General features: G+C 58.4%; 58 protein-coding genes (2 of these 58 cut by a window edge). 35 read left to right on the top strand and 23 right to left on the bottom strand.

The window, feature by feature from the left end:
* The 10 genes from ENTCL_RS00830 to araD all read left to right on the top strand — a co-directional run.
* Positions 1–524: the 3' portion of an ABC transporter substrate-binding protein gene (locus ENTCL_RS00830; protein ID WP_013364222.1), read on the top strand. Its footprint begins 586 nt before the window's first position; 524 of the gene's 1,110 nt are visible here — the last part of the coding sequence; its start codon lies beyond the left edge, outside the window; it ends in the stop codon at positions 522–524.
* Positions 524–1,369: an SMP-30/gluconolactonase/LRE family protein gene (locus ENTCL_RS00825; protein ID WP_013364221.1), complete on the top strand. Its 846-nt coding sequence runs from the start codon at positions 524–526 to the stop codon at positions 1,367–1,369. Before ENTCL_RS00830 ends, ENTCL_RS00825 begins: the two co-directional genes overlap by 1 nt.
* A 115-nt stretch (positions 1,370–1,484) precedes the next feature.
* Complete coding sequence (yiaK, locus tag ENTCL_RS00820; protein WP_013364220.1) at positions 1,485–2,483, top strand: 3-dehydro-L-gulonate 2-dehydrogenase; 999 nt, start codon at positions 1,485–1,487, stop codon at positions 2,481–2,483.
* 10 nt (positions 2,484–2,493) lie between these two features.
* On the top strand, positions 2,494–2,961 hold the full coding sequence (locus ENTCL_RS00815) for a YhcH/YjgK/YiaL family protein (protein ID WP_013364219.1): 468 nt from the start codon (positions 2,494–2,496) through the stop codon (positions 2,959–2,961).
* A gap of 47 nt (positions 2,962–3,008) precedes the next feature.
* A complete protein-coding gene (locus tag ENTCL_RS00810) occupies positions 3,009–3,917 on the top strand; it encodes a DUF4862 family protein (protein WP_420805097.1) in 909 nt (302 codons plus the stop codon).
* A gap of 37 nt (positions 3,918–3,954) precedes the next feature.
* Positions 3,955–5,274, top strand: coding sequence for an MFS transporter (locus ENTCL_RS00805; protein WP_013364217.1), 1,320 nt, complete (start codon positions 3,955–3,957; stop codon positions 5,272–5,274).
* A gap of 18 nt (positions 5,275–5,292) precedes the next feature.
* On the top strand, positions 5,293–6,798 hold the full coding sequence (locus tag ENTCL_RS00800; protein WP_013364216.1) for an FGGY-family carbohydrate kinase: 1,506 nt from the start codon (positions 5,293–5,295) through the stop codon (positions 6,796–6,798).
* On the top strand, positions 6,795–7,454 hold the full coding sequence (ulaD, locus tag ENTCL_RS00795) for a 3-keto-L-gulonate-6-phosphate decarboxylase UlaD (RefSeq protein WP_013364215.1): 660 nt from the start codon (positions 6,795–6,797) through the stop codon (positions 7,452–7,454). The genes ENTCL_RS00800 and ulaD overlap by 4 nt, the downstream gene beginning before the upstream one ends.
* On the top strand, positions 7,451–8,311 hold the full coding sequence (locus ENTCL_RS00790) for an L-ribulose-5-phosphate 3-epimerase (protein ID WP_013364214.1): 861 nt from the start codon (positions 7,451–7,453) through the stop codon (positions 8,309–8,311). The genes ulaD and ENTCL_RS00790 overlap by 4 nt, the downstream gene beginning before the upstream one ends.
* Positions 8,305–9,000: an L-ribulose-5-phosphate 4-epimerase gene (araD, locus tag ENTCL_RS00785; protein ID WP_013364213.1), complete on the top strand. Its 696-nt coding sequence runs from the start codon at positions 8,305–8,307 to the stop codon at positions 8,998–9,000. Before ENTCL_RS00790 ends, araD begins: the two co-directional genes overlap by 7 nt.
* Before the next feature lie 54 nt (positions 9,001–9,054).
* Here araD and ENTCL_RS24015 read toward each other — a convergent pair whose 3' ends face one another.
* Both ENTCL_RS24015 and ENTCL_RS00775 read right to left on the bottom strand, forming a co-directional pair.
* The gene (locus ENTCL_RS24015) at positions 9,055–10,983 is read right to left on the bottom strand and encodes a methyl-accepting chemotaxis protein (RefSeq protein ID WP_013364212.1); all 1,929 of its coding nucleotides are present in this window, start codon (positions 10,981–10,983) and stop codon (positions 9,055–9,057) included.
* A gap of 128 nt (positions 10,984–11,111) precedes the next feature.
* Positions 11,112–11,516, bottom strand: coding sequence for a winged helix-turn-helix domain-containing protein (locus ENTCL_RS00775; RefSeq protein ID WP_013364211.1), 405 nt, complete (start codon positions 11,514–11,516; stop codon positions 11,112–11,114).
* 505 nt (positions 11,517–12,021) lie between these two features.
* Between ENTCL_RS00775 and ENTCL_RS22365 the strand changes: the two genes are divergently transcribed.
* The 3 genes from ENTCL_RS22365 to ENTCL_RS00760 all read left to right on the top strand — a co-directional run bounded on the left by ENTCL_RS22365 (position 12,022) and on the right by ENTCL_RS00760 (position 14,545).
* A complete protein-coding gene (locus tag ENTCL_RS22365; protein WP_013364210.1) occupies positions 12,022–12,822 on the top strand; it encodes a winged helix-turn-helix domain-containing protein in 801 nt (266 codons plus the stop codon).
* Positions 12,812–13,282 carry a hypothetical protein gene (locus ENTCL_RS00765; RefSeq protein WP_013364209.1) on the top strand — a complete coding sequence of 157 codons (471 nt, stop codon included), beginning with the start codon at positions 12,812–12,814 and terminating at the stop codon, positions 13,280–13,282. Before ENTCL_RS22365 ends, ENTCL_RS00765 begins: the two co-directional genes overlap by 11 nt.
* Positions 13,283–13,582: 300 nt before the next feature.
* A complete protein-coding gene (locus ENTCL_RS00760) occupies positions 13,583–14,545 on the top strand; it encodes a LysR family transcriptional regulator (protein WP_013364208.1) in 963 nt (320 codons plus the stop codon).
* Here the strand turns inward: ENTCL_RS00760 and selB are convergent.
* The 5 genes from selB to ENTCL_RS00735 all read right to left on the bottom strand — a co-directional run bounded on the left by selB (position 14,542) and on the right by ENTCL_RS00735 (position 20,048).
* On the bottom strand, positions 14,542–16,377 hold the full coding sequence (selB, locus tag ENTCL_RS00755) for a selenocysteine-specific translation elongation factor (RefSeq protein ID WP_013364207.1): 1,836 nt from the start codon (positions 16,375–16,377) through the stop codon (positions 14,542–14,544). The genes ENTCL_RS00760 and selB overlap by 4 nt on opposite strands.
* The gene (gene selA, locus ENTCL_RS00750) at positions 16,374–17,762 is read right to left on the bottom strand and encodes an L-seryl-tRNA(Sec) selenium transferase (RefSeq protein ID WP_013364206.1); all 1,389 of its coding nucleotides are present in this window, start codon (positions 17,760–17,762) and stop codon (positions 16,374–16,376) included. The genes selB and selA overlap by 4 nt, the downstream gene beginning before the upstream one ends.
* Positions 17,763–17,855: 93 nt before the next feature.
* The gene (locus tag ENTCL_RS00745) at positions 17,856–18,464 is read right to left on the bottom strand and encodes a glutathione S-transferase (protein WP_013364205.1); all 609 of its coding nucleotides are present in this window, start codon (positions 18,462–18,464) and stop codon (positions 17,856–17,858) included.
* Between the two features lie 82 nt (positions 18,465–18,546).
* Positions 18,547–19,683: an HlyD family secretion protein gene (locus tag ENTCL_RS00740; RefSeq protein WP_013364204.1), complete on the bottom strand. Its 1,137-nt coding sequence runs from the start codon at positions 19,681–19,683 to the stop codon at positions 18,547–18,549.
* 23 nt (positions 19,684–19,706) lie between these two features.
* Entirely contained in the window at positions 19,707–20,048 is a 342-nt protein-coding gene (locus tag ENTCL_RS00735; protein ID WP_013364203.1) for a DUF3302 domain-containing protein, read from the bottom strand.
* 529 nt (positions 20,049–20,577) lie between these two features.
* Between ENTCL_RS00735 and ENTCL_RS00730 the strand changes: the two genes are divergently transcribed.
* From ENTCL_RS00730 to mtlR, 3 genes are all read left to right on the top strand, one after another.
* Entirely contained in the window at positions 20,578–22,494 is a 1,917-nt protein-coding gene (locus ENTCL_RS00730; protein WP_013364202.1) for a PTS mannitol transporter subunit IICBA, read from the top strand.
* A gap of 97 nt (positions 22,495–22,591) precedes the next feature.
* Entirely contained in the window at positions 22,592–23,740 is a 1,149-nt protein-coding gene (gene mtlD / locus ENTCL_RS00725) for a mannitol-1-phosphate 5-dehydrogenase (RefSeq protein WP_013364201.1), read from the top strand.
* Entirely contained in the window at positions 23,740–24,330 is a 591-nt protein-coding gene (gene mtlR / locus ENTCL_RS00720) for a mannitol operon repressor MtlR (protein WP_125452146.1), read from the top strand. Before mtlD ends, mtlR begins: the two co-directional genes overlap by 1 nt.
* A 22-nt stretch (positions 24,331–24,352) precedes the next feature.
* On the opposite strand, the gene ENTCL_RS00715 is transcribed toward mtlR, so the two are convergent.
* A complete protein-coding gene (locus tag ENTCL_RS00715; RefSeq protein WP_013364199.1) occupies positions 24,353–24,547 on the bottom strand; it encodes a hypothetical protein in 195 nt (64 codons plus the stop codon).
* A gap of 272 nt (positions 24,548–24,819) precedes the next feature.
* Here ENTCL_RS00715 and ENTCL_RS00710 point away from each other — a divergent pair, with 272 nt between their 5' ends.
* The 5 genes from ENTCL_RS00710 (at position 24,820) to trmL (ending at position 29,555) form a co-directional block, all read left to right on the top strand.
* Complete coding sequence (locus tag ENTCL_RS00710; RefSeq protein ID WP_013364198.1) at positions 24,820–25,182, top strand: YibL family ribosome-associated protein; 363 nt, start codon at positions 24,820–24,822, stop codon at positions 25,180–25,182.
* 273 nt (positions 25,183–25,455) lie between these two features.
* The gene (gene lldP, locus ENTCL_RS00705) at positions 25,456–27,111 is read left to right on the top strand and encodes an L-lactate permease (protein ID WP_013364197.1); all 1,656 of its coding nucleotides are present in this window, start codon (positions 25,456–25,458) and stop codon (positions 27,109–27,111) included.
* Positions 27,108–27,884 (top strand): transcriptional regulator LldR, encoded by a 777-nt coding sequence (gene lldR, locus ENTCL_RS00700; RefSeq protein ID WP_013364196.1) that lies wholly within the window; start codon positions 27,108–27,110, stop codon positions 27,882–27,884. The genes lldP and lldR overlap by 4 nt, the downstream gene beginning before the upstream one ends.
* Positions 27,881–29,038, top strand: coding sequence for an FMN-dependent L-lactate dehydrogenase LldD (gene lldD, locus ENTCL_RS00695; RefSeq protein WP_013364195.1), 1,158 nt, complete (start codon positions 27,881–27,883; stop codon positions 29,036–29,038). The genes lldR and lldD overlap by 4 nt, the downstream gene beginning before the upstream one ends.
* 43 nt (positions 29,039–29,081) lie before the next feature.
* Complete coding sequence (gene trmL / locus ENTCL_RS00690) at positions 29,082–29,555, top strand: tRNA (uridine(34)/cytosine(34)/5-carboxymethylaminomethyluridine(34)-2'-O)-methyltransferase TrmL (RefSeq protein ID WP_013364194.1); 474 nt, start codon at positions 29,082–29,084, stop codon at positions 29,553–29,555.
* Here the strand turns inward: trmL and cysE are convergent.
* From cysE to ENTCL_RS00665, 5 genes are all read right to left on the bottom strand, one after another.
* Entirely contained in the window at positions 29,552–30,373 is an 822-nt protein-coding gene (cysE, locus tag ENTCL_RS00685) for a serine O-acetyltransferase (protein ID WP_013364193.1), read from the bottom strand. The genes trmL and cysE overlap by 4 nt on opposite strands.
* 66 nt (positions 30,374–30,439) lie before the next feature.
* On the bottom strand, positions 30,440–31,459 hold the full coding sequence (gpsA, locus tag ENTCL_RS00680) for an NAD(P)H-dependent glycerol-3-phosphate dehydrogenase (protein WP_013364192.1): 1,020 nt from the start codon (positions 31,457–31,459) through the stop codon (positions 30,440–30,442).
* Positions 31,459–31,926, bottom strand: coding sequence for a protein-export chaperone SecB (gene secB / locus ENTCL_RS00675; RefSeq protein ID WP_013364191.1), 468 nt, complete (start codon positions 31,924–31,926; stop codon positions 31,459–31,461). Before secB ends, gpsA begins: the two co-directional genes overlap by 1 nt.
* A gap of 21 nt (positions 31,927–31,947) precedes the next feature.
* Positions 31,948–32,199, bottom strand: coding sequence for a glutaredoxin 3 (grxC, locus tag ENTCL_RS00670; RefSeq protein ID WP_013364190.1), 252 nt, complete (start codon positions 32,197–32,199; stop codon positions 31,948–31,950).
* A gap of 17 nt (positions 32,200–32,216) precedes the next feature.
* A complete protein-coding gene (locus ENTCL_RS00665) occupies positions 32,217–32,648 on the bottom strand; it encodes a rhodanese-like domain-containing protein (RefSeq protein ID WP_013364189.1) in 432 nt (143 codons plus the stop codon).
* A gap of 60 nt (positions 32,649–32,708) precedes the next feature.
* Between ENTCL_RS00665 and ENTCL_RS23550 the strand changes: the two genes are divergently transcribed.
* The 4 genes from ENTCL_RS23550 to ENTCL_RS00650 are packed head-to-tail and all read left to right on the top strand — an operon-like array spanning position 32,709 to position 36,669.
* Entirely contained in the window at positions 32,709–32,879 is a 171-nt protein-coding gene (locus tag ENTCL_RS23550; protein WP_157865521.1) for a hypothetical protein, read from the top strand.
* Between the two features lie 16 nt (positions 32,880–32,895).
* A complete protein-coding gene (gene gpmM, locus ENTCL_RS00660; RefSeq protein ID WP_013364188.1) occupies positions 32,896–34,443 on the top strand; it encodes a 2,3-bisphosphoglycerate-independent phosphoglycerate mutase in 1,548 nt (515 codons plus the stop codon).
* Positions 34,444–34,452: 9 nt separating this feature from the next.
* On the top strand, positions 34,453–35,724 hold the full coding sequence (gene envC / locus ENTCL_RS00655) for a murein hydrolase activator EnvC (RefSeq protein WP_013364187.1): 1,272 nt from the start codon (positions 34,453–34,455) through the stop codon (positions 35,722–35,724).
* 3 nt (positions 35,725–35,727) lie between these two features.
* Positions 35,728–36,669 carry a divergent polysaccharide deacetylase family protein gene (locus tag ENTCL_RS00650; protein WP_013364186.1) on the top strand — a complete coding sequence of 314 codons (942 nt, stop codon included), beginning with the start codon at positions 35,728–35,730 and terminating at the stop codon, positions 36,667–36,669.
* A 16-nt stretch (positions 36,670–36,685) separates the two neighbouring features.
* On the opposite strand, the gene ENTCL_RS00645 is transcribed toward ENTCL_RS00650, so the two are convergent.
* The 5 genes from ENTCL_RS00645 to kbl all read right to left on the bottom strand — a co-directional run bounded on the left by ENTCL_RS00645 (position 36,686) and on the right by kbl (position 42,426).
* Complete coding sequence (locus tag ENTCL_RS00645; protein ID WP_013364185.1) at positions 36,686–37,618, bottom strand: capsular polysaccharide synthesis protein; 933 nt, start codon at positions 37,616–37,618, stop codon at positions 36,686–36,688.
* Between the two features lie 22 nt (positions 37,619–37,640).
* Entirely contained in the window at positions 37,641–38,486 is an 846-nt protein-coding gene (locus tag ENTCL_RS00640) for a glycosyltransferase (RefSeq protein WP_044611859.1), read from the bottom strand.
* 79 nt (positions 38,487–38,565) lie between these two features.
* Complete coding sequence (locus ENTCL_RS00635) at positions 38,566–39,825, bottom strand: O-antigen ligase family protein (protein WP_013364183.1); 1,260 nt, start codon at positions 39,823–39,825, stop codon at positions 38,566–38,568.
* Between the two features lie 369 nt (positions 39,826–40,194).
* Positions 40,195–41,220 carry an L-threonine 3-dehydrogenase gene (tdh, locus tag ENTCL_RS00630; protein WP_013364182.1) on the bottom strand — a complete coding sequence of 342 codons (1,026 nt, stop codon included), beginning with the start codon at positions 41,218–41,220 and terminating at the stop codon, positions 40,195–40,197.
* 9 nt (positions 41,221–41,229) lie between these two features.
* A complete protein-coding gene (gene kbl, locus ENTCL_RS00625) occupies positions 41,230–42,426 on the bottom strand; it encodes a glycine C-acetyltransferase (RefSeq protein WP_013364181.1) in 1,197 nt (398 codons plus the stop codon).
* Positions 42,427–42,642: 216 nt separating this feature from the next.
* On the opposite strand from kbl, the gene rfaD reads away from it, so the two are divergent.
* From rfaD to ENTCL_RS00600, 5 genes are read left to right on the top strand one after another with little or no spacing between them, the layout of a single operon-like run.
* Positions 42,643–43,575, top strand: a complete 933-nt coding sequence (gene rfaD, locus ENTCL_RS00620; RefSeq protein WP_013364180.1) for an ADP-glyceromanno-heptose 6-epimerase — start codon at positions 42,643–42,645, stop codon at positions 43,573–43,575.
* 9 nt (positions 43,576–43,584) lie between these two features.
* A complete protein-coding gene (gene rfaF, locus ENTCL_RS00615; RefSeq protein WP_013364179.1) occupies positions 43,585–44,631 on the top strand; it encodes an ADP-heptose--LPS heptosyltransferase RfaF in 1,047 nt (348 codons plus the stop codon).
* Between the two features lie 3 nt (positions 44,632–44,634).
* Positions 44,635–45,621, top strand: coding sequence for a lipopolysaccharide heptosyltransferase RfaC (gene rfaC / locus ENTCL_RS00610; protein WP_013364178.1), 987 nt, complete (start codon positions 44,635–44,637; stop codon positions 45,619–45,621).
* The gene (rfaQ, locus tag ENTCL_RS00605) at positions 45,614–46,717 is read left to right on the top strand and encodes a putative lipopolysaccharide heptosyltransferase III (protein ID WP_013364177.1); all 1,104 of its coding nucleotides are present in this window, start codon (positions 45,614–45,616) and stop codon (positions 46,715–46,717) included. The genes rfaC and rfaQ overlap by 8 nt, the downstream gene beginning before the upstream one ends.
* Positions 46,714–47,823, top strand: coding sequence for a glycosyltransferase family 4 protein (locus ENTCL_RS00600; protein ID WP_013364176.1), 1,110 nt, complete (start codon positions 46,714–46,716; stop codon positions 47,821–47,823). The genes rfaQ and ENTCL_RS00600 overlap by 4 nt, the downstream gene beginning before the upstream one ends.
* Here the strand turns inward: ENTCL_RS00600 and ENTCL_RS00595 are convergent.
* Positions 47,802–48,905: a glycosyltransferase family 4 protein gene (locus tag ENTCL_RS00595; protein WP_013364175.1), complete on the bottom strand. Its 1,104-nt coding sequence runs from the start codon at positions 48,903–48,905 to the stop codon at positions 47,802–47,804. The genes ENTCL_RS00600 and ENTCL_RS00595 overlap by 22 nt on opposite strands.
* Positions 48,906–49,043: 138 nt before the next feature.
* Here ENTCL_RS00595 and ENTCL_RS00590 point away from each other — a divergent pair, with 138 nt between their 5' ends.
* The 4 genes from ENTCL_RS00590 (at position 49,044) to coaD (ending at position 52,641) form a co-directional block, all read left to right on the top strand.
* Positions 49,044–50,030 carry a glycosyltransferase gene (locus tag ENTCL_RS00590; RefSeq protein ID WP_013364174.1) on the top strand — a complete coding sequence of 329 codons (987 nt, stop codon included), beginning with the start codon at positions 49,044–49,046 and terminating at the stop codon, positions 50,028–50,030.
* An 83-nt stretch (positions 50,031–50,113) separates the two neighbouring features.
* Entirely contained in the window at positions 50,114–51,388 is a 1,275-nt protein-coding gene (waaA, locus tag ENTCL_RS00585; protein ID WP_013364173.1) for a lipid IV(A) 3-deoxy-D-manno-octulosonic acid transferase, read from the top strand.
* Positions 51,388–52,158, top strand: a complete 771-nt coding sequence (locus ENTCL_RS00580) for a glycosyltransferase family 2 protein (protein ID WP_013364172.1) — start codon at positions 51,388–51,390, stop codon at positions 52,156–52,158. Before waaA ends, ENTCL_RS00580 begins: the two co-directional genes overlap by 1 nt.
* A gap of 3 nt (positions 52,159–52,161) precedes the next feature.
* Positions 52,162–52,641 carry a pantetheine-phosphate adenylyltransferase gene (gene coaD, locus ENTCL_RS00575; protein ID WP_013364171.1) on the top strand — a complete coding sequence of 160 codons (480 nt, stop codon included), beginning with the start codon at positions 52,162–52,164 and terminating at the stop codon, positions 52,639–52,641.
* A 4-nt stretch (positions 52,642–52,645) separates the two neighbouring features.
* On the opposite strand, the gene mutM is transcribed toward coaD, so the two are convergent.
* The 4 genes from mutM to radC form a co-directional block, all read right to left on the bottom strand.
* Positions 52,646–53,455 carry a bifunctional DNA-formamidopyrimidine glycosylase/DNA-(apurinic or apyrimidinic site) lyase gene (gene mutM, locus ENTCL_RS00570; protein ID WP_013364170.1) on the bottom strand — a complete coding sequence of 270 codons (810 nt, stop codon included), beginning with the start codon at positions 53,453–53,455 and terminating at the stop codon, positions 52,646–52,648.
* Between the two features lie 100 nt (positions 53,456–53,555).
* Entirely contained in the window at positions 53,556–53,723 is a 168-nt protein-coding gene (rpmG, locus tag ENTCL_RS00565; RefSeq protein ID WP_003024094.1) for a 50S ribosomal protein L33, read from the bottom strand.
* 22 nt (positions 53,724–53,745) lie between these two features.
* Positions 53,746–53,982, bottom strand: a complete 237-nt coding sequence (gene rpmB, locus ENTCL_RS00560) for a 50S ribosomal protein L28 (protein WP_002436699.1) — start codon at positions 53,980–53,982, stop codon at positions 53,746–53,748.
* Positions 53,983–54,186: 204 nt separating this feature from the next.
* Entirely contained in the window at positions 54,187–54,852 is a 666-nt protein-coding gene (gene radC / locus ENTCL_RS00555) for a RadC family protein (protein WP_013364169.1), read from the bottom strand.
* 176 nt (positions 54,853–55,028) lie between these two features.
* On the opposite strand from radC, the gene coaBC reads away from it, so the two are divergent.
* Positions 55,029–55,503 carry the start of a bifunctional phosphopantothenoylcysteine decarboxylase/phosphopantothenate--cysteine ligase CoaBC gene (gene coaBC / locus ENTCL_RS00550; protein WP_157865571.1) on the top strand. It continues 737 nt past the right edge of the window, so 475 of the gene's 1,212 nt are visible here — the first part of the coding sequence; it begins with the start codon at positions 55,029–55,031; the stop codon falls past the right edge of the window.

Here is a 55,503-nt window from a genome sequence, read left to right as displayed (position 1 = left end):
AAATCGCGCTGGATAAGGCCAACGCGATGAAGAAGATTATTGAGCAGTGCAGCGGCTGCCAGGTGCTGGAGTTTATCGACACGCCGCTGGCGGACACCGCAAACCGCATGCCGGGTATGACCTACAGCCTGCTGCAAAAATATGGCGATAAGTTCGAATACTCGCTGGCGATAAACGATCTGTACTTCGACTTTATGGCGCCGTCGCTGCAAACCGCGGGCAAAGGCAGCGGCGATAAACCGCCGTATAACATCTCCGCGGGCGACGGCTCCGTCACCGCCTACCAGCGCGTGCGCGACGGTAAGGGACAGGTCGCCACGGTGCCGGAACCGCTGCGCCTGCACGGCTGGCAGCTGCTGGACGAATTTAACCGCGCCTTCTCGGGCAAACAGCCTTCCGGTTATGTCACCCCGGCGCATCTGGTCACCAAAGAGAACATCGCCGCCGACGGCGGCCAGAACAATGAGTTCGACCCGGGCAACGGCTACCGCGACCACTACAAAGCCATCTGGGGCGTGAAGTAATGTTCGCCGTCGACCGCGTTGAACGCCTGTGTTCACCGGCTATCTGGGCGGAAGGTCCGGTCTGGGTGCCCGCGCAACAGTGCGTCATTTTCAGCGACGTCAAAGGCAACCGGATGTTCCGCTGGGATGACCGAGAAGGCGTCAGCCTGTTTCGCGCCGAATCTCATTATGCCAACGGCAACGCGTTGGACAGCGAAGGGCGGCTTATCACCTGCGAGCACGGACGGCGAGGGATCAGCCGTACCGCAACCGACGGTACGCACCGGATGCTGGTCAGCCGCATCGATGGGCGGCGCTTCAACTCCCCTAACGATGTCGCCGTGCGCGCCGACGGCAGTATCTGGTTTACCGACCCGCCCTACGGCATCACCGGCGATGAAGAGGGCTACAGGGCGGAAAGCCAGGTCGTCGGCTGTTGGGTCTACCGTTATGACGAACGCTGCGATCGCGTGGCCATCGCCATCAGCGATACCCAGCGCCCGAACGGGCTGGCCTTTTCGCCGGACGACCAATGGCTGTACGTGGCGGACATGTCGGTGATTGATTTTCCGACCCAGGGGCGACGGGAGCTGCGCGCCTACCGTCTGAACGGCGAGGAGGCCGCGTTTTCACACGTCATCGCCCAGGTGGAGCCAGGCATTCCCGACGGGTTTTGCGTCGATAGCGCAGGCCATATTTACTGCAGCTGCGATGACGGCGTGATCGTCTTCTCGCCGCAGGGGGAGCGGCTGGAACATATCCCGGTGCCGGAGCGCGTGTCGAACTGCACGTTCGGCGGCCCGGACGGCAATACGCTGTTTATTACCGCGACAACCTCGCTCTACCGCGTCGCTATCCAGCGCTGAATTCTGACTGATTATCACGCACCGGCGGTTCGCTGTCGGCGCGTTTTGACAACCTAATAATGTTTAGTGGAATGCGATTTCACTATGCGAAACAAAGACAGAAGGGAGAATCAGTATGTTATTAAGCTTTACAGAACTGAAAGCCGAATTTGAGCGCGTACTGCTTAAGCGCCGCGTGGCGGCGGAAACAGCGGAAGCCTGCGCGGATATGTTCGCGCGCACGACAGAGTCCGGCGTCTATTCCCACGGCGTCAACCGCTTCCCGCGCTTTATTCAGCAGCTCGACAACGGCGATATCATTCCCGACGCGCAGCCAACGCGCATCACCAGCCTTGGCGCCATTGAGCAGTGGGACGCCCAGCGCGCCATCGGCAACCTGACGGCGAAAGCGATGATGGACCGGGCCATTTCGCTGGCGGCGGATCATGGCATCGGCCTGGTGGCGCTGCGTAACGCCAACCACTGGATGCGCGGCGGCAGCTACGGCTGGCAGGCGGCGGAACAGGGATATATCGGTATTTGCTGGACCAACTCGATAGCCGTAATGCCGCCGTGGGGTGCCAAAGAGTGCCGCATCGGCACCAACCCGCTCATTGTCGCGATCCCGGGTAATCCCATCACCATGGTGGATATGTCAATGTCGATGTTCTCCTACGGCATGCTGGAAGTGAACCGCCTCGCCGGGCGCCAGCTGCCGGTTGACGGCGGCTTCGACGATGACGGCAACCTTACCCGCGAACCTGGCGTTATCGAGAAAAACCGCCGCATTCTGCCGATGGGCTACTGGAAGGGGTCCGGGCTCTCCATCGTGCTGGATATGATAGCCACTCTGCTGTCGGATGGCGCCTCTGTGGCGGAGGTCACCCAGGATAACCGCGATGAGTACGGCGTTTCGCAGATTTTCATCGCCATTGAGGTCGATCGCCTGATCGATGGCGCCACGCGTGACGCCAAGCTGCAGCGCATTATGGACTTCATCACCAGCGCCGAACGCGCGGATGAAAACGTCGCCATTCGCCTGCCAGGGCACGAGTTCACCCGCATGCAGGCGGAAAACCGCCGCAACGGCATCACGGTAGACGACCGTGTGTGGGCGAAGATCCAGGCGCTGTGAGGGCAATATTATGATATTTGGCCATATTTCTCAGCCGAACCCCTGCCGGTTTCCGGCGGCGATTGAAAAAGCGCTGGCGTTTTTACGCAGCACCGATTTTCGCGCCCTTGAGCCGGGCGTTGTCGACATCGAGGGCCGCGATATCTACGCGCAAATCCTCGATCTCACCACCCAACCGCGCCATATGCTCAAGCCGGAGGTGCACCGCCGGTATATTGATATCCAGTTTATGGCCTGGGGCGAAGAGGAGATCGGTATCGCTATTGATACCGGCAACAACGCGGTGAGCGAATCGCTGCTGGAAACGCGCGACATTATTTATTACCAGGACAGTGAGAACGAATCATTCTTTGAAATGGTGCCGGGAAGCTATGCGATATTTTTCCCGCAGGATGTCCATCGCCCTGGGTGTAATAAAACCCGGGAAACGCCAATCCGTAAAATTGTCGTTAAGGTGGCGCTTTCCGCACTGAATTAATTCGTTAACGCAGGAGCAAAAAAATGAGGACAGGAAACGCCGGTTATATTATCGGTGCGTATCCCTGCGCGCCGTCGTTTCATCAAAGAAGCGAAACGGAAGAGGCCGCCTTCTGGCGACAATTGGCCGACACGCCGCATATCCGCGGGCTGGAGCAGCCGTGCCTTGAGCATTTGCATCCGTTCGGCGACGAGTGGCTGTTCAGGCACACGCCCGGCGACTGGCAGATGGTGGTGACGGCGATTATGGAAACCATGCGCCGGCGCGCCGACAGCGGCGGCTTCGGGCTCGCCTCCAGCGATGAAGCCCAGCGCCGCGCCTGCGTGGCCTGGTATCGCCATCTGCACCGGAAAATCGCGGCGGTGAACGCCCGTTTTCCCGGCAAAGTCATCGCCCTTGAGCTACAGGCGGCGCCGCTGGCGGGCAACGCCAGTATCGCTCAGGCCACCGACGCCTTCGCCCGTTCGATAAGCGAGATAGCCGGCTGGGACTGGGACTGCGCGCTGGTGCTGGAGCACTGCGACGCCATGAACCAGCCCGTGCCGCGCAAGGGATTCTTGCCGCTGGCGAATGCGCTTGAGGTCATTGCCGGATACGACATCAGCGTCTGCATCAACTGGGCGCGATCGGCCATTGAGGGACGCAATCCGGCGCTGCCCGCACAGCAGGTGGCGGCGGTACGCCGTGCGGAAAAACTCGGCGCGGTGATGTTCTCCGGCACCACCGCGTCCGGCGCCTACGGCGACTGGCAGGATCTGCACGCTCCCTTTGCGCCCGGCTGTCCGGAAAGCCTGCTCACTGCAGAACGCGCCCGCGAGGTATTTGCCGCGGCAGGCTCCGCCACGCTGCAGTTTTCCGGTATTAAATTACTGGAAATCGATCCGCAGGCGGATATTGACCATCGCGTCGGGATATTACGTGATGGCATTCAGGCGATGAATATCGCCACGCAATAACAATAAAAACATTTTACCTCTAACCGAGAATCTGATTATGAAAAGCTCTGCATCTCTTTCATCTGCGGATATTCCGCGCCAGCGCTGGTTAAGAATAATTCCGCCCATTCTGATCGCCTGCATTATCTCGTATATGGACCGCGTCAATATTGCGTTTGCCATGCCAGGCGGAATGGATCAGGAATTAGGTATTTCCGCCACGATGGCCGGGCTGGCTGGCGGTATTTTCTTTATCGGCTACCTGTTTTTGCAGGTACCCGGAGGCAAAATCGCCGTACACGGCAGCGGCAAGAAGTTTATCGGCTGGTCGCTGGTCGCCTGGGCGGTGATCTCCGTGCTCACCGGCCTTGTCACTAACCAGTATCAGCTGCTGGCGCTGCGCTTTCTGCTCGGCGTGGCGGAGGGCGGGATGCTGCCCGTGGTGCTGACGATGATCAGCAACTGGTTCCCGGACGCCGAGCGCGGCCGTGCGAACGCGATTGTGATTATGTTTGTCCCCATCGCCGGGATCATTACCGCGCCGCTCTCAGGCTGGATAATCACCGCGCTCGACTGGCGCTGGCTGTTTATCATCGAAGGCCTGCTGTCGGTAGTGGTGCTGGCGCTCTGGGCGCTGACGGTTTACGACCGTCCGCAGGAGGCGCGCTGGATAAGCGAGGCGGAAAAAAACTATCTGGTGACCACCCTTGCCGCAGAGCAGCAGGCCATTGCCGGAAAAGAGGTCAAAAACGCGTCGCTGAGCGCCGTGCTTTCCGACAAAACGATGTGGCAGCTGATTGCGCTCAACTTCTTCTACCAGACCGGTATCTATGGCTACACCCTGTGGCTGCCGACCATTCTCAAGGAGCTGACCCACACCAGCATCGGTCAGGTGGGCGTACTCGCCATTCTGCCTTACGTTGGCGCCATTGCCGGGATGTTCCTGTTCTCGTCGCTCTCCGACCGCACCGGTAAGCGCAAGCTGTTCGTCTCCCTGCCGCTGATCGGCTTCGCGCTGTGTATGTTCCTGTCGGTTGCCCTGAAGGCCCATATCTGGATGGCCTATGCCGCCCTCGTCGGCTGCGGTTTCTTTCTGCAGTCCGCCGCCGGCGTGTTCTGGACCATCCCGGCGCGGTTGTTCAGCGCCGAAATGGCCGGCGGCGCGCGCGGCGTTATCAATGCGCTGGGCAACCTTGGCGGCTTTTGCGGCCCGTACGCCGTCGGCGTGCTAATCACGCTCTACAGCAAGGATGCCGGGGTTTACTGCCTGGCTATCTCGCTGGCGCTGGCATCGGTACTCGCCCTGCTGCTGCCCGGCAAATGCGATGCGACCGGCAGCGCGGCGACATCCGCCGCGCCGCGCAAACGCGCCGCCTGACCACCACGAGGCCAAACGATGAGTGAACATGAGACCTTCTGGCTGGGTATCGATTGTGGCGGTACTTATCTGAAAGCCGGTTTGTACGATAGCCAGGGGCGCGAGCACGGCATCGCGCGTCAGGCGCTGCAGACCCTGAGCCCGGCGCCGGGTTATGCCGAGCGCGATATGCACGTGCTCTGGCAGACCTGCGTCGGCACCATCGCCAGCCTGCTGCGCCAGCAGAAGGTGAGCGGCGCGCAGGTAAAAGGCGTCGGCATCTCCGCGCAGGGCAAGGGGCTGTTTTTGCTCGATAAGCAGGACCAGCCGCTGGGTAACGCCATACTGTCGTCCGACCGACGGGCAATGGCGCTGGTCCACCGCTGGCAGCAGGACGGTATCCCGCAGAAGCTGTATCCCCACACCCGCCAGACGCTGTGGACCGGCCATCCGGTGTCGCTGCTGCGCTGGGTTAAAGAAAACGAGCCCCAGCGCTATGCGCAGACGGGCTGCGTGATGATGGCCCACGACTGGCTGCGCTTTCAGCTTACCGGGGTGAAAGGCTGCGAAGAGAGCAATATCTCCGAGTCAAACCTCTACAACATGGCGCAGGGGGGATATGACCCTCGGCTCACCGCCTGGCTTGGCATCAGCGAGATTGACGACGCGCTGCCGCCGGTGGTGGGCTCTGCCGACATCTGCGGGGAAATCACGCCTCAGGCAGCCGCGCTTACCGGTCTCGCGGCGGGAACTCCCGTCGTCGGCGGGCTGTTTGACGTGGTTTCCACCGCTCTTTGCGCCGGGCTGCGGGATGAACAACGTCTGAACGCGGTGATGGGAACCTGGGCGGTCACCAGCGGCATCTCTGACGGTATACGCCACGGCGAGCCGCATCCGTACGTGTATGGCCGCTACGTCAATGACGGCCAGTACATCGTGCATGAGGCCAGCCCGACCTCTTCCGGCAATCTCGAATGGCTGACGGCCCAGTGGGGCGATATCTCATTCGCAGAGATAAACCGCCTCGTCGCCTCACTGCCGAAAGCGGGCAGCGACCTGCTGTTTCTTCCCTTCCTGTACGGCAGTAACGCCGGGCTGGAAATGACCAGCGGTTTTTACGGCATGCAGGCTATTCACACCCGCGCCCACCTGCTGCAGGCGGTGTATGAGGGGGTGGTGTTCTGCCATATGACGCACCTCAACCGCATGCGGGAAAGGTTCAGCAACGCGCAGGCGCTGCGCGTCACCGGCGGGCCGACGCGCTCCGGGGTCTGGATGCAGATGCTGGCCGACGTCAGCGGCCTGCCGGTCGAACTGCCGCAGGTGGAAGAGACCGGCTGCTTTGGCGCCGCGCTGGCGGCGCTCACCGGCACCGGCGTTTATCGCGACTTCCGCGAGGCGCAGCGCGCTATCCGCCACGATATCCAGACGCGTTGGCCCGACCCCAACGTCCATGCCGCCTATCAGCGTAAATACCAGCGCTATCAGCTATTGATTTCCGCACTACAGGGCTACCACGCCCAAATAAAGGAGCACCACCTATGAGCCGACCGTTACTGCAACTGGCCCTCGATCACACCTCGCTTGAGGCCGCCCAGCGCGATGTGGCGCGGTTGCAAGACCATGTCGATATCGTCGAAGCAGGCACTATTTTGTGCCTGACGGAGGGACTGAACGCCCTGCGGGCGCTGCGCCAGCAGTGCCCTGGTAAAACCCTCGTCGCCGACTGGAAGGTTGCCGATGCCGGAGAAACCCTGGCGCAGCAGGCGTTTGCCGCGGGCGCCAACTGGATGACTATCATCTGCGCGGCGCCGCTGGCGACCGTGGAGAAAGGCCATCAGGTGGCGCGGGAATACGGCGGCGAAATCCAGATGGAGCTGTTCGGCAACTGGACGCTGAATGACGCCCGCGACTGGCATCGCATCGGCATTCGTCAGGCCATTTATCACCGCGGCCGCGATGCCCAGGCGAGCGGCCAGCAGTGGGGCGAGGCCGACCTCGCGCGGATGAAGGCACTGTCGGATATCGGCCTCGCGCTGTCCATTACCGGCGGTATTACCCCCGCCGACCTGCCGCTGTTTAAAGACATCAACGTCAAAGCCTTTATTGCCGGCCGGGCGCTGGCGGGCGCGGCGCAACCCGAGCAGGTCGCGGCCGATTTCCATGATCAAATTCGCACACTGTGGGGGGACCGATCATGAGGCGTCATCCGTTAGGTATCTACGAAAAAGCGCTGCCGAAAGATCTCAGCTGGCCGGAGCGGCTGGTGCTGGCGAAAAGCTGCGGTTTCGATTTTGTCGAGATGTCGGTCGATGAAACCGACGAGCGCTTATCCCGGCTCGTCTGGAGCACCGGCCAGCGCGCATCGCTGGTGACGGCGATGCTGGAAACCGGCGTGGCAATCCCGTCGATGTGCCTGTCCGCCCACCGCCGCTTTCCGTTTGGCAGCCGCGATGAGGCCGTGCGCGAACGGGCGCGGGAAATCATGACCCAGGCCATCAGGCTGGCCCGCGATTTAGGCATCCGCACCATTCAGCTTGCCGGTTACGACGTCTATTACGAGGAGCATGACGAGAGCACCCGGCAGCGCTTCGCAGAGGGGTTGCGCTGGGCCGTCGAACAGGCCGCCGCCGCCCAGGTGATGCTCGCCGTGGAGATCATGGATACGGCTTTTATGAACTCCATTACCAAATGGAAACAGTGGGATGAAATGCTCGCTTCGCCGTGGTTCAGCGTGTATCCCGATGTCGGCAACCTCAGCGCCTGGGGCAACGACGTCAGCGCTGAGCTCGCCCTCGGCATCGACCGCATTGCCGCCATCCACCTGAAAGATACTTACCCCGTTACGCCGGACAGCCCCGGGCAGTTTCGCGACGTGCCTTTCGGCGACGGCTGCGTCGATTTCCCCGCCGTCTTCAGCACGCTGCAAACGCTGAACTACCGCGGCGCGTTTTTAATCGAAATGTGGACTGAAAAAGCCAAAGAGCCGGTGCTGGAAATCATTCAGGCCCGCCGCTGGATTGAAGCCCGCATGCAGGAAGGAGGCATGGTATGTTAGAACAACTCAAAGCCGACGTGCTGGCGGCAAACCTGGCCCTGCCGGCGCATCAGCTGGTGACCTTCACCTGGGGCAACGTCAGCGCCATCGATCGCGAAAGCCATCTCGTGGTGATTAAGCCTTCCGGCGTAGACTATGAGGTAATGACCGCCGACGATATGGTGGTCGTCGACCTTGCCAGCGGTAAGGTTGTGGAGGGTGACAAAAAGCCCTCTTCCGATACGCCCACGCACCTGGCGCTGTATCGCCGTTTTGCCGGAATCGGCGGCATTGTACACACGCACTCCCGCCACGCGACTATCTGGTCGCAGGCCGGACGCGATCTCCCCGCCTGGGGCACCACGCATGCTGATTATTTCTACGGCGCTATTCCCTGCACGCGGCGGATGACCTCTGCGGAAATTCACGGCGAGTATGAGCGGGAAACCGGCGAGGTCATTATCGAAACCTTTGCGCAGCGCGATATCGACCCGCTGCAAATCCCGGCCGTGCTGGTGCATTCCCACGGGCCTTTCGCCTGGGGCGCGAATGCCGCCGACGCCGTTCACAATGCCGTGGTGCTGGAAGAGTGCGCCTATATGGGGCTGTTTTCCCACCAGCTGACGCCGCAGCTGCCGGATATGCAGGCAGACCTGCTGGATAAACACTATCTGCGCAAACACGGCAAGCACGCCTATTACGGACAGTAAGCGCCAGAACGGCCCGGGGGTCTGTCTCCCGGGCCGCGTTTGCGCTCACGCGCCTCAGAACGTAGTCCAGCCCTCTTCCTGACGCTTAACCGGCGCTTTCGCCGCCGCGCCCGGCGTCGGCCGATGGAGCGCTGAACCTGGCGTCAGCAGCGTATCGTCGGACACCCGGAATACCGACACCGCTTCTTCCAGCTTCAGCGCCTGCTCTTCCAGGCTGTTGGCCGCCGCCGAAGATTCCTCCACCAGCGCCGCGTTTTGCTGCGTGGTGGTGTCCATTTCCGACATCGCCTGAGCAATCTGGGTAATGCCCCGGCTCTGTTCGTCGGTTGCGGAGGCGATTTCACTCATGATGTCGCGCACCTGGGCTACCGAGGTTTCAATATCCGCCATCGCGCTGCCCGCCTGTTCTACCAGCCGGAATCCGGTATCCACATAGCCGACCGACTCCTGAATCAGGCTCTCAATCTCTTTTGCCGACTGCGCGCTGCGGCTTGCCAGGTTGCGAACTTCGCCTGCCACCACGGCGAACCCTTTCCCCTGCTCACCCGCCCGGGCGGCCTCAACGGCGGCGTTGAGCGCCAGAATGTTGGTCTGAAAGGCAATACCGTTGATGACGGTCGTAATCTCCGAAATACGGTGTGCGCTTCCCTGTACGTTGCGCATCGTTTCAATCACCGACTGCGATACCTGACAGCCCTGCGCGGCCTTTTGCGCCGCCTGCTCGGACAGCCGACGCGCCTGACCGGCGTTTTCCGCGTTCAGCGCCACCGTTGACGTCAGCTCTTCCATGCTCGCCGCCGTTTCCACCACCGCTGCCGCCTGCTGTTCCGTTCGCGACGACAAATCAACGTTCCCGGCGGCAATCTCCGTCGAAGAGCGCGCCACGCTCGCGATGCCCTCGCGGACATCATGAATAATATTCTTCAGGTTGCGATTCATTAGCGACATGGCCTGCATCAGCTTGCCAATCTCATCCTGACGCTGGCTTTCCAGGGTTTGGGTCAGATCGCCCTGCGCAATATTTTCCGCCATCAGCAGCGTTGCGTTCAGCGGCCGGGTAATCGCCCGCGTAATGACACAGGCCAGCACAATGCCGATGATGATGCCGATCAGCGCAACCAGCTGCATCTGCCATTCCACCGAGACCACAATGCTTTCGACAGTCTGCTCCTGAAACTCATGCAGCGTGTTAATCGCCTGGGTCAGCTCATTGGCTCTTGCCAGCAGCGTTACCGAAGCGCCGTCCACCGCAAGCCAGGCGCTACGGTAGGGCTCAAGGGCGCTGATAAAACCGCTCAGCGCGACGATAACGCTATTCCCCGTCGCGCGCTCTTTATCCGACAGCGCCGGTAGCAGCAGTTTTGTTCGCGCCATCCCCTCTTCCAGCCTCGCTTTCGCTCCGGCCAACGCCTGCGGCGTGGGGGTCGTTTTAAAGTCCGTCAGCATGGAATCAATATCATTGAGAATAAATCCCAGCTGCGCCGCCTGCAGCTTTTGCTCAGCGGACAGCGCGCCGTTTTCACTTAAACCGTCAAAAACACGGGATTCGCCAATGAGGCGCTCCGAATTAAGCAGCTGGCTCTGCTGATACCGTTTGCCAACGGCATCGTTGAACGGCGCGCGGTCGCGGATATAGTTGCTTACCGCCTCTTCGGTATCGAGCAACAGCTGCTGGCCTTTTCCCGACCAGCTCATCGCTTTAAGCTCGTTAAGGATGACCATCATGCGATCGACCGCTTCGCCATTTTTCTGCAGATAACGAGCTTCGCTGGTGTACTGATAGTATGTTCGGTTTAAACGCGTATCGAAAAGCGCATTAATTAGCTGTACGCTTAATGCTCCTTTGGTGACCTTATCCTGAATATTCTTCAACCCCAGAATACTGGTTAACAGGATGACAATCATCAAAACAATAATGATGACGAATCCTAGAGTTAATTTTTTGCCTGTTTTTAAATTCAATAAAAATGATGATATTTTCATACAACCATCCCGTTATTTATGAGACGACAAATCTGTTTCCGCTGCAGATAAAAAAAGCCCTGGACACGTGAATATCCAGGGAAAAGCGCTTAGGGGGACATCACTCTCCCGCGCAATACGTTAGATGCTTATACACATTGTGGTAACTCATCACCCTTGCAATACACAGGCGTAATACTTTCATAGTTAACTCTGTAGCCACTACCTTTAATATTGGTAATGAAATCGATGGGTAAACCCAGCATTACCAGTTTTTTGGTCAGATTATTCACTACCTGCCACACGCGCTGTGAGGAACAGCTGAGGTTATTTTCTTCCCAAATTTTTTGCATCAACTCATCTTTGCTCACTGCACGTTTCCGTCCGTGCATCAGAAGATAGAGAAAAAGCTGTAGCATCGTTTTGTTAAACGCAATGGTGACGAACACGATGCTTTTATCGGCATGGCGAGATGGCAGGCGATAGACCCGTTGATTATGAATGTCGAAATGAATCTCTGTTCCAATCATAAATCCATACAGCTGATATTCCATTATTACTGCCCATGCTTTGTTAGTTTTCCATTGTCACCCGCACATTGTTGTAACAAATTCATTACTGTTTGTGAGGGATAATATAAAGCAACCAAAATCACATTCAATATATTCATCGCATAAGAATTCCCTCATCAAATGAAGCGTAAACAGCATCATCACCCAATTAAATAGCCAGCTTTCAGATGAAAATACCGCAAAAACGAAAAATCACGGCCCATGACACCAAAAAGTTACAATAGAGTGACAACTCAACATAAAACAACAAAATAAACAAAAAACACAGTCATATATTCTGCTCATGCGCGATATTTTCCCCGTATGGGGCATCTATACTCATGACAGAACGCTTATTTCACCGTAACCTTGGCTCGCAGCATTTCAACCGCCATTCAGCATAAAAGAGACGGCAAAAAAGGGGAGTGAAGTTAGGTGATCTCTTCTGATTCAGAACGCTGTAAACAGAACGAATAAGGCTCCAGACATCGCTCGGTACGGGAACACCATGAAAACCGCGTTTCTCATCAATGACACAATTTTGTTCGTCCCGGAGCAATACAGCCTGTATCGCCGCGAAGCTTACCCTGCGGGGCGCATCACGCTGCACGCCCCGGCCAGCGACTGCCTGCTGCTGCTGGTTCAGTATGCCCAGGAGCCGGTAACGCAAAAGATGTTATTTGAACAGGTATGGGAAAAGCGCGGCACCGTCGTGTCGACCAATACGCTTTATCAGAGCATTGCCTCGGTACGTAAAGGGCTTAAGGCCGCCGGGCTAAACGAAGAAGCGATTCTGACGCTGCCCAAGCAGGGATTCAAATGCGTGGCGAAGATAACGCCCGGCGAATTACAGGATTTTATTCTTACTTTTGCAGAAAATGCAGAACCCCTTGCCGAAACCGCGCATCGGCCCGCGAGGGTATTACACCGCCAGGCGCTAAGGCCGCTGCGCGGGCCGCGATTCCGTTCACGGCTCTATTTGCTGCTGGCCATCGTGCTGGTGCTTATTGTTGGGGAATACCATTGGCTGCGCGCATCGCCGTCCCCGGTTTATGCGGAGTACACTTACGCAGGTAAAGTGGAAAATTGCCAGGTTTATTCCTCCTGGTCCGGCACACAGTACAGCATCGCCGTTTTCAATGAGTTGCGCTTGCGCTCGCCAATAAGCTGCGCAACGGAATCCATCGCCTGGCTGACAATAGATCGTTTTCAGCAAGGCACTTCCATTTTGCTTTGTGATAAGGATATTGCGCAAAGTGACGCACAGTGCCGTTCGTGGCTGTACCGGGAGAAAGGCGATGAGAAATAAAAACGTGCGCCTTCTGCTCAACCTGCTGATTACGCTTGTCGTTATCTCTGTTGCACTGGCGGGCTACGTTAACTGGCAGAAAAACCATTTCTCCTGTGAAGCCCAGATAACGCTGGTGACCGATCGCGGCACCGAAGATCTGATTATGCATTTTCGCTTTTCCGGCGATACCGGCCAGTATGAGTCGAAAGGCAAATATATCACCGCCTCGGGGCGAGAAATTCCCACCAGCAATAAAATTGACTTCACTTTCTGGCGGGATGGCGATGCCCTGGTGATGATCTCAGATGAGACCAATGCCATTCCCAAAACCGCCGGTTCGGTATACCCCTACACCCCCGATTTCTTTTACTCCAGAGAACGAGGTCTGCGCTGGAAATTAACCATGGAAAATGCCGCCGGGTATCTGTTCAGCTACGACGGTACTCCGGCATTTTATTGCGCGATAACGCGGAAGTAGGTTTCAGGGAGGAGCCCTCTTCCCTGAGAACCGCTTTTGGGCGGAGCGCAGAACTACCGGATCACACAGTTCAATGCGGTAAGGTTCTTTCTAAAATATATCCCAGTGCGAGTTCAGCGTACTCGAGACAGGTGACAAAAATAAAGGAAAAGAAATCCTGATCCGCATTTCAGATAACATCTTTACAATAAATCCTTTTAATATTACAGAAAACGCATCCATAATAATGGTTACAAAACAGCACAAGTAACTTGCATATTTATATAGCAGTATATAAAAATCATATATATGGATGTCACGATGAATAAGCTACAGCTTAAACCCAGGGATTTAAAGATTATATCACTCATTTCCGCCACCAAAAGCATCAGCCAGACGGCGGTGATCCTCGGTATGGCGCAAGCAAACGTCAGCAAATATCTTTCTGATTTTGAATCTAAAATAGGTCTCAAGGTGTTTGAACGCACCACCCGCAGCCTGGCCCTGACGCCGTTCGGCGAATCGCTGATGCCCTACGTGGACGCGACCCTGAATGACGCCAGAAAATTAGTTAATTTCATTGCTGATTATAAGCAGGAAAAAAGTGGTCAGGTATCAATTTATGCTCCGGTAGGGATTATCTCCTATCTGTCGCGCAGCGTGATTCATCAGCTAACGGATATTGGTGATATCAGCATAAAGCTGAAGACCTGTAATCTCGATCGCGAGGCCTTTTATGAAGGTGTTGAATTCCCAGATGATTGCGACGTGCTTATTACCTATACCAAACCTAAAGATGAATCGCTAATTGCCAGCAGAATTACACAGTATTCGGTCACCGCGTTCGCCAGCCCGGAATATCTCAGTAAAAATCCTATTCATTCTCCCAGTGAACTGGAAAACCACTCCTGTATTCTGATTGATTCCATGATGATTGATGATTCAAATATCTGGAAGTTTAATACCCCCGGAAATAACGATGTCACAGACTATAAAGTCTCAGGAAAATACATTTGCGACAACACGCAAACGGCGCTGGAGCTGGCGCGTAACGGTCTGGGCATCGTCTTTGCCCCGGAGGAAAGCCTGCAGAAAGATATCGCGGAAAATAAGCTGGCGCTCTGCTTCCCGCATCAGGCCGAGTGGTGGCTGGATCTGGTGGCTATCTACCGCAAACGCGAATATCAGCCGTGGCGGGTACAGTACATTCTTGATGAAATTCTGAAAATCATTCACCAGCAGATAGAGCAGGCGGCCCACCGTCCGCCTGCTCCTGACTGCTAACGAAACAGCATCTCGTCTCGCAGCAGGTGGTCGTTCCCCCGGCGGCGGGTAAAACCGATTCGGTCGAAATATTCGAGAATCTGAATCGCCAGCTTGCGCCCGACGTCAAGCCTGTCGCGAAAGTCGGCGGCACAGGTCGAACCGCGCGCCTGATCCAGCTCGCGGATCAGCTGCGCAAAGGTCACAATCCGATCGTTGCGGTAATAACGATCCTTAACGATCGCCGTAATCAGCCCCTGCTGCGCGGCCTGCCGTAGCGTCGCGCGCATCACCGCTTCATCGGTCGCAGTCTCTTTCGCCAGGTCTCGCACCCACCAGGGCTCATCGGCAAACAGCGGCTGGGCTTTCTCCCAGACGGCCGACTGCTCTTCGGTAAACCCGGCTTTATGGTCGGGCAGATGCAGCCAGCCGTGATGACTGCCGATAACGCCGCTTTCGCGCAGTTGCTCAATCAGCGTCAGCACCAGCGCTTCATCTTCCATCGGCAGGGCGATACGCCGTAAACGCTCGCGTCCGGGACCAGGCTCATCGCGATGCTGATCGTGATATACCGCCAGCGCGTCCAGCAGCTTACGCTGCCAGCGGACCGCCAGCCCGGCGCTGAGCAAACAGCCTCCGGCGCGAATCACCGTGGGCGGGATCAGGCGTTCAAGCCCGGCATCGGTCAGCTGGCGCGCCCAGGCGAAAGCGGCCTGGCGCATCGCGTCACGCTGCAGGTGTACATTCAGCGCCGCCGCGTCCGAATCCGCTGCCGCCAGCGCCGCCAGCCACTGCAGGTATTCCGGTTTGCGCTTGCCGCGACGCGGCGGATCAAGCGTGACCACCCGGGCGCCGGCCAGGGTAGTACGCGCAGATATATCGCGCAGCACCAGGCGGTCGTTATCCGCCAGCCACAGCGGCGAATCCAGCACCAGCTCCGCCAGTTGGCCTTCCAGCAGCGATACCCGACCGGTGATATGGCTGGCGGCATGGTGGATATGCAGCGGCTGCCACTGGCTCAGGGCAGCGGCGGCGTTAAGCTCAACAATCACCCGCTCGCTGGGCCCGGCAGGCCGTTCCGCCAGCAGCCAGTCGCCGCGACTTACCCCCTCTTTTTCAGCATCTCCGGTAATATTCAGCGCAATACGCTGCCCGCCGCGCGCCTGCTCAACGGGCTGATTCTGCGCGTGCAGACCGCGCACGCGCATCGGTTTGTCGACGCCGGTCAGCCACAGGGTATCGCCCGCCCGCACCTCGCCCGACAGCGCCGTGCCGGTGACCACCAGCCCCGCCCCTTTGACGGTGAACGCACGGTCAATCGCCAGACGGAACCGCTGATGCTGCGGCCGTTCACGCTCCGACAGCTGCAGCAAATGCGCACGCAGCGCGTCGATCCCCTGCCCCTGCGTGGCCGCAGTGACAAACACCGTCGCCGCGCCAAAACCCAGCTCCCGTACCACGGCGTCGACCTGCTGGCGCACAATCTCCACCCGTTCGGGCTCTACGCGATCGGCCTTGGTCAGCGCAACGGTCAGGGTCGGTCTGCCGGTCAGCTGTAATATCGCCAGATGCTCGCGGGTTTGCGCCATCACGCCATCGTCGCAGGCGACCACCAGCAGAGCGTGGTCGATCCCACCCACCCCGGCGAGCATATTAGCGAGAAACTTTTCATGCCCGGGCACGTCGATAAACCCCAGCACGCGGCCGTCCGGCTGCGGCCAGTAGGCGTATCCCAGGTCGATAGTCATACCGCGGGACTTCTCCTCCGGCAGGCGATCGGCATTGACGCCGGTTATCGCCTGAAGCAGCGTTGTTTTACCGTGGTCCACATGTCCTGCGGTGGCAATAATCATTTCAGCACGTTCTCCAGAAAGCCGGATTCATCCTCAAGGCAGCGCAGATCCAACCATAGGCGACCGTCATAAATACGGCCAATGATCGGAACAGGCAGGCTGCGCCAGTGTTCCGCCAGCGCGTCAAGCTGGCCGCCTCGTCCGTCATTGGGCGTCAGCGTCAGCGCCAGCGACGGCAGCCTGTCGACGGGCAACGACCCGCTGCCGATCTGCGACAGGCAGGGCTCAAGCTGGACGCTAAAAGCGTCATACCGCCCGGCCAGCGCATGCCGGAGGCGTTCCCCCGGCGCCTGCATTGTCTGCGGCGTACGGGTCAGCAGCCGCAGCGTCGGCAGGCTTTGCGCAAGCTTCTCCGGATGCAGGTACAGCCGTAATGTGGCGTCCAGCGCCGCGAGGGTCATTTTGTCCGCCCGCAGCGCTCGCTTAAGCGGGTGCTGCTGCAGTTTCGCGATAAGCTGGCGTTTACCGACGATAATACCCGCCTGCGGGCCGCCCAGCAGCTTGTCGCCGGAAAAGCTCACCAGGCTCACGCCCGCGGCGATAAGCGCCTGCGGCATGGGTTCTTTCGGCAAACCGTACTGGCTTAAATCCACCAGCGAGCCGCTGCCCAAATCGGTCATCACCGGGATACCGCGCGCATTGCCGATATTCACCAGCTCCGTTTCATCTACCGCTTTGGTAAACCCTTCGATGCTGTAATTACTGGTATGCACCTTCATCAGCAGCGCGGTATTGTCATTTATCGCGTCAAGATAGTCCTGGGTATGCGTGCGGTTTGTGGTACCCACTTCACGCAGGAGACAGCCCGCCTGGCGCATCACGTCCGGAATCCGAAACGCGCCGCCGATCTCCACCAGCTCGCCGCGGGACACCACCACTTCCTGCCCCGCGGCCGTCGCCGCCAGCATCAGCAGGACCGCCGCCGCGTTGTTATTAACGATACAGGCATCTTCCGCGCCGGTCAGGCGGCAGAGCAGTTCCGCCACCGCGCGGTCGCGATGGCCGCGTCCGGCGTCGTCCAGGTCGTATTCGAGCGTCACCGGCGAACGCATGGCCTGTGCGACGGCCTCTACCGCCGCCTCGGCCTGCAGGGCGCGTCCCAGATTCGTGTGCAGCACCGTGCCGGTCAGGTTATACACCGGACAAAGCGGGCTTTTTTCCGCCAGCGACAGCGCGTCTGTCGCCGCCGCCGCCCAGTCTTCGCACCAGTCAGGCAGCGCGCCGCACTCGCGGATAGCCTCGCGCGCCTCATCAAGGAGCTTACGCAGCACGCCCACCAGCTGGCTGTGGCCAAAACGCGCAATAAGGGAAGAAAACGCCGGATCGCGCAAAAGGCGATCGGTCGCAGGAAGCTGGCTGTACAGCGGGTGATGATCGGTTGTCATGAGATGGCCTGTTGTTTGCCCCCTCCCGACGGGAGAGGGGTGTCGACATGCGGTGATTGTACTGCGACTTTGCTCAGGCGGACATTGATCGCATTACGCCTTTGGCGGTTCTGTGCGGGCAAAGCTGTCGCGCTGGAATAAGGTATCGACGAGCTTCACCAGATGCGGGCGAGCGGCGCACCAGCCCGGGGAGACGTGGCGGAAGTTAAGATAGCCGATGGCGCACGCCACGGCGATGGTCGCCAGGTTCGTCTCGTCGGCCTTCAGCGTCCCGTCAGCGGCATACCCCTCCAGCGCATCCAGGCTGCGGGTGATTTTCTCGCGCTGGCGCAGCAGCTCTGTTTCTGACTGCTGCGCCGCTGGCCGCGCCAGTTCGCGGACAATCGTCAGCCCCGCGTCCATAATGCCGTCAGCGAGGGATTCCAACTGGCGGATATGCAGGGCGGCTTTCGGCTCGCGCGGCACCATCGCCGGCGTGATATTCAGCAGCTCAATGTACTGGGCGATAATCGGCGAGTCGAACCAGCACTCGCCGTCATCGGTCACCAGCGCCGGGACCTTCCCCAGAGGGTTATAGCGGGCAACGCCGTTCTCAGCGTTGTAGGGCAGTTCGTTGATAAATTCGAAGGGGATACCCTTCTCAAGCAGGAGTACGGAAATCTTACGAACAAAAGGGCTGGTGTAGCTGCCGATCAGTTTCATTATCTGGTCCTTTTCGCCAACAAAACGCTAAGTATGATGCAACACGGCGAAGTTCGCAGGTCCCTTCGCCGTGGGCGTCTATTTAGTGGTCAAGGTAGAGATAATGCATCCAGCTCGTCATTCGCAACAGCACTTTGCGCATAACCGATAAATGATGGAAATGTTCGGAATAGACCGCGACCTGCGCGTAGATGCCGTCCGGCAACGCGTCCACGTCCACATTGGGGTCCAAATCAATCACCGCCAGCACGCCGTCGGTACCCGGCGTCACCGTCAGCGACTGCAGCGTCCCCTGCGCCTGGTACGAGCCGCCTGGCACCACCGGCAGTATCTTATCCAGTTTGCCGGTAAACACCTGGCCTGGCAGCGCGTTAAACACCGCTTCAGCCTCGTCGCCCGGCTTCAGGCGCAGCAGCGAATTTTGCCGGAACTGAGCGATAATCTGCCTTTTCTGCTCAGGAATAAACACCATCACCGGGCGCAGCGGCAGCGCGGCGGCGTAGGTGCCGGGGCGAATCAGCACCTGAGTGACGTAACCATCGCTCGGCGCGCGAATCGTTGTCTGATCGAGGTTATACTGCGCTTCCCGAAGCTGGGCGCGCAGGCTGACGATTTGCGACTGCTCCCCGTTCTGCATACTTTCCAGTTGGCTCTTAATTTGCGCCTGGTTTGCCAGCGACGCTTTCACCATCGCATCCTGCGCCAGAAAGTTCTGACGGGCGTTATCGATATCGCTTTGTGAGAACGGGTTCACCTTCGCCCGGCTGCCCTGCAGGTAGCGCTGATAGTCCTTAAACAGACGATCGCGCTCGGCGGAAACCCGCTCGGTATCGGCAATCGCTTCGGCCAGCTGTCCCTTCATGGCTTCGATGTTATGGATAGCGGTCACCAGATCCGCCTGCAGCCTGTCCACTCGCGACTGGTAACGCGCCGGATCGATTTTAAATAACACTTCGCCCTTGCGAATCATCGTATTTTGTTTATCGGTAACTTCACTGACGACTCCGGTAACCTGCGGCGTGATGGGAATAGAAATCACCGCCTTCTGGGCGAGGAACGTGTAAGGGTGGTTGTAGTTCATAAACAGAATCAGGGCGCCGACCAGAAATACGCCGCCCAACGCCGCGGTGGGCACCGTCCATTTATTAACGGGAATTTTGAAGATCTTAAATATTGACCACGCCAGCGCGACATAGGTCAGAATAATGAGCAGATCCATAGTGGTGTACTCACAAGAAAAGGTTATGAATTAAGTTTTTGCTCAAGCGCTTCGATGCGCTGTCTCAGCTCTGCCAGCGTTTCATCCTGTGGCGCTTGAGGTTCTTGCGACTGCTCTGATTGTGGTGAGTGCTGCATTCCCCAGCCCCGTTCCGGGCGGTAAAGCGTGGCCCAAATCCAGAGAAATGGCCAAATGACATGCAGCGTAAATAAGCTCACCCATCCTGCAACGTGGATTGCGTCGGCATGGGGGTGGTTGCGAGATTTAGCAATAAGATAGGGAATATCATGGAGAATAATAATCCCATAAAATATCACCAGAAAAACAAATATAAGAACACCCAGCGCAAAGTAATTAAGAAACATAGCTGCCTCTTCTACGCTATAAGTTCAGGAAAGTGCCGTGAACACGCCTTTGAGCCCGGTTCAGAGTAAGCATAAGCCAGCGGACGTTTTCTCGCCATTTACCCCGCAAGGTCTTTTTCAGTGAAATGTAGCGAACTTTCAACGCTTATCCGGTGCGGCGAACAATCTTGAGCCCGATCACAGTCGGCGAGGCGCAGCGAAAAATAGTATGTGATGTTAATCACACACCAAGAAAAAAAGCACACCACAAAAACATGATCAATGTCACATCAAAAATCAATTTAGGGTGTTTTTTGCACAAGTGTATTTTTTCTACACGGCCATTTTGTGATGAAGATCACTACAAATTAGACGGCCACCCCCACAATAGCGTGATGACAATCACACAAAAGAGCACTAACTGGACAGTTGAACGATTCAGTGCCAGATTTCGCATCATCAACAAGGTCCGGCTACCTCTGCCGCTATATTAACAACAAACCTCGGGCTTCTGGCCTGCGCGACAGCAAACATAAGAAGGGGTGTTTTTATGTCATCCGATATCAAGATCAAAGTGCAGAGCTTTGGTCGATTCCTCAGCAATATGGTGATGCCAAATATCGGCGCGTTCATCGCGTGGGGTATTATCACCGCCTTATTCATTCCGACAGGGTGGTTGCCAAACGAAACGCTGGCGAAACTGGTCGGCCCGATGATCACCTATCTGCTGCCGCTGCTTATCGGTTTCACCGGTGGTCGTCTGGTTGGCGGCGATCGCGGCGGCGTCGTGGGCGCCATTACCACCATGGGCGTCATCGTCGGTGCCGATATGCCGATGTTCCTGGGCGCCATGATCGCAGGTCCGCTGGGCGGCTGGGCGATCAAACATTTCGATGCCTGGGTTGACGGTAAGATCAGATCCGGCTTTGAAATGCTGGTGAACAACTTCTCCGCCGGTATCATCGGTATGATCCTGGCGATTCTGGCGTTCCTCGGTATTGGTCCGTCAGTTGAAGTTCTGTCCAAAATTCTGGCGGCAGGCGTTAACTTCATGGTGGCGCATGACATGCTGCCGCTGGCGTCTATCTTTGTTGAACCGGCGAAAATCCTGTTCCTCAACAACGCCATCAACCACGGTATCTTCTCGCCGCTGGGCATTCAGCAGTCCCATGAGATGGGCAAATCCATCTTCTTCCTGATTGAAGCCAACCCGGGTCCGGGTATGGGCGTCCTGCTGGCCTACATGTTCTTTGGCCGCGGTAGCGCCAAACAGTCTGCAGGCGGTGCGGCAATCATCCACTTCCTGGGCGGTATCCACGAGATTTACTTCCCGTACGTGCTGATGAACCCGCGTCTGATCCTGGCCGTTATCCTCGGCGGTATGACCGGCGTATTCACCCTGACGATTCTCAACGGCGGTCTGGTTTCTCCGGCTTCTCCGGGTTCTATCCTGGCAGTGCTGGCAATGACGCCGAAAGGCGCCTACTTCGCGAACGTAACGGCGATTTTCGCTGCGATGGCGGTCTCCTTCATCGTCTCCTCTATCCTGCTGAAAACCAGCAAAGTGAAAGAAGACGACGACATTGAAACGGCAACCCGTCGTATGCACGACATGAAGGCCGAATCCAAAGGCGCAGCAAGCGCGCTGAGCGCAGGCGATGTGACCAACGATCTGAGCCACGTGCGTAAAATCATCGTCGCTTGCGATGCCGGTATGGGCTCCAGCGCCATGGGCGCAGGCGTGCTGCGTAAGAAAGTCCAGGATGCGGGCCTGAGCCACATCTCGGTTACCAACAGCGCGATCAACAGCCTGCCGCCGGACGTTGACCTGGTCATTACGCACCGCGACCTGACCGAACGCGCTATGCGCCAGGTTCCGCAGGCGCAGCATATTTCGCTGACCAACTTCCTCGACAGCGGCCTGTACACCAGCCTGACCGAGCGTCTGGTCGCGGCACAGCGCCATGTCGATAACGAAGAAAAGGTGCGCGATAGCCTGAAAGACAGCTTCGACGCCGATAACAGCCATCTGTTCAAGCTGGGCGCGGAAAACATCTTCCTCGGCCGTCATGCCGCCACCAAAGAAGAGGCTATCCGCTTCGCGGGCGAGCAGCTGGTCAAAGGCGGCTACGTTGAGCCGGAATATGTCGACGCCATGCTGGAACGCGAAAAGCTGACCCCGACCTACCTGGGCGAGTCCATCGCGGTACCGCACGGCACCGTCGAAGCGAAGGATCGCGTGCTGAAAACCGGCGTCGTGTTCTGCCAGTATCCGAACGGCGTGCGCTTCGGCGAAGAGGAAGACGACATCGCCCGCCTGGTGATTGGTATTGCCGCACGCAATAACGAGCACATCCAGGTGATCACCAGCCTGACCAACGCGCTGGATGACGAATCCGTCATTGAGCGTCTGGCGACCACTACCAGCGTTGATGAAGTGCTGGCGCTGATTGCAGGCACCAAATAACGCAGCACCCTCCCTCTCCTGCAAAGGAGAGGGTTTGGGTGAGGGAAAAGCCTCACCCCAGCCCTCTCGGGTAAAAACATTAATGAAGGTTAATACTATGAAAGCATTACATTTTGGCGCAGGTAACATCGGTCGTGGCTTCATCGGCAAACTGCTGGCCGACGCGGGGATCGCACTGACGTTCGCCGATGTGAATCAGGTGGTGCTCGATGCCCTGAATGCCCGTCATAGCTATCAGGTGCACGTGGTAGGTGAAAACGAGCAGGTGGAAACCGTTTCCGGCGTCAACGCCGTGAGCAGCATCGGCGACGATGTGGTTGACCTGATTGCCCAGGTGGACCTGGTGACCACCGCCGTCGGCCCGGTGGTGCTCGAGCGCATTGCCCCGGCTATCGCCAAAGGCCTGGTAAAACGCAAAGCTTCCGGCCTGAGCACCCCGCTGAACATTATCGCCTGCGAAAATATGGTGCGCGGCACCACCCAGCTGAAAGGCCACGTGATGAACGCGCTGGCGGACGAAGACAAAGCCTGGGTTGAGCAGCACGTCGGCTTTGTCGATTCCGCGGTCGACCGCATCGTTCCGCCGTCCGAGTCCGCCACCAACGACCCGCTGGAGGTAACGGTAGAAACCTTTAGCGAGTGGATCGTGGATAAAACCCAGTTTAAGGGCGTTCTGCCGACCATTCCGGGAATGGAATTAACTGATAACCTGATGGCATTTGTCGAACGTAAGCTCTTCACGCTGAACACCGGGCATGCTATAACCGCGTACCTCGGAAAATTAGCCGGCCATCAGACTATCCGTGACGCGATTCTCGACGAGAAAATTCGCGCAGTGGTAAAAGGGGCGATGGAGGAAAGCGGCGCGGTGCTTATCAAGCGTTATGGCTTTGATGCGCAGAAACATGCCGCCTACATCCAGAAAATCCTTGGTCGTTTTGAGAACCCGTATCTGAAAGACGATGTTGAGCGCGTAGGCCGCCAGCCGCTGCGTAAATTAAGCGCGGGCGATCGCCTGATTAAGCCGCTGCTCGGCACGCTGGAGTACGGCCTGCCGCACGCCAGCCTGGTAAAAGGGATTGCCGCCGCGATGCACTACCGCAGCGAGCAGGATCCGCAGGCGCTGGAGCTGGCGCAGCTGATTAACGAGAAAGGCCCACAGGCCGCGCTGGCACAGGTTTCCGGACTCGATGCCAACGGCGAGGTGGTCGCAGAAGCGGTTGCGGCCTACAACACACACGCATGATGCAGGACCCGGTGCTGCTCGTGCAGCAGCACCTGAACAACAGATTGTCAGATATGCAGGCAATAATGGAAGAAACACAGGCCTTTGAAAACCGTGTGCTTGAGCGTCTGAATGCTGGCAAAACCGTACGAAGCTTTCTTATCGCCGCCGTCGAGCTCCTTACCGAGGCGGTGAATATGATGGTGCTTCAGGTCTTCCGCAAAGACGACTATGCGGTGAAATACGCCGTGGAACCGTTGCTGGACGGCGACGGACCGCTGGGCGATCTTTCCGTGCGGCTGAAGCTTATCTACGGCCTCGGCGTTATCAGCCGCGCCGAATATGAAGATGCGGAACTGCTGATGGCGCTGCGCGAAGAGCTGAACCATGACGGCAACGAGTATGCGTTCACGGACGATGAAATTCTCGGCCCGCTGGGAGAACTGCACTGCGTCGTGGCTCTGCCGCCGATGCCCGCCTTCGACACCAGCGACATCGAACTGTACGCCATGCAGCAGCAGCGCTACCAGCAGGTTGTTCGCTCGACGATGGTGTTATCCCTGACCGAGCTGATTTCCCGAATCAGCTTGAAAAAAGCCTTTCAGAAATAACCGCCTGGTTTTCTTCCTGTTTTCACGCCGGTTTGTACAGCGCGCGATAGTAATCCAGCCGCTCCAGAAACAGCGCCGCTTTCTCGTCGGGAATTTCCGCAGGAATACGATTGGAGCGCGGCGATTTTTTCAGGTACTCCATAAATGCCTGACTCGACGCCATAAAATCCACCGCTTTGTCGATGATGCGTGGAACGTTCTCGCCCATTTTTGCCATAACGTTGCCTCCGTCCAGATAGTTGCGTTAAGTCTGGTCAAACCTACCGAGAACGGTTGGGGAAAATGTGCCTTTTTCGCCGACAACTTTGTAAAAACGAGACAGAAAAGACATTTTCAATAATTATCAGCACATTCAATAAATTATAAAAACATCCTGCGAATAAAAACACGGTGAAAGCCATCGGATCCTGATAATTAACTATCAGTAATCACGCTCAGCGCGCATACTGTACGCTATCGATACTCTTTTACTATTAAAAGCCATTGACCATGAAAGAAGTTGAAAAGAACGAAATTAAACGTCTGAGCGACCGTCTCGACGCCATCCGCCACCAGCAGGCGGAACTGTCTCTGGTTGAATCCGCAGAGAAATACGCCGAGCTCGAGAAAGAAAAAGCCACCCTTGAAGAAGAGATTGGCCGACTGCGCGGCGTACAGAGCCAGAAGCTGAGCAAAGAAGCGCAAAAGCTGATGAGCATGCCGTTTAAACGCGCCATCACTAAAAAAGAGCAGGCCGATATGGGCAAGCTGAAAAAAAGCGTGCGCGGGCTGGTCGTCGTTCACCCGATGACCGCGCTGGGCCGCGAAATGGAGCTCAAAGAGATGACGGGATTTGCAAAAAGCGAATTCTGACCCCAGCTTTACCCTGACCCTCTCCCGCCCGGGAGGGGGCATTTACTCCCGTTACGCCAATTGGCCCTACCAATTCCCTGCCGTTGTGTCCCGTAGTTCACAGATATAAAAATCACCGCAACATATGCATTGCTTGACGGCAACATATGATTAACCATTCATTGTCATTACCCCTACAACACAATATTGGCAGGACCACTTTTACATAACGTGTGATGCAAAACCGGGCGCAGACCCGTCGCGCTACCGCTATGTGGTCCTCAGGAGACCTGCATGAATCTCTGGCAACAAAACTACGACCCGGCGGGAAATATCTGGCTGTCCAGCCTGATTGCGGCGCTGCCGATCCTGTTCTTCTTCTTCGCCCTGATTAAGCTGAAGCTGAAAGGCTATCTGGCCGCCAGCTATACCGTCGCGATTGCGCTGCTGGTCGCGCTGCTTTTCTATAAGATGCCGGTCGATCGCGCGCTGGCCTCCGTCGTGTACGGCTTTTTCTACGGACTGTGGCCGATCGCCTGGATTATTATCGCCGCCGTCTTCGTCTATAAAATCTCGGTGAAGACCGGGCAGTTCGACATCATTCGCTCGTCGATTCTCTCCATCACGCCGGACCAGCGCCTGCAGATGCTGATTGTGGGCTTCTCTTTTGGCGCCTTTCTGGAAGGCGCGGCAGGCTTCGGCGCGCCGGTCGCCATCACCGCCGCCCTGCTGGTCGGTCTCGGCTTTAACCCGCTGTACGCGGCGGGCCTGTGCCTTATCGTCAACACCGCGCCGGTCGCCTTTGGCGCGATGGGCATTCCTATTCTCGTGGCGGGCCAGGTGACCGGTCTGAACAGCTTTGAAATCGGCCAGATGGTCGGCCGCCAGCTGCCGTTCCTGACCATTATCGTGCTGTTCTGGATCATGGCGATTATGGACGGCTGGCGCGGCGTGAAGGAGACCTGGCCCGCGGTCATGGTCGCCGGCGGCTCCTTTGCGATAGCCCAGTACCTGAGCTCTAACTTTATCGGCCCGGAGCTGCCGGATATCATCTCCTCGCTGGTCTCGCTGGTGTGTCTGACGCTGTTCCTCAAACGCTGGCAGCCGGTTCGTATCTTCCGCTTTGCCGATATGGGCGCCTCGCAGGTCGATCAGACGCTGGCGCGCACAGGCTATACCGCAGGTCAGGTCATCCGCGCGTGGTCGCCGTTCCTGTTCCTCACCGCCACCGTCACGCTGTGGAGCATTCCGCCGTTTAAAGCGCTGTTCGCGCCGGGCGGCGCGCTGTACGACATGGTGATTAACATCTCGGTGCCGTTCCTCGACAAAATGGTCGCCCGTATGCCGCCGGTGGTGCACGCCGCCACGCCGTACGCGGCGGTGTATAAGCTCGACTGGTTTTCCGCCACCGGCACGGCCATTCTGTTCGCCGCGATCCTGTCGGTAGTCTGGCTGCGCATGAAGCCGAAAGAGGCCGTCATCACCTTTGGCCATACGCTGAAGGACCTGGCGCTGCCCATCTACTCCATCGGCATGGTGCTGGCGTTCGCCTTTATTTCTAACTATTCCGGTCTGTCGTCAACCCTCGCGCTGGCGCTGGCGCACACCGGCCACGCATTCACGTTCTTCTCGCCGTTCCTTGGCTGGCTCGGCGTATTCCTGACCGGCTCCGATACCTCGTCAAACGCCCTGTTCGCCGCGCTGCAGGCCACCGCCGCCCAGCAGATTGGCGTCTCGGACGTGCTGATGGTGGCGGCAAACACCACCGGCGGCGTAACCGGCAAAATGATCTCCCCGCAGTCCATCGCCATCGCCTGCGCGGCGGTTGGACTGGTGGGTAAAGAGTCGGATCTGTTCCGCTTTACCGTCAAACACAGCCTGATTTTCACCTGCATGGTGGGCGCTATCACCACGCTTCAGGCCTATGTCTTAACCTGGATGATCCCATGATAGTGATGCCCCGGCGTCTGGCGGACGATGTTGCAGATCGTGTGCGGGCGCTGATTGAAGAACAACAGCTGGAGGCGGGTATGCGTTTACCCGCCGAACGCCAGCTGGCCGCTCTGCTCGGCGTTTCCCGCAACTCGCTGCGGGAGGCGCTGGCGAAGCTGGTGAGCGAAGGACTGCTGGTGAGCCGCCGCGGCGGCGGCACCTTCGTGCGCTGGCAGCACGAGCCGTGGTCGGAACAAAATATCGTGCAGCCGTTAAAAAGCCTGCTCGCCGACGACCCGGACTACAGCTTCGATATTCTGGAAGCCCGCCACGCCATCGAGGCCAGTACCGCCTGGCACGCCGCACTGCGCGCCACCGAAGCGGATAAAGAGAAAATCCGCCTGTGCTTTGAAGCCACCCAAAGCGAAGACCCGGATCTCGCCTCCCAGGCCGACGTTCGCTTCCACCTCGCGATTGCCGAAGCGTCGCACAACGTGGTGCTGCTGCAGACCATGCGCGGCTTTTTCGACCTGCTGCAGTCCTCTGTAAAGCAGAGCCGCCAGCGGATGTACCTCGTGCCGCCGGTTTTTGAAAAACTGACCGAGCAGCATCAGGCCATTCTCAACGCCATTCAGTCCGGCGATGCCGAAGGCGCCCGTCAGGCGATGATGGCGCACCTTGGCTTCGTCCACACCACCATTAAACATTTTGATGAAGAGCGAGCCCGCCAGGCGCGTATCACCCGCCTGCCCGGCGACCTCAGCGACTTTTCCAGGGAGACCAAAGCATGATTATTTCAGCAGCAAGCGACTATCGGGCGGCGGCGCAGCGTATTCTGCCGCCGTTCCTGTTTCATTACATCGACGGCGGCGCCTATGCAGAGCACACCCTGCGCCGCAACGTTGAGGACCTGTCGCAGGTTGCGCTGCGCCAGCGGGTGCTGAAAAACATGGCCAACCTGAGCCTGGAAACCACGCTGTTTAACGAGCAACTCTCCATGCCGGTGGCGCTGGCACCCGTCGGGCTCTGCGGCATGTACGCCCGTCGCGGCGAGGTGCAGGCCGCTGGCGCCGCCGATGAAAAAGGCATCCCTTTCACCCTCTCGACGGTGTCGGTCTGCCCGATTGAAGAGGTCGCGCCCACCCTCAGGCGCCCGATGTGGTTCCAGCTCTACGTGCTGCGCGATCGCGGCTTTATGCGCAACGCGCTGGAGCGCGCCAAAGCGGCGGGCTGCTCCACGCTGGTATTCACCGTTGATATGCCAACGCCCGGCGCCCGCTACCGCGACGCACACTCCGGGATGAGCGGCCCGAACGCGGCGATGCGCCGCTACTGGCAGGCCGTCACCCACCCGCAGTGGGCATGGGACGTCGGCCTGAACGGTCGTCCGCACGACCTGGGGAACATTTCAACCTATCTGGGCAAACCGACCGGCCTTGAAGATTACATCGGCTGGCTGGCGAACAACTTCGATCCGTCGATATCATGGAAGGACCTGGAGTGGATCCGCGAGTTCTGGGACGGCCCGATGGTGATCAAAGGGCTCCTCGACCCGGAGGACGCCCGGGATGCGGTGCGCTTTGGCGCGGACGGCATCGTCGTGTCCAACCACGGCGGCCGCCAGCTTGACGGTGTGCTCTCATCCGCCCGCGCGCTCCCGGCCATAGCCGATGCGGTGAAAGGCGATATCGCCATCCTCGCCGACAGCGGCATTCGCAACGGTCTCGACGTCGTGCGGATGATTGCCCTTGGCGCCGACAGCGTGCTGCTCGGCCGCGCGTACCTGTACGCCCTCGCCACCCATGGCCGCCAGGGCGTGGCCAACCTGCTCAATCTGATTGAAAAAGAGATGAAAGTGGCGATGACGCTGACCGGCGCGAAGTCTATCGGGGAAATCAGCCAGGATTCGCTGGTGCAGGAGTTAAACCGACTCGCAGCGCGGTAATCGGCAAATTCTGCTATCCTGCCCCCGCAATTAAGGGGGCAGCATGCTTAACATCGTTTTATTCGAACCAGAGATCCCACCCAACACCGGCAACATTATCCGCCTGTGCGCCAACACCGGGTTTCGTCTGCACATCATCGAGCCGATGGGCTTTACGTGGGACGATAAGCGCCTGCGCCGCGCCGGGCTGGACTATCACGAATTTACGGCCGTGGTGCGCCATCACGACTATGCGGCTTTTGCCGACGCGGAAAAGCCGCAGCGTCTGTTTGCCCTGACCACCAAAGGCACGCCCGCCCACAGCGCCGTGAGCTATCGGGACGGGGACTATCTGATGTTTGGTCCGGAAACACGCGGCCTGCCGGCGAGCATTCTTGACGCCCTGCCCGCTGAGCAAAAAATTCGTATTCCGATGATGCCGGACAGCCGCAGTATGAACCTGTCTAACGCGGTATCGGTAGTGGTCTATGAGGCGTGGCGCCAGCTGGGCTATGCAGGCGCCGTGTTGAGAAGCTAAATACCGTCGCCGTACTCAAAGGTATGGTGAATACCGTTAAAGTGCTGATCCATATCCATGGCCGGCTTATCGCTGTCAGGCTTGCCGACGATACGCGCCGGAACGCCTGCGGCAGTGGTATGCGGCGGAACGGGCTGTAGCACCACGGAACCGGCGCCGATCTTCGCGCCGCGGCCGACTTCGATATTGCCGAGGATTTTCGCGCCCGCGCCAATCATCACCCCTTCACGAATTTTCGGGTGGCGATCGCCGCTGGTTTTGCCGGTACCGCCGAGCGTCACCGACTGCAGAATCGACACATCGTTCTCAATCACCGCCGTTTCCCCCACCACAATGCCGGTGGCGTGGTCGAGCATGATGCCGCGGCCAATTTTCGCCGCCGGATGAATGTCGACCTGGAAGGTCACCGAGACCTGATTTTGCAGGAAAATCGCCAGCGCGCGGCGCCCCTGATTCCACAGCCAGTGCCCGATGCGGTAGGCCTGCAGCGCATGAAAACCTTTCAGGTAGAGCAGCGGCGTGGAGTATTTATCCACCGCCGGGTCGCGGGTGCGCACGGCCTGAATATCGCAGGCGGCGGAGGCGATCATCTCCGGATCGGCGGCGTAGGCCTCTTCTACCACTTCACGAATGGCGATCGCCGGCATGATCGAGGAGGCCAGCTTATTGGCCAGCATATAGCTCAACGCGCTGCCGAGGTTTTCGTGCTTGAGGAGCGTCGCGTGGTAGAAACTGGCGAGCATCGGCTCGCAATCGGCAAGCTGACGGGCTTCGGCTTTGATGTTGTTCCAGACAATTTCCAGTTCTTCACACGGCATGGCTTGCTCCAGACAATATGTTACAACCGGCCAGTTCTGCGCTGGCCGGGTTGTTCAGGTGACAAACTAATGGTGGCTACGCTCGTCCTTGCGAGCACGACCCAGTAAGGTCAATGCTGCCTCGCGCGCGTTTTTTCCGCAATACAATACCTGATAAATTTCCTCGGTTATTGGCATTTCCACCCCGAAACGGTGGGCCAATGCGCGAACTTCCTTGGTATTGCGGTAGCCTTCCACCACCTGGCCAATCTTATCCTGCGCGCCCTGCACGTCCATGCCCTGACCGAGCATCATGCCAAAGCGGCGGTTACGCGACTGGTTGTCGGTACAGGTGAGCACCAGGTCGCCCAGCCCGGCCATCCCCATAAAGGTGGCCGGATCGGCGCCCAGCGCCGCGCCAAGACGGGACATTTCCGCCAGGCCGCGGGTAATCAACGCCGTACGGGCGTTGGCGCCAAAACCGATGCCGTCGGACATCCCGGCGCCAATCGCAATCACGTTTTTCACCGCGCCGCCCAGCTGGACGCCGATGAAATCCGGGTTGCTGTAGACGCGAAAGCTCTTGCCGCAGTGCAGCAGCTTTTGCAGGTCGTCGGCGAACTGCGGATCGGTCGACGCCAGCGAAATCGCCGTCGGCAAGCCTGCCGCCAGCTCTTTTGCGAACGTCGGTCCGGAAATAACGGCAAGCGGAATGGTATCTCCGAGCGCCTCACGCGCCACGTCCTGCAGCAAACGTCCGGTCTCCGCTTCCAGACCTTTGGTCGCCCATACCAGCCGGGCGTCAGCACGCATCAGCGGTTTAATCTGGCGCAGCACGTCGCCGAAGACATGGCTTGGCACCACCACGAGGATATCGCGGCTGGCGGCCAGGGCGACGGCAAGGTCGCTTTCCAGGTGCAGCGTATCGGGAAAGGGAACGTCAGGAAGGAAAGCCGCGTTGCAGCGGTCATGCTGCAGCGTCGAGATATGGCGAGGATCGTGGCCCCAGAGCACGACATCGTGCCCGTTTCTTGCCAGGGTGATGGCAAGAGCGGTGCCGTAAGAGCCGGCACCGATCACAGTCATTGCAGCGTTACGTGCGTTCATCAGGCATCCTGATGTTGTTCAGCACCTTCGCCAGCCTGCTGCTGCAGATAGTTCATAAACAGCGCATCAAAGTTCACCGGCGCAAGGTTCAGTTGCGGGAAGGTGCCGCGGGAAACCAGGCTGGTGATGCACTCACGGGCATACGGGAACAGAATGTTCGGGCAGTATGCGCCCAGGCAATGCGCCATCTGGTTACCGTCGATGCCTTCGATGGAGAAAATGCCGCCCTGCTGCACTTCGCACAGGAACGCGGTTTCTTCGCCCAGGGAGGCGGTAACGGTAACGCGCAGCACCACTTCATAAACGCCATCAGCCAGCTGGCTGGAAGCGGTATCAAGATCAAGTTTAACTTCTGGCTGCCAATCTTTCTGGAAAACGTGCGGCGCATTCGGCGCTTCGAAAGACACATCCTTGGTGTAGATACGCTGAATCTGGAAAGTCATTTCAGTGTTGTTTTGTTCTGACATTTTTTTATCCTTGAAAACGGGTTAGCGCAGAAGGGGATCAAGTCCACCACGCGCATCAAGTGCATACAAGTCGTCACAGCCGCCAATGTGCTGTGCGTCAATAAAAATCTGCGGCACCGTCGTGCGGCCACTACGTTGAATCATCTCTTCGCGTTTTGCCGCGTCGCCGTCGACAGGTAGCTCCTGAAAGGTGACGCCTTTGCTGTTCAGCAGCGCTTTCGCGCGATGGCAGAACGGGCAGGTTGCTTTGGTGTAGATCTCAATATTGGCCATGACTTTACCTCTGAAAATTACTTTCCACGCGCCAGTGGCAGGTTTTCGCCGCTCCAGCCTGCAATGCCTTCTTTCAGGACATACACTTGTACGAAGCCCGCTTTGGACAACGCGCTGGCCGGTTCCTGAGCCTGCATACCGGAACCATCAACAACGATGATGGGTTTATCTTTATGTTTTTCAAGCTCACCGACGTTGTTTGCTTTGATTTCGTTAGGTAGCAGGTTAACGGAACCCGCGATATGGCCCTTACGGAAGTCGTCGCGCTGGCGTAAATCCACTACGATGGCGTCTTCTTTGTTGATAAGACGCGTCGCTTCGCCGCGGGTGATGACTTTTACCTTTGAGGTCAGCCCTTTAAAGGTGGTAAACAGCACGGCCGCCAGTAACGCGATCCACGCGATACTCAGTATGGGGTGACGGCCAACAAATTGCATAATTTCTTGCATGGGGGGGTATAACTCCCGACTCAGTGATTAAAAACCAGGGAAGGAGTATACCTGTGCGTTGTGGCAAATACAGCCAGCCGCGCACAAGCTAATCCATTTTCTGCGGCCTGGAACGAAAAATTTAGGGCAAAAATGGGCAAACTTCGCGCGATGCTGCGCCCTTTTTTGATCTTCTGTGGCTATTTGATCGATTCAGCTGTAGTAAAATTACGCAAATTTTTTATCTCGTGAGCATGAGGTTGTCGCAATGTCGGTTTCTAAAAAACCTATGGTACTGGTGATTCTGGATGGCTACGGCTACCGTGAAGAGCAGCAGGATAACGCGATTTTCAACGCGAAAACGCCGGTTATGGATAGCCTGTGGGCAAAACGCCCGCACACCCTGATTGACGCATCCGGCCTTGAAGTGGGTCTGCCGGACCGTCAGATGGGTAACTCCGAAGTGGGCCACGTCAACCTGGGCGCGGGTCGTATCGTGTACCAGGATCTGACTCGCCTGGATGTGGAAATTAAAGAGCGCGCCTTCTTCAAAAACGCCGTACTGACCGGCGCGGTGGATAACGCCGTTGCCGCCGGTAAAGCGGTGCACATTATGGGCCTGCTCTCCGCAGGCGGCGTACACAGCCACGAAGACCACATCATGGCGATGGTCGAACTGGCCGCCGAACGCGGTGCGGAAAAAATCTATCTGCACGCTTTCCTGGACGGCCGCGACACGCCGCCGCGCAGCGCGCAATCCTCCCTGCAAAAGTTTGAAGACAAATTCGCCGCGCTGGGCAAAGGCCGCGTCGCATCCATCATCGGCCGTTACTACGCCATGGACCGCGACAACCGCTGGGATCGCGTTGAGTGCGCTTATGACCTGCTGACCCAGGCGAAAGGCGAGTTCCAGTTCGCTACCGCCGTGGCCGGTCTTGAAGCCGCCTATGCCCGCGACGAAAACGATGAGTTCGTGAAAGCGACCGTTATCCGCGCCGAAGGCCAGGCGGATGCCGCCATGCAAGACGGCGATGCGCTGATTTTCATGAACTTCCGCGCCGACCGCGCCCGTGAAATCACCCGCGCGTTCGTTAACGCCGACTTCGACGGTTTTGCCCGTAAGAAAACGGTGCAGCTTGGCGATTTCATCATGCTGACCGAATACGCCGCCGATATTAAAGCGCCGTGCGCTTACCCGCCGGCATCGCTGGCGAACACCTTCGGCGAGTGGATGGCCAAACACGATAAAACCCAGCTGCGCATCTCCGAAACGGAAAAATACGCCCACGTCACCTTCTTCTTTAACGGCGGCGTAGAAGAGCCGTTTGCCGGTGAAGAGCGTATTCTCATCAATTCGCCGAAGGTCGCGACCTACGACCTGCAGCCGGAAATGAGCTCCGCCGAGCTGACAGAAAAACTGGTGGCCGCGATCAAGGGCGGCACGTTCGACGCCATTATCTGTAACTACCCGAACGGCGATATGGTCGGCCATACTGGCGTGATGGACGCGGCAATTAAAGCGGTAGAAGCGCTGGATCACTGCATTGCCGAAGTGACCAAAGCGGTGGAAGCCGTTGGCGGCCAGATGCTGATCACCGCCGACCACGGCAACGCCGAGCAGATGCGCGACCCGTCCACCGGCCAGGCGCACACCGCGCACACCAACCTGCCGGTACCGCTGATTTACGTTGGCGATAAAGCGGTAACCGCGGTCGAAGGCGGCAAGCTTTCCGACATCGCGCCGACCATGCTGACGCTGATGGGTATGGAAATCCCGCAAGAGATGACTGGCAAGCCGCTGTTCATCGTGAAATAATCCCTCCCCATGAGGGGAAAGGCGATTTTTTCAAATACATGGATCGCGACGGCAGTCCGATCCATCTGCTACGCCAGCGCGCTCAGCGCTGGCGTATTGCTGTGCGCCGCATCCGCCCGCGCGGATGACCGCGATCAGTTGAAATCCATTCAGGCCGATATCGCCGCCAAAGAGCGGGCGGTTCGCCAGCAGCAGCAGCAGCGCGCAACGCTGCTTGCCCAGCTCAAAGCGCAGGAGGAGGCGATTTCCGCCGCCGCCCGCCAGCTGCGGGAAACCCAGAACAACCTCGCCCAGCTCAATAAGCAGATCGCCGATATGAACGCGTCGATCGCCAAACTGGAAAAGCAGAAAACGCAGCAGGAGCGCAACCTGGCGGCACAGCTTGACGCCGCCTTCCGTCAGGGCGAACACACCGGCATCCAGCTGATTCTCAGCGGCGAAGAGAGCCAGCGCGGTCAGCGTCTGCAGGCCTATTTCGGCTACCTAAACCAGGCGCGCCAGGAGACCATCGCCGGGCTGAAGCAGACGCGTGAAGAGGTCGCCTCGCAAAAAGCGCAGCTGGAAGAGAAGCAGAGCCAGCAACAAACCCTGCTTTACGATCAGCAGGCGCAGCAGGCGAAGCTTGAGCAGGCGCGCAACGAGCGTAAGAAAACCCTCTCAGGATTAGAATCCTCCATTCAGGAGGGCCAGCAGCAGCTGGGCGAAATGCGCGCCAACGAATCGCGCCTGCGTAACCGCATCGCCCAGGCGGAAGCGGCGGCCAAAGCGCGCGCTGAGAAGGAAGCGCGTGAAGCCGACGCCGTACGCGATCGCCAGCAGAAAGCCGCCAGCCAGGGCACCACCTACAAGCCCACCGAAAGCGAACGTTCGCTGATGTCGCGCACCGGTGGGCTCGGCGCGCCGCGCGGCCAGGCATTCTGGCCGGTACGTGGTCCGACCCTACATCGCTATGGCGAACAACTGCAGGGTGAGCTACGTTGGAAGGGGATGGTTATCGGCGCCTCAGAAGGCACCGAGGTAAAAGCCATCGCCGATGGTCGCGTGATCCTCGCCGACTGGCTTCAGGGCTATGGCCTGGTGGTGGTCGTTGAACATGGTAAAGGCGATATGAGCCTTTACGGCTACAACCAGAGCGCCCTGGTCAGCGTCGGTACGCAGGTTCGCGCCGGCCAGCCGATTGCCCTTGTGGGCAGCAGCGGCGGTCAGGGCCGGCCGTCACTCTACTTCGAAATTCGCCGCCAGGGTCAGGCGGTCAATCCACAACCGTGGTTGGGAAGATAAGTTTTGCTTCAATTTCGTTCGTTAGTTTTCTCCCTTACCGCCGCGCTGGCGGTATCGGCGCCGGCCTGGGCCGGTAAACTGGCCATCGTCATCGATGACGTTGGCTACCGTCCGCAGCAGGAGAACCAGGTGCTGGCGCTGCCGGTCAATATCTCCGTGGCGGTACTCCCCAACGCTCCCCACGCGCGCGAAATGGCGACCAAAGCGCACAACGGCGGGCGTGAGGTGCTGATCCACATGCCGATGGCGCCGCTCAGCAAGCAGCCGCTGGAGAAAGATACCCTGCGCCCCGACATGAGCAGCGATGAAATAGAGCGCATTATTCGCGACGCGGTCAGCAAGGTGCCGTATGCCGTGGGCATGAACAACCATATGGGCAGCGCGATGACCTCTAACCTGTTCGGCATGCAGAAGGTGATGCAGGCGCTCAGCCGCTACAACCTTTACTTTCTCGACAGTATGACCATCGGCAACAGCCAGGCGACGCGGGCGGCCGCAGGCACCGGCGTGAAGGTGATTAAGCGTAAGGTCTTCCTCGACGATACGCAGAACGAGGCCGATATCCGCTTCCAGTTCAACCGTGCGATTCAGCTGGCGCGCCGTACCGGCTCCGCCATCGCCATCGGCCATCCCCATCCCTCAACGGTGCGCGTACTGCAGCAGATGGTGTATAACCTGCCGCCGGACATCACCCTGGTGCGCCCGAGCAGCCTGCTGAACGAACCGCAGGTCGATACCTCCACGCCAAACACAGCGCCGCCGACAACCGTGCAGCCGACCGCGCCGCGTAATCCTTTCCGCGGCGTGAAACTATGTAAACCGAAACAGACGCCAGCGCCGGTGTACGCCACCCGCTTCTTTACGGTGCTCGGCGAAAGCATCAGTCAGAGCCCGCTGGTGCAGTACTACCAGCAGCAGTGGCAGGGCTGGGGGAAGAAAGCGTAACGGCCCAAACGGGCCGTTATTTTTCGGATGCGGCTGACAGCCTGAAGGTATCGGCGATGATCTCGCCGTAGAGCGTCGGCGCGTCGCCGTCCCTCTCCTGATAGCGTTCTTTATGCGAGAGCTTATAAATACCAACCGAATCCTGGCCTAACGCCTCCCGCGTGCGGACATCCACCCGCTGATTCATAAACTGGCGAATCAAAAAACGCTGGTTGCCCATCACCGGCTGTGCGTCAACCACGGACCTGAACGCCGGATAGTTCTCAATGCAGAACAAAAACGCGTAGTCGATCAGAAAATATTCGATCAGCGTATCGTGCGTCTGCCAGTAGCGGTAGAACAGGTCCCGTACCGTCGTGACCAGCGCGCTGCCCGGCAGCGACGCCAGCAGATATGCCGTCCAGTAACCGTGACCGATGGCCTCATCGGCAGACTGACCGTCAAAACGCAGGGAGGAAAAATCGTATGCAAACAGCGACGCCGGTACCGGTCGGGTCAGATAGACGGTCGCATCCATCCAGATGCCGCCATACTGCGCCAGCAGCGAACAGCGCACGATATCGGAATAATGCGCTTTGCTTATCTTCCCCTGCTGATACTTCTGCAGGATATGCGCAGGCAGAGTAATGTACTCGGCGATGGTCTCCTCGGTCAGCACCACAACCCTGGCATCCCCGGCATTTCGCTGTACTGACGCAATGCAGCGCTGCACCAGCGGCGGCGCCTGCGCGATGCCCTGAAACCAGCATATCCAGATGATTTTCTGCGACGATGCCGCCGCAGAGGTTGTCGCCGGGCTGACGGACAGCGCCTCCAGCTCGGTGAAAATCACGCGTTTTTTCTTATCAAGCAGATAGCGGCTGGTTTTACGAAAGAGCGACAGCTGCGTCTTTTTTTCCCAGCGTCGGGACTTCTTGATGAGCTTATTCAGGACGTTCATACCCGGCATCGTGCGTGCTCCGGAAAAGGGATCAGAAAAGTTCTTTCAGCGTGCGGCGCAGCAGCTTGAGCCGGAGTTTCAGATCTTTCTTTTTCCCCCACAGCAGCTTATTCATTTTCGCCGACGACATACCGCGAAACGACATCAGCTGAAACAGGTTGTTGCTGCGGGTCTCTTCCGTCATATACGGCCTGAATTTGAAATAGAGCTTACGGTAAGAGGTATATTTTTTGATCTGCCGGGTAATACGACTGCTGCTGTGCTCCGCATCCACCATCTGGGTGCTGAAGGCGTATTTTATGCCCGGGCCGAATTTGATAATAAGCTTGGTCCAGACGTCGCGATCCTGCTGCTGTTTAATCTCCGGCGAGAAGCCCCCTACGGCCATCAGCTTGTCACGGGTTGTCAGCACCTGATTCCCCACCACGTTTTCACAAAGAATATCCTGTAGCGAGATCACGCGAAAGGCATTATCGCCGCCGTGTTCCCGGTCTTTATCCAGACGGGTCAACGTGTCGCAAACAAAGGAATACTTCTCATCGTAGCGGGCCACCAGCATCGATAAACGCGGCGGCAGAAAATAGTCATCGTCATCCAGTCCGGTGACAAACTTACCGGACGCCAGCGCATAGCCCCGGTTGCGGCTGGCGTTAGAGCCGCTGTTTTTCTCGTTACGCTGGTAGATGAAATTGACAAAACGCTGCTCGCACTCAGGGCGCAACGCGTCAATAAGCGCCGCCGTCTTCTCATTGGAGAAGTCGTCGATGACGATCAATTCAATTTGAGAGTAGTCCTGAGCAATCACGGAGCGTATTGCTCTTTCCAGAAGATCTTCGCGGTTGAACGTTGTGATGATAACGGAAACCAGTTCTTGCATAGGTGGGCTCATTGCTGGGGACATGGGGCAGTTTCTCCGCCGGTCAGAATACCCGCTAACCGACGGAGAAGCAAAACAATCACTTAACGATGTCGCGATGCCGGTTTTGCGTCAGAAACACGATGAACATCACCAGCGTCAGCATCCAGGCCGTCGGCGTCGTTTTGGAATAAAACATCACCCCGCTGAGGCCGAACATCACCATCGCCACCAGGAACGCGAACAGCGTAAAGCTTTTGATTTTACGCAGCGCATACCAGGCGAGCGAAATCACAAACAGCACATACAGCAGCAGCCCGGAAGGCCCTTTGGTCGACAGCGCCTCAATCACCTCATTGTGCAGATGGCCTGGAATATAGGGAAGCGCCCCTTCGAGACCCGGATCTTTTTTAACGAGATCTTTAATAATCGCGTTGCGGTGGTCGGTGGACTGCCAGAGGTAATTCTCTTTCGCCGCGGCAAGCCCCGTCTGCCACATAGCCAGACGCGCGCCAACGGAGGTATCGGTATTGTTCTTTTCGTAGGCGCTCATATCGCTATTCAGATCATGGTAGCGCTGTATCAGGCTGTCTTTCATCATAAACGCGCCCGCCGCCACGGCAAACAGCAGAACGCCAATCCCTTTCCACGGAATATGCCGCTGGCGGTAGCAGCGAATCGCCAGCATGCCGGCAAAAAGGATCGGATAGACCATAATAGCCGCGCGCGTTTCGGTCGCCACCACAATAATAAAGGTGATAAAGAAATGCGCCAGAATCAGCAGGTCTTTCATACGCAGCGTGGAGTGCTGCAGAACCATGATCATATAGCAGGAGAGAAACACAATGGTGTATGCCGCACCGGTGGCGCTGGTGCCCCCGGCCAGCGAAAACTCGATGCGAGCGGCGCCAAGATGGATTTTCTGATAATACGCATAGGCAACCATCATGATCTGCAAAATCAGCACCAGCAGATAGTGAATTTTATTATTACCCAGTCTGAATTTTTCCCCCAGCGAGAAGATATAAATCAGAAAAGCGCCAGAGACGCAAATCTTGCCTACTTCCAGATAGGCGCGATAGGAGTTAATCGCCTCACTGTGGTCGATTTTAAACAATCGATACCAGATAAGGTCGCAAATCCCGATAACAAAGAGCACCAGGCACAGCCAGAACGTCTCGTTCCTGCGGGCATTTTTCAGGTTAAATACCGCGACAAAAAACGCAATGAGCCCGGCAATGTTCATGATTTTGTTAGCCAGATTCGGTGACAAGATAATGCATGCAAACGCGATGACGCACAGACCAAAGGCCAGTTGCGTAAAGCGCATCTGCAGGGTTTGCCCGTTCATACTCTTCATCATCACTCTCATTCATTCACCGCAGGTGAACATCATCAACCTGCTGTAATTTAAAAATAAAAAAGGTACCTGATCCCCACAAGGCTCTGCATGATGACACGGCTAGCGCACCTGATGCCACTCTTAAGTTTTGCCAGTTGTATCCATCACTACGACCGACGTACGGTACTCGTCGGCCCGCTTTTTGTCTGCCGCAGCCTGCGGGTTGTACCAGATAAAAGTTGACAACTGGAGCTCACCTTTTGGCGTATTTACCCACCAAACGACGCGATGATGCGCTGAATGCATGTAGGTATACAAACATAAAAAACGAGAGCACAAACAGGAAAGGCAGGCGCCAGTGTAACAACCTGGCGCCTGAATGGAAGGTTATTCCCAGCTCAGAATCACTTTGCCGGACTGACCGGAACGCATGGCGTCGAAGCCCTGCTGGAAATCATCAATGCCGAAGCGATGGGTAATAATCGGGGAGAGATCCAGGCCAGACTGGATCAGCGCCGCCATCTTGTACCAGGTTTCAAACATTTCGCGGCCGTAAATACCTTTGATGAACAGCCCCTTAAAGATGACTTTATTCCAGTCGATAGACATATCGGACGGTGGAATACCCAGCATGGCGATACGACCGCCGTGATTCATGGTATCCAGCATCGCGCGAAACGCCGGCGGCGCGCCGGACATCTCCAGGCCTACGTCGAAGCCTTCGGTCATGCCAAGCTCAGCCATTACGTCGGTCAGGCTCTCTTTCGAGACGTTGACCGCGCGGGTAACGCCCATCTTACGCGCCAGGTCGAGGCGGTACTCGTTGACGTCGGTGATCACCACATGACGCGCCCCCACATGCTTCGCCACGGCAGCCGCCATAATACCGATCGGGCCTGCGCCGGAAACCAGCACGTCTTCGCCAACCAGATCGAAGGAAAGCGCCGTATGCACCGCGTTGCCGAACGGGTCGAAGATGGAAGCCAGATCGTCGGAAATGTTGTCCGGGATTTTGAACGCGTTAAAGGCCGGGATCACCAGATATTCGGCAAAGCAGCCCGGGCGGTTGACGCCCACGCCGATGGTGTTGCGGCACAGGTGCGTACGGCCGCCGCGGCAGTTACGGCAGTGGCCGCAGGTGATGTGGCCTTCTCCGGAGACGCGGTCGCCGATTTTAAAGCCTTTCACTTCCTGACCGATGCCAACCACTTCGCCGACGTATTCGTGGCCGACAACCATCGGTACCGGAATGGTTTTCTGCGACCACTGGTCCCAGTTGTAGATGTGGACGTCAGTGCCGCAAATCGCGGTTTTACGAATTTTGATCAGCAGATCGTTATGACCGACTTCCGGCTCCGGCACGTCGGTCATCCAAATCCCTTCTTCCGCTTTCAGTTTGGATAACGCTTTCATCACACGTCCTCAGGCAATCACGCCCAGTTGTTTGCCGATGCGGGTAAAGGCTTCCACCGCACGCTCAATTTGTTCAGGAGTATGCGCCGCCGACATCTGGGTGCGAATACGCGCCTGACCTTTTGGCACCACCGGGAAGAAGAACCCGGTGACGTAAATCCCCTCTTTTTGCAGCTCGCGGGCAAAGTTCTGCGCCACGACGGCATCGCCCAGCATCACCGGAATAATCGCGTGATCGGCGCCGGCCAGGGTAAAGCCCGCCGCGCTCATTTTTTCGCGGAACAGGCGGGCGTTGGACCACAGGCGGTCACGCAGCTCAGCGCCTGACTCCACCATCTCCAGCACTTTGATGGAGGCGGCGACAATCGCCGGCGCCAGGGAGTTGGAGAACAGGTACGGGCGGGAGCGCTGGCGCAGCCACTCAACCACCTCTTTACGCGCGGCGGTATAGCCGCCAGACGCGCCGCCAAGCGCTTTACCCAGCGTGCCGGTGATGATGTCCACACGGCCCATCACGTCGCAGTACTCGTGGGAGCCGCGACCGTTTTCGCCGACAAAGCCGACCGCATGCGAGTCATCGACCATCACCAGCGCATCGTATTTGTCCGCCAGGTCGCACACGCCTTTCAGGTTGGCAATCACGCCGTCCATCGAGAATACGCCGTCGGTGGCGATCAGCACATGGCGCGCGCCGGCTTCGCGGGCTTCTTTCAGACGCGCTTCCAGCTCAACCATATCGTTATTGGCATAACGGAAGCGTTTTGCTTTGCACAGGCGCACGCCGTCGATGATAGAGGCATGGTTAAGCGCGTCGGAGATAATGGCGTCTTCCGCGCCGAGCAGCGTTTCAAACAGGCCGCCGTTGGCATCAAAGCAGGATGAGTAAAGAATAGCGTCTTCCATCCCGAGGAAACCGGCCAGCTTCTTCTCAAGCGCTTTGTGGCTGTCCTGGGTGCCGCAGATAAAGCGCACGGAGGCCATACCGAAACCGTGGCTGTCCATACCCGCCTTCGCCGCTGCGATCAGCTCCGGATGGTTCGCCAGACCGAGATAGTTGTTGGCGCAAAAGTTGATCACATGGCTGCCATCGCCGACGGTAATATCGGCCTGCTGGGCAGACGTAATGATGCGTTCTTCTTTAAACAACCCTTCCGCGCGCGCGGTTTCCAGGTCGTTGGATAACTGTTTGTAAAAATCACCACGCATTGCAACTCTCCAGATTCGGTAAAATTTGGCACATATTACCCAAAGCTATACGTCGATACGAGATGACGCAGTACATGTTGCCATTTTTGTAGCATAAATCACGTGTACCCCTGCGGCTTGTCGGTGAATGGCTGAAGGTCAGGCAATGTAGTGGTATGATAAAAACCATTAGCGTCCGGGATAGTCCCGGTCACCCACATTTCAAAGGTTATCGTTATGATCATCGTTACCGGCGGCGCAGGCTTTATCGGCAGCAACATCGTTAAGGCCCTGAATGACCAAGGCATTACCGACATTCTGGTGGTGGACAACCTGAAAGATGGCACCAAGTTCGTCAACCTGGTGGACCTGAACATCGCCGACTACATGGATAAAGAAGATTTCCTGATCCAGATTATGGCGGGCGAAGAGTTAGGCGACATCGACGCCGTATTCCACGAAGGCGCCTGCTCCTCCACCACCGAGTGGGACGGCAAGTACATGATGGATAACAACTATCAGTACTCCAAAGAGCTGCTGCATTACTGCCTGGAGCGTGAAATTCCGTTCCTGTACGCCTCTTCCGCCGCGACCTACGGCGGCCGGACGTCCGACTTTATTGAATCCCGCGAATACGAGCAGCCGCTGAACGTCTACGGCTACTCCAAATTCCTGTTCGACGAGTACGTGCGTCAGATACTGCCGGAAGCGAACTCGCAGATCGTCGGCTTCCGTTACTTCAACGTGTACGGGCCGCGCGAAGGGCATAAAGGCAGCATGGCGAGCGTCGCGTTCCACCTCAATACCCAGCTGAATAATGGCGAAAGTCCGAAACTGTTTGAAGGCAGCGACAGCTTCAAACGCGACTTCGTCTACGTCGGCGACGTTGCCGCAGTGAACCTGTGGTTCTGGGAAAACGGCGTGTCCGGCATTTTCAACCTCGGCACTGGCCGCGCGGAGTCCTTCCAGGCAGTGGCGGATGCGACGCTGGCGTACCACAAGAAAGGCAGCATCGAGTACATCCCGTTCCCGGATAAGCTGAAAGGGCGCTATCAGGCGTTTACGCAGGCAGACCTGACCAATCTGCGCGCCGCAGGCTATGACAAGCCGTTCAAAACCGTCGCCGAAGGCGTGACGGAATATATGGCCTGGCTGAACCGCGACGCGTAAGAAGTAAGCATGAAAATACTGGTGATCGGCCCGTCATGGGTGGGCGACATGATGATGTCGCAAAGTCTCTATCGCACGCTCAAGGCGCGCTTTCCCCAGGCAATAATCGATGTGATGGCACCCGCGTGGTGCCGTCCGCTTTTATCGCGTATGCCGGAAGTGAACGAGGCGATCCCGATGCCGCTCGGCCACGGGGCGCTGGAAATCGGCGAACGCCGCAGGCTTGGTCATAGCTTGCGCGACAAGCGCTACGACCGCGCCTACGTGCTGCCAAACTCCTTCAAATCAGCCCTGGTGCCGTTTTTCGCCGGTATCCCGCACCGCACCGGCTGGCGCGGCGAGATGCGCTACGGTCTGCTGAACGACGCGCGCGCGCTGGATAAAGCCGCCTGGCCGCTGATGGTCGAACGCTACGTGGCGCTGGCCTATGACAAAGGCGTGATGCAAACGGCAAAAGATCTGCCGCAGCCGCTGCTGTGGCCGCAGCTGCAGGTCAACGACGGTGAAAAATCGCAAACCTGCGCCGCCTTTAACCTCTCCGCCGAGCGCCAGATGATCGGCTTCTGTCCCGGCGCGGAGTTCGGCCCGGCCAAGCGCTGGCCGCACTATCACTACGCCGAACTGGCGAAGCAGCTGATTGACGAAGGTTACCAGATTGTCCTGTTCGGCTCGGCGAAAGACCACGACGCGGGCAACGAAATCCTCGCCGCGCTGAGCACAGAACAGCAGGCCTGGTGCCGCAATCTGGCCGGGGAAACCCAGCTGGAGCAGGCGGTTATTCTGCTTGCCGCCTGTAAAGCCGTAGTCACCAACGATTCCGGTCTGATGCACGTCGCCGCGGCGCTAAACCGCCCGCTGGTTGCGCTGTATGGGCCCAGCAGCCCGGACTTTACGCCGCCGCTGTCGCATAAAGCGCGCGTTATTCGCCTGATCACTGGCTACCACAAGGTGCGTAAAGGCGATGCGGCGGAAGGCTATCACCAGAGCCTGATCGACATTACCCCGCAGCGCGTTCTCGAAGAACTCAACGAACTGCTGTTGAGCGAAGAAGGATAACGAATGCGGGTATTGATCGTTAAAACCTCGTCAATGGGCGATGTCCTGCATACGCTGCCGTCGCTGACGGACGCCATGCGGGCCATTCCCGGCATTCGTTTTGACTGGGTGGTGGAAGAAGGCTTCGCGCAGATCCCCACCTGGCATGAAGCGGTCGACCGCGTGATCCCGGTGGCCATTCGCCGCTGGCGTAAAGCGTGGTTTTCCGCGCCGATTAGGGCCGAACGTAAAACCTTCCGCGATGCGGTGCAGGCTCAGCGTTACGATGCGATCATCGACGCACAGGGGCTAGTCAAAAGCGCCGCGCTGGTGACACGTCTGGCGCACGGCGTGAAGCACGGTATGGACTGGCATACCGCCCGCGAGCCGCTGGCGAGCCTGTTCTATAACCGCCGCCACGCTATTGCCAGGCAGCAGCACGCCGTGGAGCGCACCCGCGAACTGTTCGCCAAAAGCCTCGGCTATGCGAAACCGGAAGCTCAGGGCGATTACGCCATTTCGCAGCATTTTCTCCACAATTCAGTGCAGGATAGCTCGCCTTACCTGATATTCCTCCATGCCACCACCCGCGACGACAAGCACTGGCCGGAAGCGCACTGGCGCGAACTGATCGGCCTGCTGGGCAATACGGGGATACGCGTCAAACTGCCGTGGGGCGCCCCGCACGAAGAGGCGCGGGCGAAGCGTCTGGCGGAAGGGTTTGATTACGTGGACGTTCTGCCACGCATGAAGCTCGACGGCGTGGCGCAGGAGCTGGCGGGCGCCGCGGCAGTGGTTTCCGTCGATACGGGCTTAAGCCACCTGACGGCCGCGCTGGATCGACCTAATATTACGCTTTACGGCCCAACGGACCCGGGTCTTATCGGCGGCTACGGAAAAAATCAATATGTCTGCCGCCCGGAACATTCATCGCAGCTGAGCGACCTCAGCGCCGCTGCGGTATTTGCGCAATTAGAGCCTTTGCTGGCAGCAGAGAGAGCCTATGTCTGATTTTTTCTCAGCGGAGCGCCCGCCAAAGCGCGTGCTGATCGTTAAGTTGCGTCATCACGGTGACGTCCTGCTGACTTCGCCAGTGTTTACCGTGCTGAAGAAAAACTGGCCCGGCGTTGAGGTCGACGCCCTGGTGTACGATGACACGCAGGCGATGCTGACCAGCCACCCGCATATCGACCAGGTCCATACCATCGGCCGCAACTGGCGCAAAAAGGGCTGGTTGGAACAGTTCCGTCTCTATCGCGCGCTGCTCAATACGCTGAAAGGCCGCCAGTACGACGTGCTGATTAACCTGACTGAACACTGGCACGGCGCGCGTCTGGCGCGTCGTCTGAAACCGCGCGTCTCGGTCGGCTTTAAGCCGGATAAACGCGGTGGCCTGGCGCGCCGTCGCTGGGTGAAATCCTTTACTACCCTCTACCCGGCGATTCAGGACAACTCCCGCCATATGGTGGAGGTGAACCTGGACGCCCTGCGCCGCATCGGTATTCACCCGCAGTCGGCCGAAGATAAGAACACCCTGTTTGTGCCGGGCGACGCGGCGGAAGCGTCTATTGCCGAAAAACTGGCCGGATTTGGCCTTGAGAGCAAATCCTATATCCTGGTGCACCCCACCTCGCGCTGGATGTTTAAAGCCTGGGATATCAAAAAGCTGGCGGCAACCATCGATAACCTGGCGGCGCGCGGGCTGCCGATTATCCTCTCCGCTGCGCCGTCAAAAGAAGAGACGGCCTACATGGATGAGCTGCGTGCGGCGCTCACCCGGCCGGTGTTTGATTTAAGCGGCCAGCTGAACCTGAAAGAGCTGGGCGCGCTGATGAAGCACGCGCGCGTTTACTTCGGCGTAGACTCGATGCCGATGCACCTCGCCAGCGCCGTCGGCACGCCGACCGTCGCCATTTTTGGCCCAACCGGCGCCATCAAGTGGGCGCCATGGGGGGTGAACTACCGCGTGATTACCGCCGGGTTTACCTGCCAGCCGTGCGGCAAAGCGGGCTGCGGGGACGGCGGTATCTCTGACTGCATCACGGCCATCACCCCACAACAGGTACTGAGCGCCATCGACACGATGCTACTGGAAACCCCTGCATGAAGCTGGCTATCGTTCGACAGACCTACAACCCTAACGGCGGCGCCGAGCGTTTTGTCTCCCGCGCGCTGAACGTGCTGGCCCAGGACGCGGCGCTCGACGTCACGCTTATCGCCCGCCAGTGGGAAGATGCCGCTGGCTGGCATACTCTGACCGTCGATCCGCCGTTCAGCAACCGCGTCAAACGTGAGGCCGGGTTTGCCGAGGCCGCCGCCGCGTACTTTGCCGAATTCGATATTGTGCAAAGCCACGAGCGGATCCCCGGCGCGACGATTTTCCGCGCCGGCGACGGCGTCCACGCCGCCTGGCTTGAGCAGTACAACCGCATCCAGTCGCCGCTGGCGCGCTGGGCGCAGTCCTTGAGCCGCTATCATCGCTATATCCTGCAGGCGGAGCGACAGATGTTCACCCATCCGCAGCTGCGCAAGGTTATCTGCAACTCCCGGATGGTGCGCGACGATATCGCCCGCCGGTTTGGGCTGGCGGATGACAGGCTGACGGTTATCTACAACGGCGTCGACACCGACTATTTCCACCCTCGCCTGCGCCAGCCGTCGCTGCGCGCAAAGCCTGGTCTGCCGGAGAACGCGCCGGTGCTGGCCTATGTCGGCTCAGGTTTTTCCCGCAAGGGCGTCGCCACGGCGCTGCGGGCCATCGTGCCGCATCCTGACGTCTGGCTGCTTGTCGCCGGACGTGACAAACACGCCGGTAAATTCCAGAAGCTGGCCCGTACGCTTGGCGTAGAAAAAAGAGTGCGGTTTCTCGGCCCGGTCGCCGACGTCCGCGAGGTGTACGGCAGCGCGGATGCGCTGATTCTGCCTACGCTCTACGATCCGTTCCCTAACGTCTGCGTTGAAGCGCTGGCCTGCGGGCTGCCGCTGCTGACCAGCCACGGCTGCGGCGCCGCAGAGTGGATTCACGAGGGGAAAAACGGCTGGGTGCGCGATGCGCTCGACGTAGCGGGCTATCAGCAGGCCATTGGAGAATGGCTGGCCGGTCGCGCCGAGGGGACGGATTATGCGGCGGCGGCGCGCGCCACCGCAGAACCCTTCACGCTCGACCGTATGGCCGCCGAACTGCAGGCGCTTTATCGCGAGCTGCTGCGCTGAGCCGCATCGAGAAAGACCTTCTCCATCGCCGTCAGCATGCATTCGCGGGTGAAATGCGTATTCAGATACTCGTATCCCTGCTGCGCCAGCTGGCGGCGCTGCGCCGGATCGTTATACAGCGTAATGATGGCGTCGCGTAAGGCGCCGACGTCGCGCTGGCCGATCAGCAACCCGGTTTCGCCGTTAATCACCGCATCCGCCGTGCCGCCCGCATCGGTAGCGATTGTCGCCACCGCGGAGGCCAGCGACTGCAGCACACCCTGCGGCAGCCCTTCCATATCATGAGACGGGCTAATCGCTACATCAAACGCCGGAAACCAGCGCTCCGGGGAGCTTTGGTGCCCCGCCATCACGACCCGCGGCAGCAAATTGAGCTGGATGACTTCATGCTCGAGCGCCTCGCGGTGCGGCCCTTCGCCGATGATCGCAAGCTTAATCGCCGGGTTATCGATCTCCGCCAGCGCCTTCAGCAGCACGCTGTGGCCTTTGTTCGGACGCAGATGCGACACCACGCCCAGCCAGAAGTCGTCCTGGCTCAGATCGCAACGGCTGCGGGCATCGTATTTATCGCCCGGATGAAAACGGGTTGTATCAACGCCGCTCGGCACCGAGGTGGTGTTTTCGAGCGGCACGCCCAGCGCCACCATCTGATAGCGCAGCGCTTCGCCGGTGCTAACGATGTGCGCGCACGCTTTCCTGAACAGCCAGCGGGTCGTCCAGTTGTTGCGCGGCACCCCGGAAGCATGACGGGTTCGCACCAGCGGGACCGGACGCGAGAGCGTCAGGTTTGCCAGCGCCACCAGCCAGGTATCCGCCGAGTTATGGCTGTTAATCACATCAATGCTGTCGCGGTTTTCGCGCAGCCAGCGGCGCAGCGTGAACAGGTTGCCGAGGTTTTTGCGTTTCAGCGGCATGGTGACAACGGTCAACCCGGCGTCTTTGGCGAGCTGATGCAACGGCGCGGTGTCCGGGCACAGGACGGTGACCTGATGCCCACGCTGTATCATGCCCAGCGATTCATTGATGATACGCAGCGGCTGCCCGCCTTTCCCGCCATCGGCCTCGGTGTGGACGATATGCATAAAGTTCCCGTTGATTAAACATGCTGAAAGAGGGGCGAATTATATCGCCAGGATCAGCCGCCAACAAAGAGGCAACTTTGAGGATGCAGTGTATAATGCCGCCTCACTGATAGTGGCGAGCAACCAAACGGAGACGCTATGTCCGACCAACCCCTTCTGAGCCTTGTCGTCGCGGTATATAACGGCGAAAAATTCCTCAGCGCTTTTTTTGACAGCATCAAGAGCCAGAATATCGAGAATCTGGAAATGATCGTCGTTAACGATGGCTCCACGGACAGCTCAGCCGAACTCCTTGCCCGCTACGCCAGCGAATTCGCGAACTTTCACATTATCGATCAGGCAAACCAAGGCGTTTCCGCCGCCCGTAACACCGGCCTGGCGCAAGCAACCGGGCTGTATCTGGCGTTCCCGGACATCGACGACGTTATTTATCCCGGCATGTATAACCGCCTGCTGGAGATAGCGACCCAGAATTCGCTTGATGTCGCCACCTGCAACGGCACCTATGTCTATGACGACGGCCGCCCGTCGAAGAAAATCTTCCCGTCGGACAAGCTGGCGTCAACCGGCGTACTGGACGGCCCAACCTGGCTGCAGCAGGCGCTCGCCTCCCGTAAATTCCTGCATGTGACCTGGCTTAACATCTACCGCCACGCGTTTATCAAGGAGCAGGGGTTCACCTTCGAACACGGCCTGCGCCACCAGGATATTCCGTGGACGACCGAGGTGCTGCTGACCGCCCGGCGAGTACAGTACATCGATGAAACCTATTACGATTATCTTATCCACTCGGCCTCCGTTTCCCACACGCCGGGCACTGACGATTCGCGCATCCGCAACTCGCAGCACTACATGAAAATCCTCGAAATGCTGGACGCCATCAACGGCCGCTACCCGCAGCAGGTCAAACGCGTTCCTGCCTGCCAGTGGCAAATCGCCAAAGAGGGGCTTGGGATCCTGCACAGCATCAACAACATCGGCGATCCGCAAAAGCGTAAGGCGATCACGCAGGAGCTGTTCGATCGCGGGATCTGGCGGATGATCTGGAAGAACGCCCGTGGACTTCGCCAGCACTGGCGCCTGGGACGTCGCTACTTCCGCCTGAAACGTTATCTGGCCGATTAAACGTCCAGATTGCCAAAGGGATAGCTTTAAGCACGGTAAATGCTTAGAATTTGCCCGCCGAAACATAAAAACGGATACGTCGCTTGGAATTTCTGTATACCACCCTACTCTACCTGATTCAGCCGCTGGTCTGGCTGCGGTTGCTGTTGCGCAGCCGTAAAGCGCCGGCGTACCGTAAACGCTGGGCCGAACGCTATGGCTTTTGTAAAAACAAGGTAGTGCCGGATGGCATCCTGCTGCATTCCGTCTCCGTCGGTGAAACCTTGGCGGCTATCCCGCTGGTGCGCGCGCTACGCCACCGCTACCCGTCACTGCCGATCACCGTCACCACCATGACGCCAACCGGCTCGGAACGCGCCATGTCGGCCTTCGGCAAAGACGTGCACCACGTCTACCTGCCATACGACCTGCCCTGCGCGATGGGGCGTTTTCTTGATACCGTACGCCCGAAGCTGGTGATCGTGATGGAAACCGAGCTGTGGCCGAACATGGTGTCCGCGCTGCATAAGCGCAAAATCCCGCTGGTCATCGCCAACGCGCGCCTGTCCGAGCGTTCGGCCAAAGGCTACGGCAAGCTCGGCGGCTTTATGCGCCGCCTGCTCAGTAAAATCACCCTGATTGCGGCGCAGAACGAAGAGGACGGCAACCGCTTCCTCGCGCTTGGCCTCAGGCGCAACCAGCTGGCGATCACCGGCAGCCTGAAGTTTGATATATCCGTGACGCCCGAGCTTGCCGCTCGCGCCGTCACGCTGCGTCGCCAGTGGGCGCCGCGCCGCCAGGTGTGGATCGCCACCAGCACCCATGACGGTGAAGAAAAAATCATCCTCGACGCCCATAAGGCGCTGCTGGAAAAATTCCCCGACCTGCTGCTGATTCTGGTGCCTCGCCATCCTGAGCGCTTCTCCGACGCTCGCGAGCTGGTGCAAAAAGCCGGGATGAGCTTTACGCTGCGCAGCACCGGCGAAATACCGTCCGGCAGCACCCAGGTCGTGATCGGCGACACCATGGGCGAGCTGATGCTGCTGTACGGCATGGCCGACCTCGCCTTCGTCGGCGGCAGCCTTGTCGAACGCGGCGGCCACAACCCGCTGGAGCCTGCGGCGCACGCGATTCCGGTGCTGATGGGCCCGCACACGTTTAACTTCAAAGATATCTGCGCCAAGCTGCAGCAGGCCGACGGTTTAATCACGGTGACCGATACGGATTCGCTGGTCAAAGAGGTCGCCACGCTGCTGACCGACGAAGACTACCGCCTGTGGTACGGCCGCCATGCCGTTGAGGTTCTGCACCAGAACCAGGGCGCGCTGGCGCGTCTGCTACAGTTATTGCAACCCTACCTGCCTCAGCGGAGCCACTGATGCCACTACGCCTGTCGGTAGTGATGATCGCGAAGAACGCCGCCGATCTGCTGCCGGACTGCCTTGCATCGGTCGCGTGGGCTGATGAAATTATCGTGCTGGACTCTGGCAGCAGCGACGACACCGTCGCGCTGGCGCAGAGCCTTGGCGCGCAGGTGCACGTCAATACCGACTGGCTGGGTTACGGCATTCAGCGTCAGCGCGCCCAGTCCTTCGCCACCGGTGATTATGTGCTGATGATCGACACCGACGAGCGCGTGACGCCGGAACTGGCGCAATCGCTCCAGCAGGCGCTCGCCAGCCCGCAGCCGGGCGCGGTGTACAGCATCGCCCGCCGCAACTACTTTCTCGGGCGCTTTATGCGCCATAGCGGCTGGTACCCGGACCGCGTGCTGCGGCTTTATGAGCGCGCGCGCTGGCAGTATAACGACAGCCTGGTGCATGAATCGCTGGCGTGCGAAGGCGCGCCCGTCGTGGCGCTGTCTGGCGACCTCAAACACCTGACCTGCCGCGATTTTGCCGACTTCCAGCGCAAACAGCTGACCTACGCCTCCGCGTGGGCGCAGGAACGCCACCAGAAGGGCAAGAAGGCATCGCTGGGCGGGATATTCGGCCACACGCTGGGGGCGTTCATCAAAACGCTGCTGCTGCGCGGCGGCGTGCTGGATGGCGCGCAGGGCTGGCTGCTGGCGGTGGTGAACGCCCAGTACACGTTTAACAAATACACCGAGCTGTGGGCGCTGAACCGCGGCTACAGTAAGAAGGCGTAAGCCATGAGCACAAAAGCGATCTACCCCGGCACCTTCGACCCTATCACCAACGGGCATCTCGATATCGTCACACGCGCAAGCTGCATGTTTGATAGCGTGATACTGGCGATTGCCGCCAGTCCGAGCAAAAAGCCGATGTTCGACCTCGCCGAGCGAGTGGCGCTGGCGCAACAGGCGACAGCGCATCTTGGCAATGTCGAGGTCGTGGGGTTTAGCGATCTGATGGCCAACTTCGCCCGCGCCCAGCAGGCCAATATTCTGATTCGCGGCCTGCGCGCCGTGGCGGATTTCGAATATGAAATGCAGCTGGCGCACATGAACCGCCATCTGATGCCGGACCTGGAAAGCGTGTTCCTGATGCCGTCAAAAGAGTGGTCGTTTATCTCCTCCTCGCTGGTGAAGGAGGTGGCGCGCCACGGTGGCGATGTGGCGCACTTCCTGCCGCCAGCGGTCCATCAGGCGCTGCTGGATAAGCTCAAATAGCCCACTACTTCTGGCAGCGGCGGCAATAGAACGTCGCCCGCTGCGCGTGTTTGGTCGCCGTAATCGGCGTACCGCATACCCGGCACGGCTCGTCTTTACGGCCATACACCTGCAGCTCCTGGGCAAAGTAGCCCGGCTTGCCGTCGCTTTGCAGAAAATCTTTAAGCGTCGTTCCGCCCTGCTCAATCGAGCGCTTGAGCACCGTTTTAATCGCCCGTACCAGCCGCTCGCATTCGTCAGCCGAGAGCGACGACGCCAGCCTGTCTGGATGGATCCCGGCGGCGAAGAGGGATTCGCTGGCGTAGATATTCCCCACGCCGACCACCAGCTTGTTATCCATCAGCCAGGGCTTAATCGCGGTTTTCTTCTTTGTGCACTTCTCTCGCAGGTAATCGACGTTAAACGCGTCGCTGAGCGGCTCCGGCCCGAGATGCGCCAGCACAGGGTGCCCCTCCAGCGTTTTCGTCCACAGCCACGCGCCAAAGCGGCGAGGGTCGGTGTAGCGCAGCACTTTGCCGTTGCTCATCACCAGATCAACGTGGTCATGCTTTTCCGGCGGCAGGTCGTCAGGGAGGATACGTAAGCTGCCGGACATGCCGAGATGGATGATTATCCAGCCGTCGGGCAGTTCAAGCAGGAGATATTTGGCGCGTCGCTGTACGCTGAGCACCGGCTTGTCGCTCAGGCTGTGGATTTCAGCCGAGACCGGCCAGCGCAGACGTTCGTTTCGTACCACGGCGTGGAGGATAGTGGCGCCGACCAGATGCGGTTCAATGCCGCGGCGGCTGGTTTCCACCTCAGGTAATTCAGGCATGACGTCTCCAGAGGATCAACAGGATGCTCTCTATTATGGGGGCGCCCTGAAAACAAAAAACCCCGCGATTGCGGGGTTTTTCAGTACAAGGAGTCTAAAATTATTTGATTTTAGCTTCTTTATACAGTACGTGCTGGCGAACAACTGGATCGAACTTTTTCAGTTCCAGTTTTTCCGGCTTAGTACGTTTGTTCTTCGTGGTGGTGTAGAAGTGACCTGTACCAGCAGAAGAAACCAGCTTGATTTTCTCGCGAATACCTTTAGCCATGATTTATTTCCTCGTTAAGTACTTAGTACTTTTCGCCACGGGCACGCAGTTCAGACAGAACTGTATCGATGCCTTTCTTATCAATTACACGCATACCTTTAGCAGATACGCGCAGGGTGACAAAACGCTTCTCGCTCTCAACCCAGAAACGGTGAGAGTGCAGGTTCGGCAGGAAACGGCGTTTAGTCGCGTTCAGTGCGTGGGAACGGTTGTTACCGGTCACCGGACGCTTGCCAGTAACTTGGCAGACTCGGGACATGTCTATTCTCCAAAAATCAAATTAGCTCGAGCTTCGTATAGGGTATTGGCGCCTCGTCAGGCTGCTACAGCCCGGTTTGACGGTTCTTAGTGAACTCGTGCAGCCAGGCCCAAATGCCAAACCCGAGATTCTCAAAGGTGGCGTAGTATACGCTGACTCGGCGGTGTGCTCAAGTCCCGAACAGACAAAGATCCCCATGGATCGCTAAATCCAGCCATGCTCCGCAAAAGAAAAGGATTCTCCGCGGCCGATAACGAAGTGGTCGACGACGCGTATCTCCATGAACTGACAGCATTTTATCACTTTATCCGTGACCATTCTGTCTGACCTGCTGGGCGCTGCGCTGCCGGACGGATGATTATGCGCGAGGATCAGCGCCGCCGCATTCGCTTTAATGGCTTCCCGCACGATTTCACGCGGGTGCACCTCGACGTGGCTGAGGGTCCCCGCGAACATCCGGGTGTGCTTCAGCACCCGGTTCTGGTTGTCGAGAAAGATCACCATGAAGATCTCGCGCTCTTCTTGCGCCAGCTGGCTTTGCAAAAACTCCCGCGTGGCGTCAGAGCTATCAAGCGAACGCTCCACGATAACCCGCACGCTGAAAAAACGGCGGGCCAGTTCGGCAATGCCCTTGAGCTGCGCATACTTGGCGATACCGATACCCTCAACCCGCATCAGCTCTTTTTCAGGGGCGGAGAGCAGAGAGTACAGCGAACCAAACCGGTGCAGCAGGTCGCAGGCGTAGCTCATAACGTCGCGATGGCGGGTGCCGATACGCAAAAACAGCGCCAGCAGTTCCGCATCGGTTAACGACTCAATTCCATCCCGCTGCATTTTTTCACGCGGCAGCAGCGGCGTCTCGCTCTCCATGTCACCCCCTCCCATCCTGCTTACCGCCATGCTGCCACAGGCCGGTTCCCTTCACGAGCGCGTAATATCGCGCTTGCGTAGCGCCTCGCAAAGGGACGCCGCCTTTCCAGCACGACACGCCATGGATTGTGATAAAATGCCCGCATTCTGATGTTCGCCAACAGGAAAGAATCATGATGAGCCTGGCCGGTAAAAAAATCGTTCTCGGCGTCAGCGGCGGTATCGCTGCCTACAAAACGCCGGATCTGGTGCGCCGTCTGCGCGAGCGCGGCGCCGACGTACGCGTTGCCATGACGGAGGCGGCGAAAGCCTTCATTACCCCGCTGAGCCTGCAGGCGGTCTCCGGCTACCCGGTTTCCGACAGCCTGCTCGACCCGGCGGCTGAAGCGGCAATGGGCCACATTGAGCTGGGGAAATGGGCCGATCTGGTGATTCTGGCCCCCGCCACCGCCGACCTTATCGCCCGCGTCGCCGCCGGGATGGCCAACGATCTGGTCTCGACTATCTGCCTCGCCACGCCGTCGCCGGTCGCCGTCGTACCGGCGATGAATCAGCAGATGTACCGCGCCGCGGCAACCCAGCAGAACCTGCAGACCCTGGCCTCCCGCGGTTTACTCGTCTGGGGTCCGGACAGCGGCAGCCAGGCCTGCG

Origin of the sequence: [Enterobacter] lignolyticus SCF1 (assembly GCF_000164865.1) — a bacterium.
Taxonomy (GTDB): Bacteria; Pseudomonadota; Gammaproteobacteria; order Enterobacterales; family Enterobacteriaceae; genus Enterobacter_B; species Enterobacter_B lignolyticus.
This window is presented reverse-complemented; position numbering and strand designations above follow the sequence as displayed.

What these genes read in the sequence shown, in the direction of transcription:
- ENTCL_RS00825 (WP_013364221.1), top strand. Translation starts at nt 524, where the DNA reads ATGTTCGCCGTCGACCGCGTTGAACGCCTGTGTTCACCGGCTATCTGG.
- yiaK (WP_013364220.1), top strand. Translation starts at nt 1,485, where the DNA reads ATGTTATTAAGCTTTACAGAACTGAAAGCCGAATTTGAGCGCGTACTG.
- ENTCL_RS00815 (WP_013364219.1), top strand. Translation starts at nt 2,494, where the DNA reads ATGATATTTGGCCATATTTCTCAGCCGAACCCCTGCCGGTTTCCGGCG.
- ENTCL_RS00805 (WP_013364217.1), top strand. Translation starts at nt 3,955, where the DNA reads ATGAAAAGCTCTGCATCTCTTTCATCTGCGGATATTCCGCGCCAGCGC.
- ENTCL_RS00800 (WP_013364216.1), top strand. Translation starts at nt 5,293, where the DNA reads ATGAGTGAACATGAGACCTTCTGGCTGGGTATCGATTGTGGCGGTACT.
- ulaD (WP_013364215.1), top strand. Translation starts at nt 6,795, where the DNA reads ATGAGCCGACCGTTACTGCAACTGGCCCTCGATCACACCTCGCTTGAG.
- ENTCL_RS00790 (WP_013364214.1), top strand. Translation starts at nt 7,451, where the DNA reads ATGAGGCGTCATCCGTTAGGTATCTACGAAAAAGCGCTGCCGAAAGAT.
- araD (WP_013364213.1), top strand. Translation starts at nt 8,305, where the DNA reads ATGTTAGAACAACTCAAAGCCGACGTGCTGGCGGCAAACCTGGCCCTG.
- ENTCL_RS24015 (WP_013364212.1), bottom strand. Translation starts at nt 10,983, where the DNA reads ATGAAAATATCATCATTTTTATTGAATTTAAAAACAGGCAAAAAATTA.
- ENTCL_RS00775 (WP_013364211.1), bottom strand. Translation starts at nt 11,516, where the DNA reads ATGGAATATCAGCTGTATGGATTTATGATTGGAACAGAGATTCATTTC.
- ENTCL_RS22365 (WP_013364210.1), top strand. Translation starts at nt 12,022, where the DNA reads ATGAAAACCGCGTTTCTCATCAATGACACAATTTTGTTCGTCCCGGAG.
- ENTCL_RS00765 (WP_013364209.1), top strand. Translation starts at nt 12,812, where the DNA reads ATGAGAAATAAAAACGTGCGCCTTCTGCTCAACCTGCTGATTACGCTT.
- ENTCL_RS00760 (WP_013364208.1), top strand. Translation starts at nt 13,583, where the DNA reads ATGAATAAGCTACAGCTTAAACCCAGGGATTTAAAGATTATATCACTC.
- selB (WP_013364207.1), bottom strand. Translation starts at nt 16,377, where the DNA reads ATGATTATTGCCACCGCAGGACATGTGGACCACGGTAAAACAACGCTG.
- selA (WP_013364206.1), bottom strand. Translation starts at nt 17,762, where the DNA reads ATGACAACCGATCATCACCCGCTGTACAGCCAGCTTCCTGCGACCGAT.
- ENTCL_RS00745 (WP_013364205.1), bottom strand. Translation starts at nt 18,464, where the DNA reads ATGAAACTGATCGGCAGCTACACCAGCCCTTTTGTTCGTAAGATTTCC.
- ENTCL_RS00740 (WP_013364204.1), bottom strand. Translation starts at nt 19,683, where the DNA reads ATGGATCTGCTCATTATTCTGACCTATGTCGCGCTGGCGTGGTCAATA.
- ENTCL_RS00735 (WP_013364203.1), bottom strand. Translation starts at nt 20,048, where the DNA reads ATGTTTCTTAATTACTTTGCGCTGGGTGTTCTTATATTTGTTTTTCTG.
- ENTCL_RS00730 (WP_013364202.1), top strand. Translation starts at nt 20,578, where the DNA reads ATGTCATCCGATATCAAGATCAAAGTGCAGAGCTTTGGTCGATTCCTC.
- mtlD (WP_013364201.1), top strand. Translation starts at nt 22,592, where the DNA reads ATGAAAGCATTACATTTTGGCGCAGGTAACATCGGTCGTGGCTTCATC.
- mtlR (WP_125452146.1), top strand. Translation starts at nt 23,740, where the DNA reads ATGCAGGACCCGGTGCTGCTCGTGCAGCAGCACCTGAACAACAGATTG.
- ENTCL_RS00715 (WP_013364199.1), bottom strand. Translation starts at nt 24,547, where the DNA reads ATGGCAAAAATGGGCGAGAACGTTCCACGCATCATCGACAAAGCGGTG.
- ENTCL_RS00710 (WP_013364198.1), top strand. Translation starts at nt 24,820, where the DNA reads ATGAAAGAAGTTGAAAAGAACGAAATTAAACGTCTGAGCGACCGTCTC.
- lldP (WP_013364197.1), top strand. Translation starts at nt 25,456, where the DNA reads ATGAATCTCTGGCAACAAAACTACGACCCGGCGGGAAATATCTGGCTG.
- lldR (WP_013364196.1), top strand. Translation starts at nt 27,108, where the DNA reads ATGATAGTGATGCCCCGGCGTCTGGCGGACGATGTTGCAGATCGTGTG.
- lldD (WP_013364195.1), top strand. Translation starts at nt 27,881, where the DNA reads ATGATTATTTCAGCAGCAAGCGACTATCGGGCGGCGGCGCAGCGTATT.
- trmL (WP_013364194.1), top strand. Translation starts at nt 29,082, where the DNA reads ATGCTTAACATCGTTTTATTCGAACCAGAGATCCCACCCAACACCGGC.
- cysE (WP_013364193.1), bottom strand. Translation starts at nt 30,373, where the DNA reads ATGCCGTGTGAAGAACTGGAAATTGTCTGGAACAACATCAAAGCCGAA.
- gpsA (WP_013364192.1), bottom strand. Translation starts at nt 31,459, where the DNA reads ATGAACGCACGTAACGCTGCAATGACTGTGATCGGTGCCGGCTCTTAC.
- secB (WP_013364191.1), bottom strand. Translation starts at nt 31,926, where the DNA reads ATGTCAGAACAAAACAACACTGAAATGACTTTCCAGATTCAGCGTATC.
- grxC (WP_013364190.1), bottom strand. Translation starts at nt 32,199, where the DNA reads ATGGCCAATATTGAGATCTACACCAAAGCAACCTGCCCGTTCTGCCAT.
- ENTCL_RS00665 (WP_013364189.1), bottom strand. Translation starts at nt 32,648, where the DNA reads ATGCAAGAAATTATGCAATTTGTTGGCCGTCACCCCATACTGAGTATC.
- gpmM (WP_013364188.1), top strand. Translation starts at nt 32,896, where the DNA reads ATGTCGGTTTCTAAAAAACCTATGGTACTGGTGATTCTGGATGGCTAC.
- envC (WP_013364187.1), top strand. Translation starts at nt 34,453, where the DNA reads ATGAGGGGAAAGGCGATTTTTTCAAATACATGGATCGCGACGGCAGTC.
- ENTCL_RS00645 (WP_013364185.1), bottom strand. Translation starts at nt 37,618, where the DNA reads ATGCCGGGTATGAACGTCCTGAATAAGCTCATCAAGAAGTCCCGACGC.
- ENTCL_RS00640 (WP_044611859.1), bottom strand. Translation starts at nt 38,486, where the DNA reads ATGCAAGAACTGGTTTCCGTTATCATCACAACGTTCAACCGCGAAGAT.
- ENTCL_RS00635 (WP_013364183.1), bottom strand. Translation starts at nt 39,825, where the DNA reads ATGAAGAGTATGAACGGGCAAACCCTGCAGATGCGCTTTACGCAACTG.
- tdh (WP_013364182.1), bottom strand. Translation starts at nt 41,220, where the DNA reads ATGAAAGCGTTATCCAAACTGAAAGCGGAAGAAGGGATTTGGATGACC.
- kbl (WP_013364181.1), bottom strand. Translation starts at nt 42,426, where the DNA reads ATGCGTGGTGATTTTTACAAACAGTTATCCAACGACCTGGAAACCGCG.
- rfaD (WP_013364180.1), top strand. Translation starts at nt 42,643, where the DNA reads ATGATCATCGTTACCGGCGGCGCAGGCTTTATCGGCAGCAACATCGTT.
- rfaF (WP_013364179.1), top strand. Translation starts at nt 43,585, where the DNA reads ATGAAAATACTGGTGATCGGCCCGTCATGGGTGGGCGACATGATGATG.
- rfaC (WP_013364178.1), top strand. Translation starts at nt 44,635, where the DNA reads ATGCGGGTATTGATCGTTAAAACCTCGTCAATGGGCGATGTCCTGCAT.
- rfaQ (WP_013364177.1), top strand. Translation starts at nt 45,614, where the DNA reads ATGTCTGATTTTTTCTCAGCGGAGCGCCCGCCAAAGCGCGTGCTGATC.
- ENTCL_RS00600 (WP_013364176.1), top strand. Translation starts at nt 46,714, where the DNA reads ATGAAGCTGGCTATCGTTCGACAGACCTACAACCCTAACGGCGGCGCC.
- ENTCL_RS00595 (WP_013364175.1), bottom strand. Translation starts at nt 48,905, where the DNA reads ATGCATATCGTCCACACCGAGGCCGATGGCGGGAAAGGCGGGCAGCCG.
- ENTCL_RS00590 (WP_013364174.1), top strand. Translation starts at nt 49,044, where the DNA reads ATGTCCGACCAACCCCTTCTGAGCCTTGTCGTCGCGGTATATAACGGC.
- ENTCL_RS00580 (WP_013364172.1), top strand. Translation starts at nt 51,388, where the DNA reads ATGCCACTACGCCTGTCGGTAGTGATGATCGCGAAGAACGCCGCCGAT.
- coaD (WP_013364171.1), top strand. Translation starts at nt 52,162, where the DNA reads ATGAGCACAAAAGCGATCTACCCCGGCACCTTCGACCCTATCACCAAC.
- mutM (WP_013364170.1), bottom strand. Translation starts at nt 53,455, where the DNA reads ATGCCTGAATTACCTGAGGTGGAAACCAGCCGCCGCGGCATTGAACCG.
- rpmG (WP_003024094.1), bottom strand. Translation starts at nt 53,723, where the DNA reads ATGGCTAAAGGTATTCGCGAGAAAATCAAGCTGGTTTCTTCTGCTGGT.
- rpmB (WP_002436699.1), bottom strand. Translation starts at nt 53,982, where the DNA reads ATGTCCCGAGTCTGCCAAGTTACTGGCAAGCGTCCGGTGACCGGTAAC.
- radC (WP_013364169.1), bottom strand. Translation starts at nt 54,852, where the DNA reads ATGGAGAGCGAGACGCCGCTGCTGCCGCGTGAAAAAATGCAGCGGGAT.